We start from the raw sequence: 54,127 nt of genomic DNA on the forward strand, positions 1-54,127 counted from the left end.
AGTGCTCATCCGATCTCCGGGCGAGACGCCCGCGGCCGGTCCCGTCGCGGCACCGGACGCGCGCGGCGGCCCTGCCCGGGGCGGCAGGCTGCGCGCCCTGGACGGCCTGCGGCTGGTCGCGGCGCTGATGGTGGCGGTGTACCACTACGGCGGCAGGGAGGGCGACATCACCACGGCGTGGGGCACGTCCCCAGCCACCCAATTCCCCACCCTGCACGAGTGGTTCGCGTACGGCCCGCTGGGCGTGCAGATCTTCTTCGTCATCAGCGGGTTCGTCATCTGCATGAGCGGCTGGGGCCGCTCGCTCGCCGCCTTCTTCGCCTCGCGCGCGTCCCGCCTGATGCCGGCGTACTGGGTGGCGGTGCTGCTGATCACGGCGGTGTTCGCACTGCCGGGCGTCGTCTACCGCACGGCCTCGGCCGACGACACACTCCTCAACCTGACACTGCTCCAGATGCCGGCGGGTGGGCAGCGGGTGATCGGTGTGGACTGGACGCTGTGGGCGGAGATCCGGTTCTACGCGCTGTTCGCGCTGTGCGTGATCCTGCCGGGCGTCACGCGGCGCCGCGTCGTCCTGTTCGGTGCGTTGTGGACGCTGGGCGCGGTCATGGCCGACGCCGCGCACTCGGCCCTGCTCGCCCAGGTGCTCATGCCGCACTACGCGCCGTTCTTCGTCGGCGGGATGGGCCTGTACCTGGTGCACAGGAACCACCGCGACCCGCTCGGCTGGGGCCTCGCCGCCGTGGGCTTCCTGCTCGGCCAGCACTACGCGGTCGCCGACCTCTGGCACCCCGCGAGCCACTTCGGCTACCGCCACACCACGGTCATCATCGCGATACTCGCGCTCGGCTTCGCCGCGATCGCGGCCATGGCCCTGGGCCGCCCGCGCCGGGCCGACTGGCGCTGGCTGACGACGGCGGGCGCCCTGACGTACCCGTTCTACCTGGTCCACGAGCACCTCGGCTGGGTCGCCATAGGAGCCCTGCACCGCACCCTCGGCGTCCCCGCGGCGGCGACACTGCCCCTGACGGTGTCGGCGATGCTGCTCCTGGCGTGGCTCCTGCACCGCTACGTGGAACGCCCCATGACGCCCTGGCTGCGTGCCCGGCTCACGACCGCACCGGCAAAGACGTGACGGGCGGGGCGGACTACGGTGTGCGTCATGCCGGAAGAGACCGATCGCGCCACCCTGGCCACCGAGGTGTGCGCTGCCTTGCTGGGGTGCTGCCCGGGCTCCCGCACGGAGCTGCGCGGCTCGCTGGCCTCGGGCACGGCGGACGCCTTCAGCGACATCGACATCGCGTGGGTGTTGCCGGACGCGCGGTTCTCCGACTGCCTGACTCGCGCGACGGAGGCTCTGACAGCGCTCCGGCCGGTCGACAGCATCCGCAGTGACCCGGACTTCCACCGCTCCGACCGCCGCCGCTTGCTGTTCGTCCGCTTCGCCGGCGTGCCGCTGTTCTGGCGGCTTGACCTGGACGTCCGCGCCGTATCGGTCGCGAACGACGAGCACTACGACGCGGGGAACCCCGCGGCGCGCGCCCGCGACGACGAGTGGTCGCGCCCGGCCAGCGCCCTGGCCAACGCGGTCGGCGCGGTCAAAGCGGTGGCGCGCAAGAGGGAAGAGGAGGCCCGAGGCCTGCTGGACCGGGGCTTCGCCCGAATCGCCGAGGACGACCGGGCCACCGGCGACTGGGGGCACGACGTAACCCGACTCGCCCACGCCGCCGCACGGCGCGACGCCGCCCTGACGGGCCTCGCCGCGCAGGTCACCGCGCTCGCAGCGTGGCACCTGGGCGGCAGCGGCGCACAGCCCTGGGCCCAACGACCGCTTCGGTGCCCACTCGTTCAGCGTCGCGGCTGAGGCTGTTTCTCGGTGTCACTCACAGACAGCGACGCTCGGGTTTTCCGTCGGCGCCTCGGAACCCGCCGCCTCTCACCCCTGCCGACCGCCGCCGAGGCGGGTCGTGTGGCGGTCGAGCAGCTCCCGAAGGCGGTTGATGTCCGCTTGCTGCGGCAGGGCGCTCTTCGGAAGAGGCGTGCTGTTGATCTCGTGCATCTTCTTGTGTGCGAGCACGAAGAGGTTGTCTGTTTCCGCGTACCCGGCAACCTGCGACCAGGGGACTCGCGCAGTGTTGAGCTCGGATCTCACACGTACGCCCTGACCATCGACTGTGATCGTGTGCTCGCCCCTGCCGGCCTTGGCCTTGTACACCTGGCGCACCGCGAACCGCCGGAGAAGGAACCGAAGGAGCCAGACCCCCACCGCGATGGCCAGGAGAGGTACTGAGGTGCCGAGGACCGCGCCGTTCACCGCGCCCAGCACGATGACGATGGCGCACAGCAACACGGCGACGGGCCACAGGACGCGCTTTCTTCGCCCTCTCGGCGTCACCCTCTCCCAGGTTCGCATGGCCTCGGTCACCTGATCCTGAGTGGGGTGAAAGGCCAATTGAACGGTCTCGGCGCCGTCCGCCGTGCTCGATTGCTGTTCGACGGTCATATCGTCCCCCTGGGACAAAGGCGGCGTGCAACGCCGGGCTGTGGATGCGCCCGGGATCATACGCACGGCCTCGGGCCGACGCGCCACCGGGCCGGTGGCTCTCGCCACTGGGCCGCAACCGGAGGCGTTCAGGTGAGGGAATGGTCCACTTACGTTGGATGGGATGGGGGCTGACTCGTGACCGACCTCTTGAGGACCGTTGAACTCCCCGAGGGTTTCGCATACCCGGCCGAGTTCGTCCGCGTGGTCGGGCTCGGGTTGACGCACCTCGAGCCTTGGTGGATCTTCGACGGCAGCTTGCTACGGCGTCGGGCGACCGGCCTGAGCGAGCGGTATCCGGAACGTCGGCCGGTTCCCTTCGCCCGCCGCGAGGACAACGACGATGTGGCGTGCTGGGACCTTGAGGGAGGAGACGTCGCCGTGATCCACGACTTTGCATCCCCAGGCTGGGAGCAGCGCAGAACGTTCCCCGACTTCAACGCGTGGCTGCGGCAGGCTGTCGAGGATCTCATCGAGCACGGAGGTTGAACGATTCCAGCCGGGCCAGCTGCCTCGGCCGAGGGCCTCTCAATCTCCGAGTTGCTGCGAAGCTGTGCGTGCAGTCGGTTGGGGCCAGCGGAAGAGCTGCGTGCTGATGTGAGGTGTGTCCGGTGTGTCGCTCGCGTATGAGCGTGGGCGGCGAGTGCTCGGAGGTATTGGTGACGGGGTCGGCTGACAGTTGGGCTGCGCGGTCCGACCGGGAGGTGCTGATTGCCGCGATGGGAATGGCCCGAGGTGGAGCTGGCCTCCGTTCGGCGTCTGATCGGTGTCGATGCCGCCTATTGCGATGATCGCGAGGTGGCCGTTGCTGCCGCCGTGGCGTGGGGCCGCGGGGACGGGCGGGTGGTCGCGAGCCGGCGGCTGGCGGGGAAGCCGTCAGCGCCGTACAGGTTCGGGCACTTGGCGGCCCGCGAAGTCGGGATAGCGGAAGCGGTGGTCCGCGAGCTTGTGGCGGCCGGCGACGTCGTGATGTGTGACGGGCACGGGCTCATGCACCCCGACCGGGCGGGGCTCGGTGTTCATCTGGCGGCCCGCCTGGGCCGCTCGGTGGTCGCCGTCGCGAAGAATCCGCTGCACCGGGAGACGCCGCCGACCTCGCCGGAGCGCGGCGGCGTACGCAGGATCTCTGACGCCCAGGGCGTCGTCGGAGCCGAGGTCAGGACCGCGGAGTCTGTCCGCCCCGTCTACGTGTCCGTGGGCGGTGGCATCTCGCTTGATGCGGCGATTGAACTGGTGCTGGAATCCAGTCGATACAGGGTTCCTGAGCCGGCGAGGGCGGCCGATCGCGAAGCTCGGGATGGGCTTCGCGAAGTGCTGGGGGGCGCCCGCTGAGGTGACGGTGCTTACGGGGGCACTGGGACTTCCGCCCAGACCGTTTTCGTGTGCGCGTCGCGTGCCTCCCAGCCCCAGCGGTCGGCGTAGGCCGCGACGAGGAGGAGCCCACGCCCCGCCGTTGCCCCGTGGGGCGGCGGGGCGCCTGCGGGGTCGCGCGGGCGGCGCTCGGGGCGGGTGTCCGTTACCTCGATCCGCAGGGCGGATCGGTCGGGCAGACGCAGCAGCGTGAGCCGGAAGTCCCGGCCGGGGAGGCTGCCGTGCGTGGCGGCGTTCGCCGCCAGCTCGCCCGCGACGAGCGCGACCGCGCGGGCCGGCGCCGCGTCGTACGGCAGCCCGGACCACTCCGTGAACTGCTGCACGGCGAACCGGCGCGCGAGGCGTACACCGCGCCGGGTCGCGCTGAAGCGCAGTGACAACTGGCGGACTGCGGTGGCGGATTGTGGGGTGATTGGGTGGTGGGTCACGGAATCATCGTGGAGGTGGTGCCGCGCGGCCTACCAGGTATGACGCTCGTACGGAACCCGCCTCGTACGGGTCGGCCAAGGGTCGTTACGCCGACTTGTACGGGTTCTGTACGGGTCCGGTCCCGTGTCCGGTCGAGCGCGCGCTGCGTTGAATCATTCCCGGCGGTGGGCGGGGCGGACACTTTCACGGGAAGGGCGTGAGGGCGGGTGCGGGACAGTGCTCGGAACGGCCGGACGGCGAGCGGCAACGGAGAGTCCGAGCTGCCGGGGGTCTGGGCGGCCTACGGCAGGTTGCTGCAACATCTGCGTAAACAGGCTGGGTTGAGCCAACAGGCGCTCGGCGATGCGATCGGGTACTCGCTGGAGCAGGTCGCCTCGGTGGAGCAGGGCCGTCGGCCTGCGAAGGCCACGTTCACGCTGGCGGCGGACCGTGCGCTGGAGGCGCGGGGCGTTCTGGAGGTGCTCCAGGACGAGGTGGAGCGCGCGAAGCTGCCACGATTCTTTCGCGACTTCGCGCTGTTGGAGGCCGAGGCGCTGAGCAGGTTCTCGTACGATCCCCTCCTGGTCCCCGGGCTGTTGCAGACCCAGGCATACGCGCAGACGCTGCTTGAGGCCCATTTCCCGCCTCTGGACGAAGAGATCATCGAGCAGCGCGTGTCAGGTCGCTTGGCACGCCAGGCATTGCTCGCACGCCGGAGCCCGCCAATGGTGTTCGTGTTCATCGTGGAGGAAGGCGCGCTGCGACGAACAGTGGGCAGCGCGGCGGTGATGCGCGAGCAGCTGCGCCACCTGCTGACGTGTTCGCAGATGCGCAACGTCGAGGTGCAAGTGATGCCGACCACTCGGGGGGCGCACAGCGGGCTCAACGGGCCTATGGTGTTGGTGGAGTCGACGGATCGCAGACAGCACGTCTACGTGGAGGCGCAAGACGTCGTGAGTGTGAGGTCCGATCGCAATGAGGTCAGCGAGTTCTGGCTGCGGTACGGGATGCTTCGCTCGCAGGCCCTCAACAGCGAGGACTCCTCTCATCTCATCCAGCGGATGGCAGGGGAGCCATGAGCACCGACCACTACGCCACTCGGCCCGCCGCGTTGGCCTGGTTCAAGAGCAGCTACAGCGGAACGAGCGGGGGCGACTGCGTCGAGGTGGCCAGGGACCTCGACGCCGTGTACGTACGCGACTCGAAGTCCGCAGGCAACGGAGCCGTGCTGCGGCTCGGCAAGGACGGGTGGGCGACGTTCATAGCGCACGCGGCCGAGTAGAACTGGGGCGTCGGCGTGGCCTTGGCTCGGGTTCCGTGTACGACGTCGCGCGGCACCGCCGGGTCCCTCCCACCGCAGCTCACCGAGGAGCGGCGCTGTCCCGGCCGGGCTGCTGGCGCTGATCGGGGCGGTCAACGGGCCGGAGGGCCTGGCCGAGCGCCACGACGATGCGCGAGCGGTTCGGCGACCGCGCGGCGTCAGCCGAAGGCGTCCGCCAGTTCCACCGTGCACAGCGGGTCCGCCCGGAACGGCGCCAGCTGTGCCTCCGTCGCGCTCGCGTCCGTGATGAGCGTCCAGGGGCGGGTGAATGTGGTCCACCAGTGCGAGCTTTCGCGGCCCAGCTTCTCCGCGTGGACCAGCACGTAGGCGGCAGCCGAGCGTTCGACCATCAGCTGCTTCAGGGACGCCTGTTCCGGCTGGGCCTCGCAGATGCCTCGTCCCGCCACCACACCGTCCGCGCCCAGGAAGACCGCGTCCGCCGTCAGACGTGCCACGGCCGACTCGGCCAGCGGGCCGATCATGCCCAGGCTCGTCGGGCGTACTGCGCCGCCGAGGACGATCAGCTCGATCCCCGGCATCCCTGCCAGGATGCCGACCGACGTCAAACCCGGTGTCGCGACCGCCAGTTGGTGGTGCGTTGCCAGCCGTGACGCCAGGGCGCCCGCTGTCGTGCCGGCGTCCAGGAGGATCAGCCGGCAGTCCTTCACATGGGCCTCGGCCGCCCGGGCGATGGACGACTTCTCCGCGCGTGCGACCGACTCTCGTTCCAGCAGCGTCTGTTCCTCGCCGCCCGATGACAGCGCGCCGCCGTACGTGCGCACGATCTCGCCGGACTCCGACAGCCGGGTCAGGTCACGGCGGATGGTCGACTCGGACACGTCGTACCGTTCCGCAAGTTCCGTCACCGACAGGGGCCGCACCTGCAGCAGGTTGCGGATCTCCTGGCGCCGTCCTTCACCGCTCACGCAGCCTGCCCCGACCCTTCGCCGCCGCGTCGCGGCGCCAGGTCCACCGCCTGGCGCAGCGCCTCCACCATCGACGCCTCGTCGGCGCGGCCTGTGCCCGCGATGTCGAACGCGGTGCCGTGGTCCACGCTGGTGCGGATGACGGGCAGGCCCACGGTGATGTTGACGCCCGCGTCCAGGCCGAGCACCTTCACCGGGCCGTGGCCCTGATCGTGGTACATGGCGACGACCAGGTCGAAGTCGCCGCGTACCGCACGAAAGAACACCGTGTCGGCCGGGAGCGGGCCCTGGGCGTCGATGCCCTCGGCGCGTGCCTTCTCGATCGCCGGGACGATCTTGCTCTCCTCCTCGCCGTGCCCGAACAGGCCGTTCTCACCGGCGTGCGGGTTGATGCCGCACACCGCGATGCGCGGCTCGGGGATCCCGGCGGCGACCAGTGTGTCGTACCCACGGCGGACGGTCCGCTCCACCAGGCCGGGCTCGATCTTCGCGACCGCGTCGACAAGACCGATGTGCGTGGTGACGTGGATGACGCGCAGCTTCGGCGCCGACAGCAGCATCGACACCTCTTCCGTGCCGGTCAGTTCGGCGAGCAGCTCGGTGTGGCCCGGGAAGTTGTGCCCGGCGGCGTGCAGCGCCTCCTTGTTGAGCGGCGCCGTGCAGATCGCGTCGACCCGCCGCTCCGAGGCGAGCCGGGTGGCCGCCTCGATGTACTGGTACGCGCCCTCGCCCGCGACGGGCGACAGCCGCCCGAACGGCAGGTCCTCGGGGATGTTCGCCAGGTCGAGGCAGTCCACGGTGCCGGGCTGGTACGTGGCCTCCTCGGGGGAGGCGACCGCGTTGACGCGAAGTCCCGCGCCCGTCAGCTCGATCGCGCGGCCCAGCCGCTTCGCGTCCCCGACGACGAGCGGCAGCATGGGCAGCGAAGCGGCCGCGCCGGCCAGCGCCTTGACGACGACCTCGGGTCCGACGCCTGCGGCGTCCCCCATGGTGATCGCGATGATGGGCTTGGACATGGCGGACATGGTGTCATCCTTCGGAGTCTGGTCCTGCATGGGGAGTACGGGGCGGGCGGGGACGATCTGCGCGCGCGGGCCCTGTGCGGACGCGGCGGGGCCCTGTGCGGACGCGGCCGGGCCCCGTGCGGGCGCGGTCCGGCCCCGTCCAGGCGCGGCCGGGCCCTGGAGCGCCCGGGTGGCACGCAGCAGCGTCCCCGGGTCCCCGAACGCCCCCGCCTTGGTGACGACGGGCAGCCCGCCGGGCGTGCGCATGAGCACGACCCCGGGTTCGACCTCGCCCTCGACCGCGAGCGTGTTCACACCGGCCGCGAGGAGCACGGTGCGCGCGGTCTCGCCGCCTGTGGCGATCAGGACGCCCGCGCTGTCCAGGCCCGCGCGCGTGACCTCGGCCAGGGCCACGGCGAACTCGTGAGCGCGCTCGGGCTCCACCGGCCGGTGGGGGTCGAGAGAGACGACGGTGTTGTGCCCCGCCGCGAGCGCGGTGCGCAGTTCGCGCATCGCGCTCGCCGTGCCGCCCGCGGCGGTACCCACCTCGACCGGCAGGGCGGGCAGCTCCTCGATGAGCGTGCGGCCCTGCGCCAGCGCCTGCGTGCTGCGGCTGCCGACGCAGATCAGCGCGGGGCCGGTGAGCGGAGGGCCCTGTGCGTCTGCGGGCGCCGTGGCACCGGGGGCCGCTGCCGCGTCCGTGCGCAAGGAGCCGAGATGGTGGGCCATGCCGCCTGAGCCGACCAGCAGAACCGGTAGACCCGCGGTGGCGCGGACCGTGCGCGCGAGGTCGTCGTCCGTGAGCGCGTCGACGACCACCGCGTCGGCCGTACCGGCCGCGGCTGCCGCTGCCGCTGCCAGTGCGCGGGCCGGGTCGCCGTCCCGCAGTTCCGCCACACTCAGCAGCGCGACGGTCAGACCGGCGGCCTCCAGCTGCGCGACGAGGGGCTTGCGGGCGGGGTGCCGTGCCTCGACGGACTCACCGCCGACGCGGACCCGGCCGTCGACGACCGTGCGTCCCGTGGCGGGAAAGGCCGGGGAGACGACGGCGATGTGGCGCCTGCCCTCCCGCTCGCCGAGTGCCGCCAAGCAGCCGCGGACCTCGGGACCGATGTTGCCCCTGAGCGTGGAGTCGACCTTCTTGTAGATCCGGGTCCCCGCTGCCGACCGGCGGACGCAGGCCGCGGCGCGTTCGGCAGCGTCCTCGGTGGAGGCGTACCGGGAGTCGGTGTCGACGGCCACCACCGTCGCCCGCGGCCACTCCGCGTCCGCGTGCAGCGCCACGACCGTGTCGGCGCTCGTGGCGAGCGCCACCGCGCTGTCGGCGGCCCCGGACAGGTCGTCGGCGATCAGGAGCAGGGCGGGGGAGTCGGCCAGGGCAGGTGCGGGGGAGCCCGTGTCGTGGGGTGGTACGTGGCTCACCGGTGCGTCGTTCCGTCCGTTGTCGTCGCGTCGGCGGGCGCGGGCGTCGGCTCCGCCGTCCGCGCGGGCACGTCACCCGCGTGCACACCACCGTCGGGCACGTCACCGGCGACCGCCTCCGGGTCGGCCCGCTTCAACCGGCGGTGGTACATGGCGGTGATGACCGGGGTGAGCAGCGAGGTCACCACCACGGACGCGGCCACCAGCACCGTCGCCTTGTCCGCGGCCGCCTTGTACACGGGGTTCGCGGCGGCGACGATCGCCGGCACGGCGGCCGCGTTGCCCGCGGTGCTCGCGGCCGCGAGGCCGGGCAGGCCGTTACCGCCGAGCAGCTTGTCCGTGGCGAAGAGCGTGCTGCCGCTGATGATGAGGACGAACAGGCCGAGGCCCAGGCCGAGCAGGCCGGCCGTCCAGACGGTGCCGAGGTCGATGCCGGAGCCGAGCGCGAAGCCGAAGAAGGGGATGCAGACCGGCACGGCGGCGCCGAGGAAGCGGCGCATGTCGGGGTCCAGGTTGCCCAGGATCATGCCGACGACGAGCGGCAGGATCGCGCCGAGCAGGGTCTGCCACGGGAAGGCGGACAGGCCGGCGACGCCCAGCGTGACCATCGTGAGGAATGGCCCGGACTCCAGGCTCATCAGCGAGTAGGCGGCCGTGTCCTTGGGCTTGCCGAACTGGCCCATCAGCGCCATGTAGAGGCCGCCGTTGGTGTCGTTGAGCGCGGCCACGATCGCGAGGGTCGATATGCCGGCGAAGATGCCACCGTTGACCGGTGCCTCGCCCAGGAAGTGGCCCACAACGATGCCGATCACGACCGCGATGCCGGCCTTGACGATCAGCAGCGCCCCGCCCTTCTTCAGGATGTACGGGGTGGTGCGCAGCTCGATCGTGGCGCCCATGCAGACGTAGAACACCGCGAGGATCGTGAGCGCACCTGAGAACAGCGCGCCGGTGAACGAGCCGAAGAAGTCTCCGGTCCCGGAGTGGACGGTGTTGATCACGGCGCCCACCAGCAGCGGAACGAGCATCATCCCGCCTGGTACGCGTTCCAGGCTTGCCTTGATCGGTATGGACATTGCGGCCCTGCCTTCTATCGACCCCATGCGAGTGTCGGCGATACGGCCCGCGTCTCCCAAGCGAACGGGAACGACGCGTTCCGTTGACGAGAGTGGACAGTAGGCGTCGTGCGCACTTCGCGCAAGATGCGCGAAGTGCGCATCCACTGTGCGGTCGGCGCATGGGCGCGATCCCGTGTGGCCGCCACGTCGGGCGCGCCGGGTCCGCCCGGGCGCCGATACCGCCGCCCGGGCCGGCCGTCTCGCCCGGGCCGCCCGGGTCGTCCGCGCTTCGGGCGGTGGCGTGCCTTTCGGTGGCGGCTCGCGCAATGGGTCTGAGGCGCGCCTCGATACCCGTTTCGGCCCGTGCAATTGCAGCGGAGAATGGTGCGTTACGGATTGTCACGTTCACCGTCGTGAAAAAACGTTTTCGTCGGCTTCCAGTGCCGCGCCCGCCTGTGGGCCGGTTACCACGAAATGGTGAGTTACCGCAGCTGAGCCCCGCTCCGACCTGCGCTTTCGCCATGGTTGAATGTTGAATTCCCTAGGTAACTCCCTGTGCCCATGGACAGCGCGCCGGAGGTTCTGACACCTTTGTTGATGTCAGCGCGGAACACGTTTTGAAGGCATGGAGGGGCGATGTCGTACCGACTTCTACTGATGTGCGGAAGTATTCGCCGTGAGTCCTTGAACCGGCGTCTGCTTTCCCTCGCGGAAGGCGTTGCGGAAAATAGCACCGGGTATTTCCAGGTGAGCTTCCTCGACATTCGCCGCCTGCCTTTCTACGACGGTGACAAGGAGGTCGTGGACACCCCGGCCGAGGTGGTGCGGGCCAAGAAAGCGGTGAGCGAGTGCGACGGCCTGGCCATCGCGACGCCCGAGTACAACGGCGCGCCCTCCGGTGTCCTGCAGAACGCACTCGACTGGCTCTCCCGCCCCTGGGGTGACAGCCCGCTCACCGGAAAACCGGTGGTCACGCTCAGTGCCTCTCCCGGCCCTGAGGGAGGACGCACGGCCCAGGAACGGCTCCGGGGCATCCTGATGCGCTGCGGGGCCGAGCCGCTGGGCGATCCGCTGGCCGTGCCGTGCGCGGACTGGCTGTGGGATCCGCAGCCGACCCGCTTCGACTCCGTGCTGGCCGGCCGCGTCCGCACACTGCTCGACTCGCTGGCGTCGGCCTCCCGGCCGCTCGCCGGGTCCGCCTGAGCCGACCGCGCACCCCGGCAGCGCACACCGGCGCACCCCGCCGCACCCCGCCGCGCCTCGGCCCCGTCCCGTCCACATCGCCGCACTCGCGGCACAGCGTCCGTCTCCTGTGCCGCCACCATATCTGCTCCCCCCTGCCCTGCCGGGGGAGCGCCAGATGTGCCACCCGCCAGGTGGCACGCCCAGCGACCGCCCGATCACGACAGGAGGTGAACCCCCATGCGCAAGATCGTCCGTTGCACCCCGTGGCCCTGGATCAGCTGATCTGACGGAGGGCTCCGCGCCGGCCGGCCGGCCGGCGCGGGCCCGCCTCTGAGCGGCGGCCGCCGTCCCTGGGCGAGGTGCCTTCGAGGCCTTCTCCCTTGGTGCGGCGGCCGTCGCGCCTGTCTGCCCCCCTCACCCGGAAGGAGCACCGTTCCCCATGACCCTCACGGAGCGCATCACTCGTATCGTCAGCAGGCCGGACGGCGGCCTGTTCGCCGCCGACGTGCTCGGCAACGTACACCTGCTGGACACGGACCTTCGGGTGCTCGCCTCGTCCGGCGCCACGTCCCGCGCGCAGGACCCGGCCGGCGACCCCGTCTTCGCGATGACATTCGCCGGGCGGTGGCTCATCACCCGGGACAAACGCGGCACCGTCTCGCGCTGGGACGCCGCCACACTGCGGCTCGTCGACCGGCTGGACGCCGCCGCCCCCTGCGACAGGTCCCTGCTGATGGAGGGCGAGGAGCCGTCGCCCACCATGGTCCGCGGCATCGGTGTGTGGAACGGCAAGGTCTACCTCAGCAACGGCTACTTCCAGCTCGTCGTGCTCGACCTGGACACCTTCGCGGTGGAACGCGTCCAGCCGTGGTCGCAGAAGTTCGCCCGGCTCGAATGGTTCTGCACCGACGCGCCTGGCGTGCAGGCCGTCTCGGACCGCAGTGGCAGGGTGTACATCGGATCGCTCGACGACCTGGACTTCCCGGTCGTGAGCCAGGTCGACAGCTCCAACATCCACCGCCTGCTGTACGACGCGCGCCACGGCCGGCTGTGGGCCACACTCGACGGCGGCACCGGGGACGACCGCGCCATCCGCAACGGCGTGGCCACGGTCGGCCTCGACGGGCAGGTCATCGAGCGGTCGCTGTTCGCGCGCAACGACGTCGAGGCGATGGCGTTCTCGCCGGACTTCTCCAAGGCGTACGTCGGCGGGTTCGACGGCGAACTGCTCATCTACGACAACACCTCGCCCCAGTTGCGCATCGACAAGCGCGTCTCCGGCTTCAGCCACCAGATCTTCGACATCGCGGTCGACACCGCCGGCGGCGCCGTCCACGTACTCAGCCAGGACGGGGAGATCGCCACGGTCGACCCCGACGGTGTGTTCGTCGGCCGGCTCGGCTACGGGCGCCAGTGCGCGTGGGACATCCGCCCCGTGCCGGGCAGCGACGGACGGTTCGCCGTCGCGACGGACGACGGGGCGGCCCTCGTCGACGTGGTGGAACGCTGCCCCGGCCACCCCGCCCTGCACCTCGCCGCACACGACACGGGCGGCACGGGCTTCACCCGCCGCGTACTGCCCACCGAGGACGGCTGGTTCGGCATCGCCTGGCCCCGCGAGGTGCTGCGCGCCGAGGACGAGGACCGCCGCACATGGACCGTGCAACTGCCCAGCATTGTCCACACGCTGGCGCTCTCGCCCGACGGCACCCGGCTGCTCGCCGCGTGCAACACCGGCGGCATCGAGCTGGACGCACGCACCGGACGGGAGACGGGCCGGATCACCGGCCTGCCGGCCTCCGCATGGGTCAGCGGCTACCTCCCGGACGGGCGGCGCCTGCTCGGCACGCGCAACGGCCTGCTGCGCGCCTACGACACGGCGGGCGAGGTGACGTGGGAGATCGACCTCGGCGGGTACCCCAAGCGGCTCGACGTGTTCGGCGAGCGGATCCGGGTGACGGGCTCCGGCGGTGTGAAGGAGTACCTCGCCGACGCGGAGAAGATGGACCGGCAGTTCGTCGAGCTCTTCGACAACACCGTGGAGAACGCCACACTGATCGACGGCACACTGTGCGCCGTCTCCTACGGCATGCAGCTCGGCGCGTTCGACTACGAGACCGGTGAACTCATCGGATTCGTCGAAGACTTGCCCGACTTCACCAAGAGCATCGCCTCGTTCCACGACTCCACGGGCGCCCCGGTCATCGTCGTCGGCGGACGCGGCGGCTTCCTGCGCCTGTACCGGCTCGACCGCTCGTCGCCCCAGCAGGTCCTGCGGCCCCTGCGCGAGTTGTGGCTGCCCGCGACGCCCGCATCCGGGACGCTCGAGGTGAAGGCAGAGGCCGACAGCGCGGGCAGCCGATGAGCGGTGACGAGGAGAGCGCCCGCGCCCCGGGGGACACCCTTGCCCCCGCCGCCCAGCCGCAGGAACCCTCCCCCCTGCGCGACCCGCGGTTCCGCGTCTTCGCCGCGGGCAACGCGCTGAACAACGTGGGCGAGGCCGTCTACGCCACCGCGCTGCCCCTCATGGTCTACGACCTCACCGGGTCCCTGACGTCGATGTCACTGCTGGCCGCGGCCGTCCCGCTGAGCCTGGTCGCCGGTCCCTGGCTCGGCTCCGCCGCGGACCGCTGGGGGCCCAGGGTGCTGGTGGTGCCCGGGCTGCTGGTCCAGGCCACGGGCGCCGTCGCCATGAACATGAGTGTGACGGCAGGCCACGCCTCGACCTGGCTGCTGTTCGGGTGCGCCTTCCTGGTCGCCCTCGGCGGCTCCGCGTACCTCACCGGCTGGATCACCGGCGTCCCCTCGATGTTCCCCGACTGCAAGGTCCGCGCACGCGGGACGCTCAACAGCGTCTTCTTCACCACCACCGTGACGGGCCCGCTGCTGACGACGGCGACCCTGCCGTGGATCGGCTACACCGGCCTGCTGTGGCTGAACGCGACGACCTTCGCCGCGCCCATCGCCGTGTGGCTCATGGGGATCCACCCCCCGCGCCACCGGCACCTGCCCATGGAGCGGCGGCCCCGCACAGGGCAAGGGGTGCGCGAGGGGTGGCGCGCCGTCGCCTCGGACCCGCGCATGCTGACCATCACGGCCGTCCACGTCGTGCTGTCGCTGGTGTGCGGCGCGGGCCTTCAGGCGCTGGTCGTCTACGACCTGCGCCACCACTGGCACATGTCGAGCGCCACGTCATCGGCGGTGATCCTCGCGTCGAACGCCTGCATGCTGGTGGGCAACCTGCTGGTCGCCCAGCGGGCCATCTTCCGTCCGCACCTGTCGCTGACGCTCGGCACCGTTCTGCGCACCCTGACGCTGTTCCTGCTCGCCGCGCCGCTGCTGCCCGCCTTCCTCGGCGGGCTCGTGCTCGGCGCCCTCGGCCAGGGGGCCGTCCTGAGCACCATGGTGATGATGCGCGTCAAGTACATCCCGCAGGACGTGCTGGGACGCTCGTCCGGGCTGCTCTCGCTCCTCGCGGGCGGCGCGGCCCTGCTGTCACCCGTGGTGGCACCGGTGCTCAGCCACGCGCTCGGCGTCCGCGGCGCGTTCTGCGTCCTCGGGCTGCTGTCGCTGTCCACGCTCGGCTACCTGCGCCGTACCTGGCGCGCCTGGGAGGCCGCCGACCGCGTGCCGCCGGCCGGCGCCCGTCCCGCCGTCGCCGACGCCACCAGCGGGGGGACGACATGAGCCGAACCGCACGCACCGGCGACTCGCCCGCACGCACCGGCAACTCGCCCGCTGGCGACTCGCCCGCCGGCGACTCAGCCACCGGGGACTCGCCCGCCGGCGCCGACCCGCGCGTGGTGCGCCCGGCACCGCCGCCTGACGAGGGCAAACAGGGCCACGCCCCCAACCGCGCCGCCGCCCGCGTCCGCACGAGCGTCACCGTCCCGCTGCGGTGCGGGGAGCGTACCCACCGGGCCACCGTGGCCACCTTCCACGACCTCGTGGACGCCCGGGAGCACCTCGCCGTGCTGCTCGGCCCGCCCCACCCGGCCGTCCCCCTGGTGCGGCTGCACTCCGAGTGCCTCACCGGCGACGTGTTCGGCTCCGAGCGCTGCGACTGCGGGGCGCAGCTGGACGAGGCGCTCACCCGCATCGCCGCGGCCGGCGGTGTGCTGCTGTACCTGCGGCAGGAGGGCCGAGGCATCGGCCTCTACAACAAGCTCGACGCCTACCGCCTGCAGGACCACGGCCTCGACACGTACGCGGCCAACCGCGCGCTCGGCATGGACGACGACGCGCGGGACTACACCGCGGCCGTCCAGATGCTCCGCGCGCTCGGGCACGACGAGATCGACCTGCTCACCAACAACCCCGACAAGCGGCGCCAGCTCGAACGCGGCGGCATCCGCGTACGCCACGTGGTGGCGACCGCCGTCCACCTGACGGCACACAACTCCGCCTATCTGCAAGCCAAGGCGACCGTCACCGCGCACACACTCTCGATGGAAGGACTACGCCATTGATCCGCCACAAGGGACCGATCAGCGGCATCGCCACGCACGGCGGCCGGTACGTCGCCACCGCGGGCTACGACAACCAGGTGATCCTGTGGGACGCGGCGACACGGCGGCCCCTCGCGCGCGCCGTGCACGACCACCTCGCCAACCACGTCGCGTTCAGCCCGGACGGCCGGTACCTGCTCAGCTCGTCGAGCGACTACACGGCGCGGCTGTGGTCGGTGCCCGACCTGGTCCTGCGCGCCGCGTTCTCCGAGCACGGGGACGACGTGGAGATGGGTGTCTTCCACCCCGAGCGTGAACTCGTCGCCACCGCCTCGCGCGACCACCACGTCCGCGTCTACGACTACGGCGGCAGGCTGGTGGCGAGCTTCGCCGGGCACCGCGCCGACGTGATCTCGGTCGAGTGGCTCGCCGGCACCGACGAACTGGTCTCCTCCAGCGACGACGGCACCGTCAAACGCTGGTCGCTCACCACCGGCGCCCTCGTCTCCGACATCGACCTGGACGGGGTCGAGACGGACACCATCGCCATCACCGCCGCGGGCCTCGTGTACGCGGGCAACGACCGGGGCGAGGTCGTGCGCCTCACCGAGAGCGGGACGCGGAACTTCCCCGCGCACGAGGCGGGCATCAAGCGCCTGGTGTGGAACGAGGACGCCGGCACCCTCGTCAGCCTCAGCTACGACCGTACGGTGAAGATCTGGCGTATCGGTGCCGACGGCACGCCCGCCCTTGCGGCGTCCGCGTCGCTGCCCGCCGCGGTGTGGCCGAGGTCCTGCGCGTTCCTCGACAAGGACACACTGGTCTTCGGCACGTTCGGCTCGTGCTACGCGGTCTACGACACGGTCCGCGACGCGTGGGACCTTGGCGGCGTCGGGCAGACGCCGGCTCTCAACGCCGTCACCGTTTCCCAGGGGCGCGTCTACACGATCGGCGACTGCGGTGTCGTCCACGTCGACGGCAAGCCTGCGGCCGAGACGGGCAGCCTGTGCAACTTCCTGATCGCCGCGGGCGGCAGGGTGCTGACGGGCGGACAGCTCGGCCGGCTCTTCGACGCGGACACCGGCGCGGTGCTGCTGGAACACCGCTCGCCGCTGAACTGCGCGGCCGCCTTCGAACGCGGCGGCGTCCCGCACGTCGTGGTCGGGGCGTACACGGGTGAGGGCCTTGTCCTGCGCGTCGACGGCGGCCGGGTCGAGCACGTCGCGACGCTGCCGCTGCACGCCAACGCGGTCAAGGGGCTCGCGGTGGCGGACGGGACGCTGTTCGCGGTCTGCGCGGACACGTCGGCGGCCTGGTTCAGCACGGACACGCTCACCGAGACCGGCCGTCTCCAGGCGGCCCACGGCAAGATCGCCAACGGCTGCGCCGCCCTGCCCGGCGGGCGCTTCGCCAGCGTCAGCCGCGACCTGTCGCTGCGGCTGTGGCGGGGGACCTCGGCCACGGTCCTGCCCACCCCGCACGACCACTCCGTCAAGTGCGTGGCGGCCTCGGGCGACGGCCGGCGCATCGCCACGGGCTCCTACTTCGGCACCCTCGCCGTGCACGACACGGCGACCGGCGAGTGGAGCGTCACCCGGCCCGCCACCGCGGGCATCTCCAGCCTCCACTACGACGCGGCCGCCGACCGCTTCCTCGCCACCTCCTACGACGGCGCCGTCCACGAACTGGCGTAGAGGAGGCCACCGCCATGAAGGATGACGACTCCGAAGACGACTCCACGGGGCCCGGCCCCGACGTCAACCGCGAAGCCACCCCCGACACCAACCCCAACGCCCTGGAGGACCGCCAGGCCATGGGTCTCGGCAAGGCGTACAGCGACCGTGTCGACCCGCGGGACATGCAGCGGCTGTGCCTCGCCCTCACCCGCGTCGACACGGCCGCCCTGGCGGCGACCGCCGAGGACCCCGGCTCCGACGCCGCCACCCGCGTGGCGGCAGGCCACCTCCTGGCGCTGTACGGCGATCCCCGCATCGACGTCGACTCCCCGGCCATGCTCGACGTCCCCGCCGCACGCGTGCGGCTCGGCCTGCCCCAGGGGCGGGTGGACGAGGTGACCGCCGCCTGGCGGCACGTCGGGGTACGACGCGAGTGGATCGCCAAGGAGGCGCCCGAGTACACGGCCGACATCGCCGCCTTCCGCATCGCCCGCTACCCGGTCACCAACGGCGAGTACCGCACGTTCCTCACGGAGACGAACGCGTCCATGCTGCCCAGCTCCTGGCAGTTCGGCCTGCATCCGACGCACCTGGCCAACCACCCGGTGTGGACGGTCACTCCCCGGGCGGCCGACGCGTACGCGGCCTGGCTGTCGCGCCGCACGGGACGGCGCTTCCGGCTGCCCACCGAGGCCGAGTGGGAGTACGCGGCCGGGGGCGGCGACGGACGCGAGTTCCCGTGGGGCGACCACTTCGCCGCCGGCCGCGCCAACACCGCGGAGACCGGGCCCCTCACCACCACACCGGTGGGCACACACCCCGCCGGGCGCAGCCCGTTCGGCGCCGACGACATGGGCGGCAACGTCGAGGAGTACGTGGCCGACGACTACCGCCCCTACCCGGGCGGCGAGAGCGTCCCCGACGACCTGCTGGCCGGCGGCCGCCCGTACCGCGTCGCACGCGGCGGCAGCTTCACCCGCTACGGGGACCTGACCCGCTGCCGACGCCGCCACGGCTGGTTCCCGAAGGCCATCTACGCGATCGGCTTCCGGCTGGCCGAAACGCCGTCATGACGCCTGTGAACACCACGAGCAGCACGAGCACCACGATCCGCACAGAAACAGGAGGACGAGCCCGCATGGCCGAAGACCCCGGCAACGACGTCACCGTGGGCACGATCGGGACCAGCCGCGTCATCGCCGCCTCGGTCACGACCGGCCGTGAACGGCTCGGCACGGTGGACGACTTCGTCGCGAACCTCAGTGACTTCGACCGCCGCGCCCGCGTCTGCCTCGCCGACCCCGGAACGGACACCGGCACACCGCTCTACCTCGACTACATCACCGCGCAGGTGATGGCGTGGACGAAGGACGAGCTCGACCTGCTGTCCCGCGTGACCGGCGAGATCGACACCCTGCTCGCCGACCGCTGGCCCGGGCTCCTGCCGACCGAAGTCCACTTGGTGAAGACCACCGGCCAGGAGGAGAGCCGGGCCGCCTACACCCGTCACACCGCAACCGTCGTCCTGCCCGCGGGCAAGATCACCCCCGCGCTCGGGCCGTCCCCGGGCGGCGACCCGCTCTTCCCACGCTCCAACACGACAGGACTGCGCGACATCCTGCTGCACGAACTCTTTCACGTGATCAGCAAGAACAGCCCGGAACGCCGCAAGGCGCTCTACCGGCTCGTCGGCTACACCCAACTCGACGCCGTGGTCCCTCTCCCCGACGTGCCGTGGCCGGCCGCCGGCTGTGCCGCCAACCTCCCCGACCTGCGGATCACCAACCCGGACGCGCCCGGCCTCGACGTGTACATCACGCTCCCCGTCCCGCGGTCACCACAGGAGGCGGGCGGGGCACGCGAGTTGGTCGAACGCCCGCTGCTGCCGCTGCTCGCGGCCGACCGCCCTTACGGCGGCGGCAGCTTCTTCGACTACCTCACCTGGTCGTTCCTTGAGTTGAGACGAGACGGCACGGGCTGGGCGGTCGACACCACACCCGACGGCCGGCCCGTCGTCCACCCGATGGTGCCGGGATCCGCCCTGTGGCAGGCCTACCTGGACCGCGTCGGCCGCAATGTGCGGGGCGAGCTGTTCCATCCCGACGAGATCTGCGCCTCGAACTTCGTCCACGCGGCCCTCCTGCCCTCCGCCGCGCTGCTGACCAGCATGGACCACGTCCTCGCGGGTTCCAGGCGGTGACCATGAACGCGACCGGCGGCAGGGCGAGGCCGACGCGGCAGGAGGCGCGGCAGGAGGTGAGACAGGGGGCGCGGCAGGACGGATGCCGGACGCGCGACGTGCTCGGCAGCGTCGGCGACAAGTGGTCGCTGCTCGTCGTCTCCACGCTCACGTCGGGCCCGCTCCGCTTCACGGAGCTCAAGCGGTCCGTCGAGGGCGTCAGCCAGCGCATGCTCACCGTCACACTGCGCGACCTGGAGCGCGACGGGATCCTGGTCCGTACCGTCCGCAGCGTCATGCCGCCCCACGTCAGCTACGAGCTCACCCCGATGGGCAGGACCCTCCGCGACGCCATCGCCCCGCTGCTGGAATGGAGCAGGGCCCATCTGCGCCACATCGACGCCGCCCGCGCACGCTTCCACGGCCGCGCCGGGCGCATGGACGGTGACGGCTGAGGCACCGCCCGGGCCGGGTGCGCCCGAGAGGCGGCCGCGCTCGCGGGGTCAGGCCGTGTTCGGCCCGGAGTCGAGCAGCGTCGCCCCGATGCCCGCGACCACCGCGGTGAGGCCCGTGGCGAAGCCCTCGTCCTGGTGGGTGAAGATCTCGTGGCCCACGGCCGCCGCCGTCGGGAAGTCCGCGAGGCGGCGGGCGCGCGCGTCCAGGTCGAGGCCGGTCTCCTCGGTGCCGGGTCGCGTCGTCGACTGCTCCTCGATGACGAAGCCGATGGTGTAGCTGTACGCGGTCGCCCAGGCGCGCCCGGCCGCCCGCGGGGTGAAGCCCGCCGTGACGAGGGTGTTCAGGTACGCCTCCATGGGGCGGGCGTAGGTGGTGTCCGTGAAGAGTGTGCCGCTGTAGACCTTGGCGCCGTCGCGGTAGCGCAGCAGATGGTCGCGCAGGCCGTGCATCGCGGTGGTGAGGGCCTCGCGCCAGTCCTCGGGCGGGTGCTCGGGGAAGTCGGCCGCCATCCGCCGCATCATCTCGGTCGCCATCTCGTCGAGCAGCGCCTGCTTGTCCTTGAAGTGCCAGTACAGCGCGGGCGCCTTCACGCCCAGTTCGCCCGCGATGGCGCGGAGTGTGAGCCCGTTGAGCCCCACGTCGTTGAGGAGCCGCAGGGCGGTGCGGGCGACGAGGGGACGGTCGAGTCGGGAGGTGGCCACGGCGCCAATCTATCGCCGCGCGCCGGGCACGGCCTTGACAACTTAACGCCGTTAAGGGCACGCTCACGGACATGGAACTTAACAACGTTAAGGACGTGGACGTGGACGTGGACGTGCTCGTCGTAGGCGCGGGCCCCGCCGGGCTCGCCCTCGCCTGCGACCTGCGCCGGCGCGGGGTCGACGTGCTGGTGGCGGAGAAGGCGGACGCCCTGTTCCCCGGCTCGCGCGGCAAGGGCATGCAGCCGCGCACGCTGGAGGTGCTGGACGACCTGGGCGTCATACGCGACGTGCTGACCCACGGCGGCCCCATGCCGGTGCCGATGATGTGGCGGAACGGCGAGCGCCTGGGCGAGCGGCCCATGTTCGCGCCGGTGGAGCCCAGCGAGGCCGAGCCGTACAACCTCGCGTGGACGATCCCGCAGTGGCGTACGCAGGAGATCCTGCACGCACGCCTGGTACGCCTCGGTGGCCGTGTCGCGTTCGGCGAGGAGCTGACGGGCCTGACGCAGGACGGCACGTCGGTCGCGGCGGTGTTCGCCTCCGGCCGGCGCGTGAGCGCCCGGTACGCGGTCGCCGCGGACGGCGGGCGCAGCACGGTGCGCCGGCTGCTGGGCGTGGCGATGCGCGGCGAGGACGTCGCGCCCACGCCGATGGTGGTGGCCGACGTGCGCATCCCCGCTCTCGACCGTGACCACTGGCACACGTTCGCCGGGGAGGGCGAGGGCGCCGGGGCGGACGAGGGCGGGCACTTCCTCGCGCTGTGCCCGCTGCCGGGTACCGCGGACTTCCAGCTCGCCGCGAGCCTGCCGCCCGGTTCGGCGCCCGACCTCTCGCCCGACGGGGTACGCGGCCTCGTCGCGGCCCGTACGCACCTGGCGGCGTCCGATGTGGCGGAGGTCGCGTGGTCGTCCGACTTCCGGCCGCGTGCCGCGCTCGCCGACCGTTTCCGCGTGGGACGTGTCTTCCTCGCGGGCGATGCCGCGCATGTCCACTCGCCCGCAGGCGGCCAGGGCCTCAACACCAGCGTCCAGGACGCGTACAACCTCGGCTGGAAGCTCGGCCAGGTGCTGCGGGCGGGCGCCCCCGACGCGCTGCTCGACACGTACGAGGGCGAACGGCGCCCGGTGGCGGCCGGGATGCTCGGCCTGTCCACACGGATCCACCGCGGTCAGGAGCAGCGCGGCGAGAAGACCCGCCAGCTCGGCCTCACCTACCGGACGGGCCCCCTCGCGTCGGGCGCCGCCGGCGCTCTCGCGGCGGGCGACAGGGCGCCCGACGGCCCGCTGCCCGACGGGACGACGATCTTCGACGCCCTGCGCGGCCCGCACTTCACGCTCCTGCGGATGGCGACGGACGCCCCGCTGCCCGACGGCCTGCCGGCCGCCGTGCGCGTGCGGGAGCAGCCTGCCGCGTACGCCCCCTACGGCAAGGGCCTCTTCCTCGTGCGTCCTGACGGCCATATCGGCTGGGCCGGCGAGGACGCCGGCGGCCTGCGCCCCTGGCTGCGGTCCGTCGGCCTGGCCTGACAGCGACGGGGCACCGGCGGGGTACCCGCGAGGAAAAGAGTCAGGCATACCCACCGCCGCCACCGGTCATGCCACGCACCGGTGGCGGCGTTCGCTCTCCTGGCTGAAATTTTTCCCGTTCGTACGTGGTTGATCCTTTGGGGGACCTACCCTTCGACAGGTGAGCCAGACGATGTCCCAAGAGTCCGACGCCGAACTGCCCGGCGAAGTCGCACTTCCGGGCGTGCTGCCCGAGGAGCTGCGCGCCGAGCTCGTCGCGTTCCGGCGGGACATGCACATGCACCCCGAGCTCGGGCACCAGGAGGTCAGGGCCACCGCCGCGCTCAAGCAAAGGCTGGAAGAAGCCGGTCTCGCGCCCCGCGTGCTCTCCATGGGGACGGGCCTGATGTGCGACATCGGCACGCCCGACCCCGCGCGTCCCATGCTCGCCCTGCGCGCCGACATCGACGCGCTGCCCATCCCGGACACCAAGGACGGCGTCCCCTACCGCTCCACCGTGCCCGACCGTGCGCACGCGTGCGGTCACGACGTGCACACGACGGTCGTGCTCGGCGCCGGGCTCGTCCTCGCCGACCTGCACAGGCGCGGTCTGCTGCCGCACGCCGTGCGCCTCGTCTTCCAGCCCGCAGAGGAGGTGCTGCCCGGCGGCGCCCCCGAGGCCGTCGAGTCCGGGGTGCTGGACGGCGTGGGCCGCATCCTCGCCGTGCACTGCGACCCCAAGGTCGACGCGGGACGCATCGGGCTGCGCGTCGGCCCCATCACGTCCGCCTGCGACCGCGTCGAGATCGCGCTCGACGGCCCCGGCGGGCACACCGCGCGCCCGCACCTGACGACCGACCTCGTCACGGCCGCCGCCAAGGTCGCCACCGACGTGCCCGCGCTCCTCGCGCGCAGGGTCGACACGCGCTCCGGGCTCGTGCTCACGTGGGGCCGCATCGCGTCGGGACACGCGGCCAACGTCATCCCGCAGCACGCGGAGCTGTCCGGCACGGTGCGCTGCCTCGACCTCGCCGCCTGGCACGACGCGCCCGACCTCGTGCACGCGGCCGTGGACGAGGTGGCGGCGCTGCACCACGCCAAGACGGAGATCACGTACGTGCGCGGCGTGCCGCCCGTCGTCAACGACCCCGCCATGGCCGATCTGCTGCGCGCCGCGCACACCGTGCGGCGCGGCGCCGACGCCGTCGAGGACACCGAGCAGAGCCTCGGCGGCGAGGACTTCTCCTGGTACCTGGAGGACGTGCCGGGCGCCATGGCGCGCCTCGGCGTACGCCCGCCCGGCGAGGGCGCGCACTACGACCTCCACCGGGGCGACTTCGACGTCGACGAACAGGCGATCAAGGTGGGGGTCGAGCTGTTCACGGCCGCCGCGCTGCTCGACGGCAACCGGCTGTAACCGCAGGCGACACCTTCTGTTCGCGACGATCCGATAACGGCTTCCGTAGGGGCCTTTATCTGACATCTACGCGCGTTACGATCGCCGCGAAACCAGCGCCGGAAGAGGCGCTTCGGTCAGTTTGAAGGGACCACCCTCTTGCGCCGGGTAACCAGGATCGCCGCGTCGGGCATAGCCTCCGCCGCGCTCGCGCTGTCTGTCGCCGCCTGCGGCAGCACGTCGGAACAGAAGGCACAGGATGACGCTTCCTCGAGCGCTTCCGGTGCCAAGGGCGGCGTCAAGGTCGGCGTCGCCTACGACGTCGGTGGTCGTGGTGACCACTCCTTCAACGACTCGGCCGCGCGCGGCATCGACAAGGCCAAGAAGCAGTTCGGCGGCAGTGTCAAGGAGCTGACGGCGAAGACGACGGACACCGAGGCCGACCGCCTCGACCGCCTCTCGCAGCTCGCGCAGGCCGGCTACAACCCGGTCGTCGGCATCGGCTACGCGTACGCGAACTCGATGAAGCAGGCCGCCGCCAAGTTCCCGAACACGACCTTCGGCATCGTCGACTCCTCGGTCGACGCGAAGAACGTCGACAGTATCGTCTTCACCGAGGCCGAGAGCTCCTACCTCGGCGGTGTCGCCGCCGCGCTGAAGACGAAGAGCGACCAGGTGGGCTTCATCGGCGGTGTGGACGTGCCGCTGATCAAGAAGTTCCAGGCGGGTTACGTGCAGGGTGTGCACGACACCAACCCGAAGATCAAGGTGGACGTGCAGTACCTGTCGCACGGCTCGGACACCTCCGGCTTCGCCAGCCCCGACAAGGGCAAGGCGGCCGCGCAGGGCATGCTCGACAAGGGCGCGGACGTCATCTTCGCGGCGGCCGGCTCGTCCGGTTCCGGCTCGATCGAGGCCGTCCACGGCAAGAAGGGCGCCTGGGCGATCGGCGTCGACTCCGACCAGTACAACCAGCCGTCGCTGTCGCAGTACAAGTCGTCGATCCTGACGTCCGTCGTGAAGAACGTCGACGTCGGCGTGTACGACCTGGTCAAGTCGGTCCACGACAAGAAGCCGCTGACCGGCACCAACACGTACTCGCTCGCGAAGGACGGCGTCTCGCTGACCTACAGCGGCGGCTACATCGACGACATCAAGTCGAAGATCGACGCGGCCAAGCAGTCGATCATCGACGGCAAGGTCAAGGTCAAGACCACTCCGTGACCCGTGCCGGCCCGGTGAGGCGGTCTTCCGCACCGCTCACCGGGCCTGCGCCATGTCCGCGGGGTTCGCCCGCACACGGCTCGTCCACAGGCAATCGTTCGAGCCATAACGAAGTGTCAACTCTACGCGCGTAGTGGGGAGTTGGCGATAAATTACGCGTTGGGGGCACCCCCGGCCGAAGGCTGGGGGAGTCACCCAACGCCCCCCTCCCCACCCCTCCTTACCATCGAGGAGAGTGCGCCATCAACGCGTCAAGCCCTCCCACCGCCCACGGCCCGTCCGGCACCCCGGGCGCCGGGGCCGCGAGCGATGCCCCCGCGGTCGAACTCCGCGGCATCACCAAGCGGTTCCCCGGCGTCATCGCCAACAAGGACATCGACATCACGGTCCGCAGAGGCACCGTGCACGCCCTGTGCGGCGAGAACGGCGCGGGCAAGTCGACCCTGATGAAGATCCTCTACGGCATGCAGAAGCCGGACGAGGGCACCATCACCGTCGACGGTACCGAGGTCGCCTTCTCCAGCCCCGCCGACGCCATCGCCCGCGGCATCGGCATGGTCCACCAGCACTTCATGCTCGCGGACAACCTGACCGTCCTGGAGAACGTGGCGCTCGGCAGCGAGAAGCTCTACGGCATCGGCGGCAGGGCGCGCGCCAAGATCCGCGAGATATCCGACGCCTACGGGCTCGGCGTGCGCCCCGACGCGCTCGTCGAGGAGCTCGGCGTCGCCGACCGCCAGCGCGTGGAGATCCTCAAGGTCCTCTACCGCGGCGCCCGCACGCTCATCCTCGACGAGCCCACCGCGGTGCTCGTGCCGCAGGAGGTCGACGCGCTCTTCGACAACCTGCGCGAACTCAAGTCCGAGGGCCTCACCGTCCTGTTCATCTCGCACAAGCTGGGCGAGGTGCTGTCCGTCGCCGACGAGATCACCGTCATCAGGCGCGGCACGACCGTCGGCACCGCAGACCCGCGGTCCACCACCGCGCGGCAGCTCGCCGAGCTGATGGTCGGCAGCGAACTGCCGACCCCGGGCGCCCGCGAGTCCACCGTGACGGACGAGCCCGCGCTCGCCGTGAGCGGCCTCAGGCTGACCGCCACCGACTCCGACGGCGTCGTGCGCGAGGTGCTCGACGGCATCGACTTCACGATTCACGAGGGCGAGGTCCTCGGCATCGCCGGCGTGGAGGGCAACGGCCAGGCCGAACTCGTCGAGGCCGTCATGGGGATGCGTACACCCGACTCCGGCACCGTCGTGCTCGGCGGCCGGGACATCTCCCACGTGCCGACCCGCACCCGCCGCGAGAGCGGTATCGGCTACATCCCCGAGGACCGCCACCGGCACGGCCTGCTGCTGGAAGCGCCGCTGTGGGAGAACCGCATACTCGGCCACGTCACCGAGACCCCCAACTCCAGGCGCGGCCTGATCGACGCGCGCGCCGCACGCCTCGACACCGAGCGGATCGTCGAGGAGTACGACGTGCGCACGCCCGGCATCGAGGTCACCGCGGCCTCGCTGTCCGGCGGCAACCAGCAGAAGCTGATCGTCGGCCGCGAGATGAGCCACCACCCGAAGCTCCTGATCGCGGCGCACCCCACGCGCGGCGTGGACGTCGGCGCGCAGGCGCAGATCTGGGACCAGATCAGCGAGGCGCGCCGCGAGGGGCTCGCGGTGCTGCTGATCTCCGCCGACCTGGACGAGCTGATCGGCCTGTCCGACACACTCCGGGTGATGTACCGGGGCCGGCTGGTCGCCGACGCGGACCCGGCCACCATCACCCCCGAGGAGCTGGGCTCCGCCATGACGGGCGCCTCAAGCGGCCACCTGGACCACGAGGCCGTGGGCGCGAGCGCCCCGGAAGGCGGCGAAGAAGGATGAACAAGCTCACCGCACGCATCGACAAGGAGCGGCTGCTCCTCGCGCTCGCGGCCCCCGTACTCGCGGTCGTCGCGGCGCTCGTGGTGACCGCGCTGGTCATCCTCGCCACCGGCAAGAACCCGTTCGAGGCGTTCAACGACATGCTGTCGTACGGCTCGGCGAGCGACAGCCAGATCTACATCCTGAACAAGGCGACGACGTACTACCTCGCGGGCGTCGCCGTCGCCGTCGGCTTCCGGATGAACCTGTTCAACATCGGCGTCGACGGCCAGTACCGCATCGCCGCGTTCTTCGCCGCCGTCGTCGGCGGGGCGCTGCACCTGCCGGGGCCGCTGCAGATCATCGTGGTCATCCTCGTCGCGATGGTCGTGGGCGCCATGTGGTCAGGCATCGCGGGCATCCTCAAGACCTCGCGCGGGGTCAGCGAGGTCATCTCCACGATCATGCTGAACTCCATCGCGACGGCCGTCATCGCCTATCTGCTGCAACCCGACAAGCTCGGGCAGCTGGACGACGCGGGCACGCTGGTGTCCACCAAGAGCCTGCCGAAGTCCTCCTGGTTCTTCACGTTCAACGCGGGCCCGGCAGGCGAGCTGTGGGGCTTCATCGTGATCGCCGCGCTCGTCGGCGTCGCCTACTGGTTCGTGCTCGGCCGCACGCGCTTCGGCTTCGACCTGCGCGCGGTCGGCCGCTCCGAGAGCGCGGCCGAGGCCAGCGGCGTCGGCGTGAAGAAGATGGTCGTCACCAGCATGGTCATCTCCGGCGCCGTCGCGGGCCTGGTCGGCATGCCGACCCTGCTCAACGACAGCCACGCGTTCTCCAACGACTTCCCGCTGGGCGTCGGCTTCACCGGCATCGCCATCGCGCTGCTCGGCCGCAACAACCCGGTCGGCATCGCGATCGCCTCACTGCTGTGGGGCTACTTGGAACGCACCACGGGCCACCTGGAACTCATCGGCTACGACAAGGAGATCCTCGGCGTCATCCAGGGCGTGATCGTCCTGTGCGTCGTCATCGCCTACGAACTCGTACGCCGCTTCGGCCTGCGCCGCCAGCAGCAGCGCGTCGGAGCCGAACTCGCCGCCCAGGCGGCGGCCACCGCCACCGACGAGAAGCTGGAGGTGGCCCGATGACCGCCACGACCACCGTCACCCCGCCGCCCGCCGCGCCCAAGGCGCCCGGCGGCAAGCCGGCGGCCCGCGGCAGGCTCTCCGTAGCGAAGATCCTGCTGATCGTCGCCGCCGCGCTGGTCCTGATCTCCGCCGTGCGCGTGCTCACCGGCTCCCAGCAGCTCGACTCCGAGGGCCAGATCGCCGCCGCGCTCGGCCTCGCCGTGCCGATCGGCATGGCCGGCCTCGCGGGCCTGTGGTCGGAGCGCGCGGGCGTCGTCAACATCGGCCTCGAAGGCATGATGATCCTCGGCACGTTCGGCGCCGGCTGGATCGGCTGGCAGACCAGCCCGTGGCTCGGCCTGCTGGCGGGCGTCGCCTTCGGCGTGGTCGGCGGCCTGATCCACGCCGTCGTCACCGTCACCTTCGGCGTCGACCACATCGTCTCCGGTGTCGCGATCACCCTGCTCGCGCAGGGCGTCACGCAGTACCTCGCGAAGCTGTTCTTCAACCACGGCGACGCGCTCAACAAGGGCGGCAACCCCAAGCAGTCGCCGCCCGTCGACTCGCTGCCCCAGTTCACCGTGCCCGGCCTGTCCAGCGGGCTGAACTCGATCGCGAAGCACCACTGGTTCCTGGTCTCCGACCTGGCGGGCATCGTCGGCGGCATCTTCACGAAGCTGTCGGTCCTGACGATCCTCGCGGCCGTGCTGTTCGCCCTGACGTGGCTCGTGCTGTGGCGCACGTCGTTCGGCCTGCGGCTGCGCTCCGTCGGCGAGAACCCCGTCGCCGCCGAGTCGCTCGGCGTCAACGTCTACGCGTACAAGTACATCGGCGTCATGATCTCCGGCGGCCTCGCCGGGTTCGGCGGCGCGTTCCTCGCCATGGTCTCCTCGCACTTCTACCTGGAGGGCCAGACCGGCGGCCGCGGCTACATCGGCCTCGCGGCGATGATCTTCGGCAACTGGCGGCCCGGCGGGCTCGCCATGGGCGCGGGTCTGTTCGGCTTCTCCGACGCGCTCCAGTTGCGCAGCGGGGGTGAAACCGTGCACGCGCTGCTCCTGCTGCTCGTGGTGCTGCTGGTACTGCTGGGCGCATGGAAGGCGTACAAGAAGGCGATGGTTCAGGCGATCGTCAGCGGGGCGGTGGCCGCGCTGATCCTGGTGTGGTACCTGCTGACGGACTCGGTCCCGGACGACTTCGTCGGCGCGACCCCGTACGTGGTGACCCTGCTGGTGCTGTCCCTGTCGGCGCAGCGGCTGCGGATGCCGAAGGCGGACGGCCTGCGCTACCGGAAGGGCCAGGGGTCGTGACCGGCGCCGCCGCGCCCGACTGGGCGGCGCTGCGTGAGGCGGCGCGCGAGGCCATGTCGCGCGCGTACGCCCCGTACTCCCGCTACCCGGTCGGCGCGGCGGCGCTGGTCGACGACGGCCGCACGGTCGCCGGGTGCAACGTCGAGAACGCGTCGTACGGCATCGGCCTGTGCGCCGAGTGCGGCCTCGTCTCCGCGCTGCAGCTGTCGGGCGGCGGCCGGCTCACCCACTTCACCTGCGTCGACGGCACGGGCGCCGTGCTCGTGCCGTGCGGGCGCTGCCGCCAGCTGCTGTACGAGTTCGGCGGGCCCGCGCTCGTCCTTCAGACGCCGGACGGGCTGCGCACGCTGGACGAGATGCTGCCGCAGGCGTTCGGCCCGGACCACCTGGCGCAGGACACCACCGCGCCGGACGCCACCACGCAGGACACCACCGCGCAGGACGCCACCGCGCAGGACACCACCGCGCAGGACACCGCCACGTCCGAAGACCCCGCGAAGGACTGAACCACAAGAAATGAGAGACATGGACGTCATCTCGGTGATCCGCACCAAGCGCGACAAGGGCCGGCTGAGCCCGGAGCAGATCGACTGGGTGATCGACGCCTATACGCACGGCGCGGTCGCGGACGAGCAGATGTCGGCGCTCGCGATGGCGATCCTGCTCAACGGGATGGACCGGGCCGAGATCGCCCGCTGGACCGCCGCGATGATCGCCTCCGGCGAGCGCATGGACTTCTCCGGGCTGACGAGGCCCACCGCGGACAAGCACTCCACGGGCGGCGTCGGCGACAAGATCACGCTGCCGCTCGCGCCGCTCGTCGCGGCCTGCGGCGCCGCCGTGCCGCAGCTCAGCGGGCGCGGCCTCGGCCACACCGGCGGCACCCTCGACAAGCTGGAGTCGGTACCCGGCTGGCGCGCGTCCCTCACGAACGAGGAGATGCTGCACGTGCTCGGCACCACGGGCGCGGTGATCTGCGCGGCGGGCGACGGGCTCGCCCCCGCCGACAAGAAGCTGTACGCGCTGCGCGACGTCACGGGCACCGTCGAGGCGATCCCGCTGATCGCGTCCTCGATCATGTCGAAGAAGATCGCGGAGGGCACGGGCTCGCTCGTCCTTGACGTGAAGGTCGGCTCCGGCGCGTTCATGAAGACGATCGAGGACGCGCGCGAACTGGCGTCCACCATGGTCGGCCTCGGCACGGACCACGGCGTGCGTACGGTCGCCCTGCTCACGGACATGGCGACGCCGCTCGGCCGCACCGCGGGCAACGCGCTCGAAGTGCGCGAGTCGGTCGAGGTCCTCGCGGGCGGCGGTCCCGCCGACGTGGTCGAGCTGACGCTCTCCCTGGCCAGGGAGATGCTGGACGCCGCAGGCCTGACCGACGCCGACCCGGAGAAGGCCCTCGCGGGCGGCGCGGCCATGGACGTGTGGCGCCGCATGATCGCGGCCCAGGGCGGCGACCCGGACGCGCCCCTCCCCGTCGCCAGGGAGCAGCACGTGGTGACGGCACCGGCGACGGGCGTGCTCGGCCGCCTCGACGCGTACGACGTCGGCGTGGCCGCATGGCGGCTGGGCGCGGGACGCGCGCGCAAGGAGGACCCGGTGCAGGCCGGCGCGGGCGTCGAGCTGCACGCGAAGCCGGGCGAGACGGTCCGCACGGGCGAGCCGCTGCTGACGCTGCACACGGACACCCCGGAGAAGTTCGCGTACGCGCTCGAGGCCCTGGAGAACGCGTACGACATCGCCGCCCCCGGCACGCCGTTCACGCCGACCCCGGTGGTCCGCGAGCGCATCGCCTGAAGCGGCCCCGCACCGCCTGAAACGGCCCGGCGATCTCCGCGGGCGATCTCCGCGGCCGCGGCCACGATGAGTTCCCGTCGTGGCCGCGGTCTCGATACGTGTGGCAGACACCGAGCGCATCGTCCTCATCCTGGCCGGTCCGCTGACGGCGGGCTCCGCGCCGCGCGCCTGCGCCGAGCTGGCCGCGCGTGCCGTGAGGGGCGAGAGCGGCGGCGCGCCGCTGGTGGAGGTGCGCGTCGGCCTGGCGGTACGGGCCGACCTGGCGGCCGTCGAGGCGCTGGCGCGGCTGCGGCTCACCGCGCGGCGGCACGGCTGCGAGCTGGTCGTGCGCGGCGCGAGCGCCGAGCTCGTCGCGCTGCTGCACGCCCTCGGGCTCGGGCGCGTACTCCTGGCGGAAGGACCGTCAGCGGCGGGCTGATCTGCTCAGGGGGCCCGCGCAGGACCCGCGCAGGACCCGCGCAGGAGCCCGCGGGGCCTCAGCCGTCCGCGGGCAGCCGCATCGGCAGGTCGAAGAGCGGGAACCAGCGCGCCGTGTCCAGGAACGAGTTGATCCCGCGGATCCTGCCGCCCTCTATCTCCATGACCATCAGCGCCCAGGGCGTGTGCCCGTCGCCGTCCTCCGCCGCGTGGTAGTGCGCGAACGCCGGCATCCCGTTCGCCACCGTGGGCACGAGACGTGAGCCGCGGCAGACCGACCCCACGCCCTGGAGCCAGCCCACGATGTCGTCGTGGCCGCGCAGCCACAGGTCGTACGGGGGCATGGACAGCGTCGCGTCCTCATGCAGCAGCGCCGTCAGGGCCTTCATGTCGTAGCCCTCGAACGCCGCCACATAGCGGTCGAGCAGCTCCTTCTGGCGCGTGTCCAGCTCGTCCGCCGCGTCCGTCGCCGCCGGTGCGGCCTCCGCGAGCGTCGCCCGGGCGCGCTGGAGCGCGCTGTTGACCGACGCGACCGTCGTGTCCAGCAGCTCGGCCACCTCGCTCGCCCGCCAGGCCAGCACCTCGCGCAGGATCAGCACCGCGCGCTGCTTCGGCGGCAGGTGCTGCAACGCCGCCATGAACGCCAGCCGGATGGTCTCGCGCTCCACCGCCGTCTCCGCCGGGTCGGACACCTCGGGCAGCACCCGCACGTCGGGCGCGGGCTCCAGCCACGTCACCTCGGGGCGCGCCGTCAGCCGCGCCTGCGCGACCGGCGTCGGGTCCGTCAGATCCATCGGCCGCGCCCTGCGGTTGCCGGCCTTCAGCATGTCCAGGCAGACGTTCGTCGCGATCCGGTAGAGCCAGGAGCGCAGCGAGGACCGGCCCTCGAACCTGTCCATGGCGCGCCAGGCGCGGACCATCGTGTCCTGCACCGCGTCCTCCGCCTCGAACAGCGAGCCGAGCATCCGGTAGCAGTAGCCCGTCAGCTCCCTGCGGTGCTGCTCAAGGCGGGTGTCAAGATCCCGCCGCGTCGCCGTGTCAGCCATGCCGATCACCCCGGTAACCCCGTTGGCGCCCGAACGGGAGCCTGTCCTTCGGAAGCTACCGCAGCCCTCTGACAATCGCGGCCCGCCGCGAGGAACGCCAGGTCACAGCGGTGCGGGGGCCGCCGTCGCCGCGCGCCGTGCCGCGTACGTGCCGTACACCGTGAGGGCGGCGACGCCCACCATCGCGGCAAGGCCCATCACCACCGTCGCGGCCCACCCCGTCGAGTGGAACGCCGCTGCGCCGATCGCGCCGCCCGCGCTGCTGCCCAGGTAGTACGCCGCCTGGTAGAGCGCGGAGGCCTGCGCGCGCCCCGACTTCACCGTGTGGCTCACCGACGACGACGCCACCGAGTGCCCCGCGAAGAACCCCGCCGTGATCAGGACGAGCCCCGCGATCACGGCGACGATCGAGTCCACCAGCGTGACAAGCAGCCCGGCGCTGGTCGTCGCGAGCGCCGCGTACAGGGTCCCGCGCCGGCCGAGCCGCGCCACCATCCGCCCCGAGGACGCCGAGGTGAACGTGCCGACCAGATAGACGACGAAGACGGAGCCGACGACCCCCTGCGGCAGGCTGAACGGCGCTGCCACCAGCCGGTAGCCGATCACCGTGTACACGCCGCCGAACACCACCATGAACAGCGCGCCGATGGCGTAGAGCCGCAGCAGCAGCGGGTTCGAGAGGTGGCCGCCCAGGGTCCTGCCGAAGGCGCCGAGACGCAGCGGGCGCGGCGCGAAGTTGCGTGCCCGCGGCACCATGACCCGGAAGACCGCCGCGCACGCGAGCGCGGCGACACCCACCGCGAGCAGCGCGGCCCGCCACCCCCAGGCCTGCGACATCCAGCCCGTGAAGATCCGGCCGCTCATCCCGCCGATGCTGTTGCCCGCCACGAACAGGCCTATCGCGGAGACCAGCGCACGCGCCTCGACCTCCTCGGCGAGGAACGCCATCGCCGACGCGGGCAGCCCGGCGAGGGCCGCGCCCTGCACGGCGCGCAGCGCGATCAGCACCGCGAGGTTCGGCGCGAACGGCACCGCGAGCCCGACGGCCACGGCCACCACGAGCGACGCGGTCATCATCGAGCGCCTGCCGAAACGTTCCGACAGCGCGCTGAGCGGCACGACGGCCACGGCGAGCGCGCCGGTCGCCGCCGCGACCGTCCAGCTCGCCTCGCCGGGGGAGACGTGCAGCCCGTCCGAGACCGCCGGCAGCAGGGCCTGCGTCGAGTACAGCAGCGCGAAGGTCGCGATCCCCGCGACGAACAGGGCGAGGCTCAGGCGCCGGTAACCGGGCCGCCCGGGGGACAGGAGTGCGGGCGCCGGTGGCGCCTCGGTACTGACGGAGGCCATGTACAGGAACGTACGGAGCCATGGTTGATGCGTCCAATGCGCGCATCGGCGACAATCGTTCCCGTGGTGCATGAACAAAGGTCCGGGCCGCACGCGGCGGCCGCGAGTGACGAGAACCGCATCGGCCGGGACGTCGGCCGGGACGTCGGCCGAGGCGCCGGCGGGAGCGCCGACCTGGACGCCGACCTGGCGGCCGAGAGGCCGGACTGGCCGGCCGTGCTCGCGCCCCGGCTGGCCCACTTCGCCCGGGTCGCCCGCCACGAACACGTCACGCGGGCCGCGCTGGAGGCGGGGGTGCCGCAGTCGACGCTCTCGCGCGCCATCGTCCGCCTGGAACGCGACTTGGGCGTCGCGCTCTTCGCGCGCAGGGGCCGCACGGTCGCGCTCACCCCGGCGGGCCGGTCGTTCCTCGCCTCGGTGGAGGGCGCGCTCGCGGACATCGAGCGCGCCGCCGAGTCCGTACGCGCCGACGCCGACCCCGAGTCCGGCAGGGTCGCCTTCGGCTTCCTGCACACCATGGGCTCGGAGACCGTGCCAGGGCTGCTGCGCGAGTTCCGCGCCGGCCATCCGCGCGTCAGGTTCCAGCTGGTGCAGACGTACGGCGAGGCCATGCTGGAGCGGCTGCGCGCCGGCGAGCTCGACCTCTGCCTCACCTCGCCCATGCCCGACGAGCCCGGCCTCGTCGCCCGCGGCCTCGACGAGCAGCGGCTGCGCCTCGTCGTGCCCGAGGGCCACCGGCTGGCCCGGCGCAGGCGCGTGCGGCTGGCGGAGGCGGCGGACGAGGCGTTCGTGACCCTTGAGCCCGGGTTCGGCCTGCGCCGCATCACCGACGACCTGTGCGCGCAGGCGGGGTTCCGCCCGCGCATCGCCTTCGAGGGCGAGGAGGCGGAGACGCTGCGCGGCCTCGTCGCCGCCGGACTCGGGGTGGCGCTGCTGCCGCCCCCGGCGTTCGCGCGCCCCGGCGTCGCCGAACTGGTGGTGACCGCGCCGCGCGCGGCCCGCGACATCGGCGTCGCCTGGCTGGAGGGCCACCACGACACGCCGCCTGTGGCGGCCTTCAAGCGCTTCCTGCTGTCCCGAAGGGGCCGGCTCCTGGCCACCTGACCGGCGAACGGGAGACTCAGCCCGCCTCGGACTCCTGGAAGCCCACGACGGCCGCGCCGTGCTCGTGAGCCCACTCGGTCAGCACGCCGATCGGCCGCACAAGCGTCCGGCCCAGGTCCGTCAGCGTGTACTCGACCCTCCCGGCCTCGGCGCGGCGGTCGACCAGGCCGTACCCCTGCAACCGCCGCAGCGTCTGGGTCAGCACCTTCCGCGAGATCCCGCCGATCAGGCCGACCAGCTCGCTGTGCCTGCACGGCCCCCGGCTCAACGCGAACAGCACGACCACCGCCCACTTGTCGGCGATGATCTCGATCGCCAGCCGGGCCGGGCAGTCCGCGAGGAAGACGCTGCCGGGGTACTCACGCATGCCCCGACGGTAGCCCGCCGCCAGGAACCGGCAGGTACCTGCCGCCTCCCTAGCGTCGACGACGGAAGCCGCGAAGCCGCGAGCGCAGCGCAGCGGAAGCCACCGAGCAGGGGAGACCGAATGGGGGCAGGGGCCTGGCCGGGCGGACGGAAGGTCGTCGCGCTGGTCACCGTCGCGTTGGAGCTGTGGTCACCGGGGCACTGGCCCCCCTACGCGCCGATGGCAGCGGCATGGCCGCTGCCCGGCGGCGTCGACGACACGCAGAGCACGTCCTGGGCGCAGTACGGAGTCACCACCGGCATCCGGCGGCTGCTCGACGTCCTCGGCGACCTGCCCGCCACCGTCGGCGTCAGCGGCCTCGTGGCCGAGCGGCACCCCGAGACCGTCCTGGCCGTGCACGAGGCGGGCCACGAGATCGCCGCGCACTCCTGGGCGCAGGACGTCGTGCCCGCGCTGCTCGACGCCGGCGCGGAGCGGGCCGTCATCCGCCGCTGCACCGGCATACTCCGCGGGGTCACCGGCGTGCGCCCGACGGGATGGATGAGCCCGCGCGCCACCGCCTCGCACCGCACCGCCGACCTGCTCGCCGAGGCCGGCTACCGCTGGACCGGCGACCACAGCGACCATGACCTCCCGCAGGTCCTGCCCACCGCGCACGGCCGGCTGGTCTCCCTCATGCACAGCGACCATTCCGACGTCCGCGACGCGGCGGCCGGGCCGTACGCCTACCGCGACCTGCACCTCGCACTGCTGGACCAGCTGCTCGCCGCCCCGGGCCCCGGCGTCTTCCACCTGACGGTCCACGCGCACGTCGGAGGCCGGCCGCTCCTCGCGGGCATGGTCGGCCAGATCCTCGACCGCGTCCGCGAGTCGGACGACGTCTGGGTCGCCACCCACGCCCAGGTAGCCGAACACGTCCTGACACACCACGGGAGCAGTACGCCATGACCCACGTCCTCGTCGTCGGCGGCACCGGAGCCATGGGCCGCCACGTGGTCAGCCGCCTGCTGGCCACCACCGACGCCACCGTCACCGTCCCCACGCGCCACCCGGAGTCCGCCCACGCCGCCGCACTCGCCGCCACCGCGCCCGGCCGCGTGCGACTGGTCCGTTCCGACCCCTCGGACCTCGACGCCCTGCTCGCGCAGGCCGACCGCGTGTTCGCCAACACCGACTTCTTCGCGACGGGCAGCGCCGTGGGCGAGTACCGGGAAGGCCTGCGCCTGCTGGCCGCCGCCGAGCGGGCCGGCGTGCGGCGCTTCATCTGGTCGTCGCTGGACAGCGCGGTGTCCCTGACCGGCCACCCCGTACCGCACTTCGACAGCAAGGCCGCCGTCGCCGCCCACATCGGCCTGATGCGGTCCGAGGAGATGCTCCGCAAGGAGACCGACGGCTGGTACACGCACCACGTCTCGGTGCTCACGACGGCGCCGTACTTCGAGAACCTGCGCGACCGGCTCACCCCACGGCCGGACGGCCGGGGCGGCGTGACCTTCAGGCTCCCGCTCGGCGCCGCCCGCTACCCGCTCGTCGCCCTCGACGACATCGCCCATTTCGCCTGCCACATGTTCGGCGACTGGCAGTCCTGGGGCGCCCGCGACCTCGCGGTGATCGGCGACAGCCTCACCGGCGACGAGATCGCCGCCGTGTTCGCACGCGTCACCGGCACACCCAGCACCTACGTCCCCATGCCGCACGACGAACTGCGCGCCGCCGTCCCCGATTTCGGCCACGACTACGCGGCCATGTTCCGGTTCTTCGCCGACCGCGACGTCTGCGCCCGCGACCGGGACATCGGCCTCCTGCGCCGCCTGCACCCCGGCCTGATGACGTTCGAGGCCTGGCTGCGCCACGGGAAATGGACGGCGTGACCCCGCACGCGCGTCGCACAAACCACGCACGCGCGTCCGCACAAACGGCAGGGCCGGACGGAACCCCCCGGTCCGTCCGGCCCTCCCGCTTCTACAGTTCCCCCGTTCCCCCCCACCCTCGGGCCCGCCGGTCAGGCGACCAGCTCGCCGAAGGAGTCCTCCCGGTCCTCGCCGAAGCTGAGGACCTCGTCGCCGCGCAGCCGCCGCAGCGAGCGCCAGATGCTCGACTTCACCGTGCCGACGCTGATGCCGAGGATGTCCGCGATCTCCGGGTCGGTGCGGCCCTCGTAGTACCTGAGCACCAGCATCGTGCGCTGCAGTTCCGGCAGGCGCGAGAGCGCCTGCCACAGGACCGCGCGCAGCTCCGTGCCGCTCATCGCGTCCGGGCCCGCCGCAGGCTCGGGCAGCTCCTCGGTCGGGTACTCGTTCAGCTTGCGCCTGCGCCAGGCGCTGATGTGCAGGTTCGTCATCGTCCTGCGCAGGTAGCCGCCGACCGCGGCCTTGTCGCTGATCCTGTCCCACGCCCGGTACGTGGAGAACAGCGCGCTCTGCAGCAGGTCCTCCGCCTCGTACCGGTCACCGGTCAGGTGGTAGGCGGCCGCGTAGAGGGAAGCGCGCCGCTCCTGGACGTAGGCGGTGAACTCCGCCGTGTTGTCCGTCTGCTCCGAGCGCCCCGCGCCCTCGACGTGGAGCCCCCCGGCCTCCACGCCGCCGCGCGCCGCCGGCTCGACGACCGCCATGTACGGCGGCTTGTGCCGGCTTCCGGCCCCCGTCCCGGCCGCGGTGCCCCGCACGCACGCCCGTCCGCTCACGACGGCGGACCGCTCCGCGGCCCCCATGTCGTGCAGACGCGTGACGACCGCCCCGGCAACCGTCTCGTGCAGTGCGTTCATCCCGCGCCCCCCTCGGTCGGAGCCTCGTGTTCCCTTACGCCGAAGAGCTTGCCGAACCCACTTCATCGCGCTGTCCCCCGACTGTCACGAAGGTGTCACAGGGGGTCGGCCGCACCCCGCGTACCGGGGTGGACAGAAGGGGGATACGTGCCGAACCGGCGGGGGCACGCCCGGTGGGCGCGTGCGAAGGGGTGGGACGGTCGAACTCCGGTGGCCGCATGGTTCAGAATGACCCTCGTGCCTTTCCTGTTGCTGATCGAGGACGACGACGCCATCCGCACGGCCCTCGAACTCTCCCTGTCACGCCAGGGCCACCGAGTGGCCACCGCGGCGACGGGAGAGGACGGCCTGAAACTGCTGAAGGAACAACGGCCCGACCTGATCGTGCTCGACGTCATGCTGCCGGGCATCGACGGTTTCGAGGTGTGCCGGCGCATCCGCCGCACCGACCAGTTGCCGATCATCCTGCTCACCGCGCGCAGCGACGACATCGACATCGTCGTCGGCCTGGAGTCGGGCGCGGACGACTACGTCGTCAAACCCGTGCAGGGCCGTGTGCTGGACGCGCGCATCCGCGCCGTGCTGCGCCGCGGCGAACGCGAGTCGACCGACTCCGCCACGTTCGGGAGCCTGGTCATCGACCGCTCCGCGATGACCGTCACCAAGAACGGCGACGACCTCCAGCTCACCCCGACCGAACTGCGGCTGCTGCTCGAACTCAGCAGACGGCCCGGGCAGGCCCTGTCCAGGCAGCAGTTGCTCCGCCTCGTGTGGGAACACGACTACCTCGGCGACTCGCGTCTCGTCGACGCCTGCGTGCAGCGGCTGCGCGCCAAGGTCGAGGACGTACCGTCGTCGCCGACGCTGATCCGCACCGTGCGCGGTGTGGGATACCGGCTGGACGCCCCTGCGTGAGCGAAGGACGGCGTGAGCCACGCACGGTGAAGGACGACGAGGACGGCGCGCAGGACCAGGGCGGCGGCCGGGCCGCCGGACAGGCCGGGCAGGCCGACCACGGCAAGTGGGCGCGCATAGGCCTGCGCTGGGGCAGCCTGCGGCTGCGCCTCGCGCTCGTGTTCGGCGCGGTCGCGCTGACCGCTGCGGTCTCCGCGTCCGGCATCGCGTACTGGATCAACCGCGAGGCGGTGCTGACCCGCACGCAGGACGCGACGCTCAACGACTTCCGCCGGCAGATGCAGAGCCGCGCGGCCGACCTGCCCGTGCGGCCGAGCGCGAGCGATCTTGGCACCACCGCCAAGCAGATGGCGGCCGACGGCAACGCCTACGACGTGCTGCTCATCGGCAAGGCGTCGGACGGCAGGACGATCAGCGGCGCGTCGTCCCCTGGCGCGTTCACCCTGTCCGACGTGCCGGACACACTGCGCGACGCGGTGCGCCACCGGCAGAAGGTCTCACCCGCCAACGAGTTCGCGTACCACCTGTTCTGGCAGCGGGTCGACCACGACGGCACGCCCTACCTGGTGGGCGGCGCGCACATCGACGGCGGCAACCTGACCGGCTACATGTTCAAGTCGCTCGCCCAGGAGCGCGCCGACCTCGAATCGCTCGCCTGGTCGCTCGGCATCGCCGCCGCGCTCGCGCTCGTCGGGGCCGCGCTCATCGCGCAGGCCGCCGCCCGTACGGTCCTCAAGCCCGTGCAGCGTCTCGGCGAGGCGGCGCGCCAGCTCGGCGAGGGCGAGTTCGACACCCGCCTCAGGGTCACCGGAACCGACGAACTCGCCGACCTGTCCCGCACGTTCAACAACGCGGCCGCCTCGTTGCAGAAGAAGGTCGAGGACATGAGCGCGCGGGAGGAGTCGAGCCGCCGCTTCGTCGCCGACATGTCGCACGAGCTGCGCACCCCGCTGACCGCGCTCACGGCCGTCACGGAGGTGCTGGAGGAGGAGGCCGACAACCTCGACCCGATGATCGCGCCGGCCGTGACCCTCGTCGTCAGCGAGACGCGCAGGCTGGGCGACCTGGTGGAGAACCTGATGGAGGTCACGCGGTTCGACGCGGGCACCGCCAGGCTCGTGCTCGACGAGGTCGACGTCGCCGACCAGGTCACCGCCTGCCTCGATGCGCGCGCCTGGCTCGACGCGGTGCACCTGGACGCGGAACGCGGCACGATGGCCCGCCTCGACCCGCGCAGGCTCGACGTGATCCTCGCGAACCTCATCGGCAACGCGCTCAAGCACGGCGGCTCAGGCGTGCGCGTCTCGGTGCGCACGGAGGCGTCGGGCACGTCCGACGGGGACGAACTGGTCATCTCCGTGCGCGACCACGGCCCCGGCATCCCCGAGGCCGTCCTGCCGCACGTCTTCGACCGGTTCTACAAGGCGTCCGCTTCGCGTCCGCGCTCCGAGGGCAGCGGCCTCGGCCTGTCCATCGCCATGGAGAACGCGCACATCCACGGCGGCACCATCACCGCCTCGAACGTGCCGGACGGCGGCGCCATGTTCGTCCTGCGGCTGCCGCGCGGCGCGCCGCGCGACGAAGGCCCCGGGGACGAGCGCGGAGAGGACCGTGAGCGGTGACGCGAGCGGTGAACGGCACGACGCGCGCGGGACGCGCCCGCCGCAGGCGCGCGGCGATGGCGCTCGTGGCGACGCTCGCGGCCGCGGTCTCCTCGGCCTGCGGCGTGCGCACCACGGCGGTGCCCGTCGACGCGGGCGCGGCGCCGTCCAGGATGCCCTGCGCCGTCAGCGCGAAGGACCCGGACGCCGACGCCGGTCCCGGCACCGTGCCGGTCAGGGTCTACCTGGTGTGCGCGTCCGAACTCGCGCCCGTCGAGCGTGCCGTCCACATGCCGCGGCGCGACACCCCCGACGCGCGCGTGCGCATAGCCCAGGCGCTGCTCGACTCCCTCCAGGCCCGTCCTTCGGCCGCCGAGCACCAGGCGGGGTTCACCACGTACGTCCAGCCGCCGCTGCTCGCGACGGCGGGACGCTCGGGCGATCCGGCCGCCACGCTGCGGCTGAGCGCCCAGCCGGAGGACCTGCCGGGCACCGCGCTCGCGCAGATCGTCTGCACGTTCGCCGAGGGCGGCGCGGCCAGGGGTGAGAAGGGGCGGGTGGTGCTCGGCGGGCCGGGACCGTACGCCCCGCGCGCGTACACGTGCGACGCGTCCGTCAAGAACGACCCCGACGCGGCCGTCCCCGCCACCGCCGCCACCGTGGCCTGAGAACCTCCGCCCGGGCAGCCCGGGACTCCCTGCCCCGCGCGCGGGTGTGCGTCCGCGCGAGTGACGCTGCTCTCACGGGGAACCGCGCGGCGCGTCCCGGGCGTCCAGGGACATGTGCGTCTAGGTTCGGGCGGCAGTGCCGCCATCCGCCTGAGGGCGGTGGGTGCCCTCCTGCTCTTCGTGCACCTGCTCGCGGTGGCGTGGCTGACGCTGCGGCCGGTCGACGCACCCTGGGTGACGGCGGCCAACCTGCGCCCCTTCGCCGGCATCAGGGCCGATTTCGCGCTCGGCGCCGTCCACGGGATCCGCAGCCTCGTCGAGGGGCTCGCGCTCCTCGCGCCCGCCGGGGTGCTGCTGCCGGTGGTGAGTGGCAGGCTCTGGGTCTCCCCGTGGGCGTCGCTGGCCCGCACGGCCGGGGCCGGCCTGCTCATCTCGCTGACGATCGAACTGCTGCAGACGGGCGTGCCGGGGCGCGTGCTCGACGTGGACTCGCTCATCCTCAACACGCTCGGCGTGGCGCTCGCCCACGCCCTGATCGTGCCCGCCGGGCGGGCGGGGATCCGGCGCCGCCTGCGGGCGTCCGCGTCCGCGCGGGTCGCCGCGGCCGACGGCCGTGTGGCTCCACGGGGTGACGTGTACGACCCCGACGCGGTCCCTGAGGGGGAGACCCCCGAGGGGCACACCCCGACGATTCCCAGGGTCGGCATCGCACCGTAGAGCGACGCCTGCGAGTGGGTACCCGAGCACCATGGAGTCATCGGAACCGCACACAGGACGGCGGTTCCCACGACGCTCTCGCGAAGGAGCCCCTCATGTCCGGTGCACTGGTCCGCCCCCGCGACGGACGCATGATCGGCGGAGTGTGCGCAGCGCTGGCACGGCGCTTCGGCACCTCCGCGACGACGATGCGCGTGATCTTCCTGGTGTCGTGCCTGCTGCCGGGACCGCAGTTCCTGCTCTACCTGGCGCTGTGGATCCTGCTGCCGGGCGAGAAGACGGCGAGGGCCGCCTGGTAGCGGACGCGGCGGGGCGCACGACGACGCGTGGGGCGCACCCCGTGGGTACTCCGAGATTCCTCGGGGTACTCCGGGATGCGCCCCACGGGCACGGGCGCTGTCCGAACGGTCAGCCGCCGAGGCCGTCGACCGGCAGGCCCTTGTTCAGCCCGTTCACCGGGAGGCCGCCGAGGAGCGAGCCCAGCGGGTTGGCGGCCCTGGCGGCCTGGAGCACCTGGGGGGCGGTCGTGTTGACGGTGCTCGCGGCGGAACGGGTCGCCGTCAGCGTGTCGGTGCCCGCGTTCGGCAGCTCCTTGGCGACCTGGTCCACCGGGAGCTTGTTGACGGTGTCGAGCGCCTTGCCGGTGTCCGGGAGGGGGCCGATGGCGGCCGAGGCCGTGCCGGCGGCGGTGGCGGCGAAGGCGGCGCCGAGCACGGCGGCACCGAGGGTCTTGGCAGCGGACCTGTTCATCTGGATTTCTCGTCCTTGGGGGTGGGGGAAAACGAGCGGCTCTGAAAGCTAGTCAGCGCCGCTCGTGCCCCGCAAACATCCCCCGACAATCCCCTGCCGTGTCCCCGGCGCCAGGCATCCGTCCGCCGAAAACCGAATCGGCCGGCGAATCAGCTGGTCACAGCGGTCTGACTGAACAGCCATTCGGACTTGAGCTCGGCATAACCGGGCTTGATCACGTCATTGATCATGGCCAGTCGTTCATCGAAAGGGATGAACGCGGATTTCATCGCATTGACGGTGAACCACTGCATGTCGTCGAGCCCGTACCCGAACGTCTCCACCAGCGCGCCGAACTCACGGCTCATGCTCGTGCCCGACATCAGGCGGTTGTCGGTGTTGACGGTGGCGCGGAAGTGCAGCCTGCGCAGCAGCCCGATCGGGTGCTCCGCGTACGAGGGGGCGGCGCCCGTCTGGAGGTTGGAGCTCGGGCAGAGCTCCAGCGGGATCCGCTTGTCCCGCACGTACGCCGCGAGCCTGCCGAGCGTCACGGAGCCGTCCTCCGCCACGTCGATGTCGTCGATGATGCGGACGCCGTGCCCGAGCCGGTCGGCGCCGCACCACTGGAGCGCCTGCCAGATGGACGGCAGGCCGAAGGCCTCGCCCGCGTGGATCGTGAAGTGGTTGTTCTCCCGCTTCAGGTACTCGAACGCGTCGAGGTGGCGGGTGGGCGGGTAGCCGGCCTCCGCGCCCGCGATGTCGAAGCCGACGACGCCCGAGTCCCGGTGGGCGTTGGCCAGCTCCGCGATCTCCAGGGCGCGCGCGGCGTGCCGCATGGCGGTGAGCAGCGCGCCGACGCGGATGCGCCGGCCCTTCTCGCGCGCGAGCCGCTCGCCCTCGCGGAAGCCCGCGTTGACGGCACGGACGACCTCTTCGAGGCTCAGCCCGCCGTCCAGGTGCTGCTCGGGCGCGTAGCGGACCTCGGCGTAGACGACGCCGTCCTCGGCCAAGTCCTGCGCGCACTCGGAGGCGACCCGGCGCAGCGCGTCACTCGTCTGCATGACGGCGCAGGTGTGCGCGAACGTCTCCAGGTACCGCTCCAGCGACCCGGAGTCGGCGGCCTCGCGGAACCACGTGCCGAGCTTGTCGCCGTCGTACTCCGGCAGCCCCTCGTACCCGCACGCGCGGGCGAGGTCGACGACCGTGCCGGGCCGCAGCCCGCCGTCGAGATGGTCGTGCAGCAGCACCTTGGGGGCGCGGCGGATCTGGTCCGCGTCGGGGAGTGGGGCGGTGGGTCCCGGCTGGCTCGTCATCCGTCCAATCTAGCGCCTACGCGCGTAGAGCGGGTGGTTGCCGGTGCTTCCCGATACGCGATGGTGACCGAGATACGTAACAGTGACCGCGCGGAAGGAGCGAGTCCGCGCGCCGGTCTGACAGTGTTCGGCCATGGGACATCAGGCAGGCCAGGGCGCAACGGCGCGCCCGCAAGGACCGAAACGCGAGGGGGCGGCGCCACCACTGCCACGGCTCGGCCGGCCGGCCGCCGCGCTCGCCGGGACCACGCCGGCGTGCGGCGTCGTCCTGGTGCTGCCCACGGGCGCCGAGGCGTCCGCCAGGCGCCCCTCGCCGCTCGTGCGTGCGGCCGTCGCGCCCTTCGCCAGGTCCCTGGGGAAGGCGTGCGCGCCGAAGGGCGTGCTCGTGCACGTGGTGCACTACCGGCTGGGCGGCTGGAACGGCGACGACGCGGAGCTGAGCGCCGACGCGCGGTGGGCGGCGGACGAGGCCGTCCGCCGCTACGGGGACGTGCCGGTGTGCCTCGCCGGCTACGGCATGGGCGGCAGGGCCGCGCTCCACGCCGCCGGCCACCAGGCCGTCAACTCCGTCGTCGCGCTGGCCCCCTGGCTGCCCGACGACGGCCTCGCCGCCCCGGCGGAGCCCGTGCGGCAGCTGCTCGGGCGCCACGTCCTGATCGTCCACGGGTCCAACGACCGGCGTGTCGACCCCGAGTTGTCGTACCGGCTCGCGGAGCGCGCGAAGAAGACTAACCGCGACACGTGCCGCTTCGAGGTGCGCGGCGACGGCCACGCGCTGCGCGGCCACCACCGCGAAGTGGCGGCCCTCACCAAGGACTTCGCCCTCGGCGCGCTGCTGCCGAGGGCGTTCTCACGCCCGGTGGAGGACGCCCTGGCCGCACCGCCGCCGCTGGGGCTGCGCATGCCCCTGGCGACGGGCTTCGGCCGCACGCTCACCGACTGACGCCGGGGCGCCGGATCCGCGCGCGCCGCCCGCGGCGCCACCGGCTGTGTGCGCCCGAGGGCCACCACGCGGCACGCGCCCGGCCAGTACGGGCGGACCGGGACCCGGCTGCGCGCGGAGCGGACCCGGCACGGCACGCGGACAGCGCGAGGCCGGGGCCGCCGCTTCTCATGTGCGCCGCCCCGGCGCCGCATGCACGCCGCGTGAGGCGATCTTGACGCTCCGCGCCGCGCCTGCCTAGCGTGGTGAACGGCTGCCCGGGAGGCGCCTCCCGCGGCCGGCCGGCCCGTTCGTCTCCGCCGCGGCGCCCAACTCCCCACGGGCGCGCTCGAATCCTCCTCAACCGTCGTGTACGTCGTGTACGAGAGGGAGACTCCCTTGACGAGCACCACGCCCCCCACGCCCCCCACCACACCCCCCGATCCCGTTCCCTACCCCTTCAACAAGGGCCCGGGGCTCGCCATGCACGAGGCGTACGCCCGCGCACGCGAGTCCGACGGGATGATCCGCGTCCAGATGCCCTACGGTGAGCCCGCCTGGCTGGCCACGCGCTACGCCGACGTGCGCGCTGTCCTCAGCGACCACCGCTTCTCCCGCGCCGCCGCGCAGGAGCACGACGAGCCACGGCACACGCCGGGCGCCGGCGTCGAATCGGACAGCATCCTCTCGATGGACCCGCCCGACCACACCCGGCTGCGCACCCTCGTCTCGCGCGCCTTCACCAAGCAGCGCGTCGAGCAACTGCGCCCCTGGGTGCGGCGGTTGACCGGTGACCTGCTGGCAGGGCTGAGAGCCAGGGGCGACACAGCGGACCTCGTCGAGGACTTCGCGCTGCCGCTGCCGATCGCCGTCATCTGCGAACTGCTCGGGGTACCGGCCGCCGACCGGCCCAGGTTCCGCGAGTGGAGCGACGGCGTGCTGTCCACGAGCCGCCTCACGCAGGAGGAGCAGTACGCCAACATGCTCGCGCTGCGCGACTACATCACCGGCCACGTGGCAGCGCGGCGGCTCGTCCCGAAGGACGACCTCATCTCGGCCCTCATCGCCGCCCGCGACGCCGACGACAGGCTCGGCGAGCAGGAGCTGGTCAACCTCTGCGTCGGCATCCTTATCGCGGGCCACGAGACGACCGCGTCGCAGATCCCCAACTTCGTCCACGTGCTGCTGCACCACCCGGAGGAATGGCGGAGCCTGCGCGACGATCCCGGGCTGATCCCCGCCGCGGTGGAGGAGCTGACGCGGTTCGTGCCGCTCATCGTAGGCGGCGCCTTCGCCCGTTACGCCACGGAGGACGTCGAGGTCGGCGGGGTGCTCGTACGGGAGGGCGAGCCCGTGATCGTGGCGACCAACGCGGCCAACCGCGACCCCGCGCGCTTCGAGGACCCCGAGGAGCTGCGCCTCGACCGCACGGCCAACCAGCACGTGACGTTCGGCCACGGCGTCCATCACTGCCTGGGCGCGCCGCTGGCGAGGCTGGAGCTCCAGGAGGCGCTGCGCGCCCTCACCGCGACGATGCCAGGGCTGCGTGTGGCGGGCGAGGTCGTGTGGAAGGAGGGGATGCTCGTCCGCGCCCCGAGCCGGATGACGGTGGGCTGGTGACGGCCCGGGTCCCGGCGCGCGGTCCTGAAGGCTGTACGGACCCCGCGTGGCACGTCGAGGTCGACCAGGACCAGTGCATCGGCTCAGGCATGTGCGTCGCGCTCCTGCCGAAACGTTTCGTCCTGCCGGGAGACGCTGCCCGCGTCCTGCCGGGCGCGGCGGACGGCGTCCCCGACGAGGCGCTGCTCGACGCGGCCGACTCCTGCCCGGCCCTCGCGATCACCGTCACGGACCGCGCCACGGGGCGGATCGTCGGGCCACGCCCGTAGCCGGAGCCCGGCCGCCGGTGCGGCCGCCGGGGCGCGCCCGCGTCACCTCCCGGCGAGTCGCCCCGTCAGGCGGGACAGCAGGCCGACGCAGTCGGCCAGTCGCCGCCGCTCCTCGGCGCTGAACTCGTCGCGGATGGCGGCGTCGAGCACGCGGGCCCGCTGGGCGCGCTCGCCTTTGAGGCGGGCGCGCCCGTCGTCGGTGATGTGCAGCAGGAGCTTGCGGCCGTCGCTGGGGTGCGGCTCCGCGCGCACCAGGCCGCCGGCGGCGAGTTCCTTGACGGACTTGGCGGCCGACTGGTGCGTGACGCCGCGCCGCTGGGCGAGGTCGGCCGTGGTCAGCGGGCCGCCGCGGTCGAGGTAGCCGAGGGCGGCCGCCTCGCCCGGAGGCATGGTGTCCACGGCCCGTACGGTCCTGACCAGCGCCCCGATCGACTGCCGCAACTCATCGGCCAGCCCGTCGTCGGCCACGTCCTCGATCGGCCCGTCCTCGTCCATGCGGGCATCCTACCCAGACATCCTCGCCGCAGTTGTACAATGCAGTTCTACAACCTAGTTGTACAGTTTCGAGCGAGAGGACCCCCGACCATGCAGCTCACCAAGTTCGGCCACGCCTGCGTCCGTGTCGAGAAGGACGGCCGCCGCCTGGTGGTGGACCCCGGCGGCCTGACCGAGCCGCAGGCGCTGGAGGGCGCCGACGCGGTGCTGGTCACCCACGAGCACTTCGACCACTTCTCGGAGGACGCCCTGCGCCGCGCGGCCCGCGACAACCCGGGCCTGCGCGTGTGGACCAACCACGCGGTCGCGGGGCAACTGGACGGCCTCGGCGCCCGGGTCACGGCCGTCGGGGAGGGCGACGCGTTCACCGCGGCCGGCTTCGACGTGAAGGTCCACGGCGCGTGGCACGCGGTCATCCACCCCGACATCCCGCGCATCGCCAACATCGGCTTCCTCGTCGACGACGCGCTCTTCCACCCCGGCGACGCGCTGACCGTCCCCGCCGCCCCCGTCTCCACACTGCTGCTGCCGGTGCACGCCCCCTGGTCCACGGTCGGCCACCTGATCGACTACGTCCGCGAGGTCGCCCCACGCGACGCCTACGCCATCCACGACGGCGCGCTGAACGACATCGGCACGGCGATGGTCGGCGGCTTCCTCGGCGACAAGGGCCCCGGCACCCCGTCGCGCTACCACCGCCTGACGCCGGGCGCCACGGTCCCGATCGGTGGTGCCCGGATCACACCGTGACGACCAGCTTCGTCGCGGAGACGCCGTCCCGGAGCCGGCGCAGCGCTTCGGGGATGTGGGCGAGGCCGTCGCCCACGACCGTCGCGTCCGGCGCGGCGCGGTACGCGCCGGAGGCGAGCGCGGCCGGGAGGAAGTCGGCGTAGATCGCGGGGCCGACCTCGTTGTCCTTCAGGGTGCCGCCCCAGATCCCGTTCACCCGCACCCCCTGGCGCGGTGCACGCCAGGACTGGACGCGTGCGACGAGCGGGGTCTGCGCGGACGCGACGCGCTTGCTGCCCTCGGTCCTGGCCGCGATCGCGATGGCCTTCGGGAGCGACCCGGACCCGATCGCGAGCGTCCCGGCGAGTGGGCTTTCGCCGATCATGTCCACGACCTCGTCGACGGCGGTGGGGCTGCGGTAGCTCACCGCCCCGGCCGCGCCGAGCGAGCGCACGTAGCCGAAGTTGTGCGGTGACGCGGTCGCCACGACGCGGTAGCCGGCGTTTCGCGCGAGCTGGATCGCGTTGCTCCCGACGCTCGTCGAACCGCCCCACACGAGAACCGTCTCCGACCGGTCGACGGGGTCGACGGGGTCTGCGCACGGCATCGCGAGGCCGAGGTGGTCCTGCTGGAACATGCCGGTGGCCGCGGTCGAGAGCGTCAGCGGTACCACCGCCGCCTGCGCGAACGGCAGCGAGTCGGGGATGGGCGAGACCATGTGCTGCATGAGCACGACGTAGTGCTGGAACGCGCCCTCGGCCGCACGGTTCTGCGACTTCTCGACGCCGAACGCGTGCCCTAGCACCCGATCGCCCGGCCGCAGCCGCGTCACGCCGGGACCGACCTCGACAACCTCGCCGGCGACGTCCGAGCCCACGACCGCGGGGAAGGTGAGCCACGGCAGCACCACGCGGTACAGGAAGCCGGGCAGGCCGTCGACGGGGTTCACGGCGATCGCCCGCACCCGCACGACGATCTCGTTCGCCGCCGGTGGCGTTCGAGGGGCGGGCCCCACTGCAAAGTGGGCGCCGCGCTTCGGCAGCCACAGCGCGACGTTCTGTTCGGTCATCTGCGTCCCAACTCTCTTTGCATGGCCGCTGGATCGCGCCGCCGGATCGCCCGCGCCGCACGGTCAGAGTAGACAGTGCCTAGTTCCTAGTCAACGCCTAGATCCCGATACCATGGGTCCCATGCCCGACGACCGGCCCTTCCATCACGGCAACCTCCGTGCCGTGCTGCTCGACCAGGCGGAGACGGTGCTCCGTGAGCGGGGGATCGACGCGCTGTCCCTCCGTGAACTGGCCCGCGCGGCGGGCGTCAGCCACGGAGCCCCGCGCAGTCACTTCATCGACCGCGCCGCGCTCCTCGACGCGCTGGCGGAGCGGGGCTTCGTCCGCCTCGCCGACGAGATCCGCGGGGCGGCCGCGCGCACCTCCGGCGCCGGGGCGTCCGGCGACGGCGCGCCCGGCGACGGGACGTCCGGCGACGGGACGTCCGGCCGTGGCGCGTCCGCCCTCCGCGCGGCCGCCTCGGCGTACGTGCGGTTCGCGGTGCGCGAGCCCGCGCTGCTCGACCTCATGTTCTCGGCGAAGGTGGTCGGCCCCTCGGAGGCGGTCGCGGGCGCTGCGGAACGCCTGTTCGCGACGATGACCGACATCATGAGCACGGCCGCCGAAGCGGGCGCGTACGACGCGCGCGACGTCGGCCGGCTGACGCTGCTGCTGTCCGCGACCGTCCAGGGCATCTCGGCGCTCGTCACGTCAGGGCGCATCACGACGGACCAGAGCGATGCGCTCGTCGACGACGCGATCACCGTCTTCCTGGCGGGCGCGTCGGCCGGACGCTAGGCATGTGACGAGCGGGCCGATCGGCCCCTCACCCGTCCCGCCGGCCGGGATCCTCCTCTGCGTGGATTCCATGCCGGTGCGCGTACACGATGGCCTGCGGGCGGTCGCGGCTGCCGGTCTTGGCGAAGATCTGATGGACGTGGCTCTTCACCGTGGCGCGGCTCAGGTACAGCCTGGCGGCGATCTCCGCGTTGGACATGCCCTGCGCGATCAGGCCGAGCACCTGGGCCTCGCGCTCGGTGAGGCCGTCGGGGAGCGCCGCGTCCCGCTCGGCATGCCCGGGGTCGTCGCGGCGGCTCGCGTTGATCAGGACGGTGGCGGCGACCGGATCGAGCATGGCGTGACCGGACACGGCGGCCTCGATGGCACGGTGGATGTCCGTGGCGGAGGCGTTCTTGGTCAGGTAGCCGATCGCGCCGGCTTCGAGGGCGGCGAGGACGGAGTCGTCGTCGGTGTAGGTGGTGAGCACCACGACGGCCGTGTCCGGACGCTCGCTCCTCAGCCGACGGGTGGCCTCGACGCCGTCGGTGCCGGGCATGTGCAGGTCCATCAGGACGACGCCGGCCTCGTGCAGGACGGCGAGGTCAACGGCCTGCGCGCCGTCCGCTGCGAGCCCGGCGACGTGCACCCCGTCGACGGCGTCGAGGATGGTGGCCAGGCCCTCGCGAACGACCCGATGGTCGTCGGCGACGACGACGGAGATCGGTGTGGGACTCATCCGCTGCTCCCGTCTTCGCGGTTGGCCGAGCCACCCCGCCGATAGGGGACGCGTGCGGCGACGCGCCAGCCGCCGTCGGGCGTGGGGCCGACCCGGAGATCGCCGCCGGCCTGCTCGATGCGTTCCCGCATGCCACGCAGCCCGAACCCACCGCCGCCTGTGCGCGGTGTCGCGCGCGTCTCGGGTTTCGGGGCGGCGGGCCTGGCATTGCCCACCTGCACGGTCACGTCCCGCTGACCGAAGCCGACTCGTACGTGCACGTGGGCGCCGGGGGCGTGTTTGGCGGCGTTGGTCAGTGCTTCCTGAACGAGCCGGTAGAGCGTGAGCGTGGTGCCCGCGTCGAGATCCCGGCGCACACCCTCCACCTCGAACTCCGCTTGGTGCAGTTCACACAGCCTTTCGATCTGCGCGGCCGGCGGTGTGGCCTCGCCCCGCAGCGCGCGAACGGCTTGGCGCGCCTCGTCCAGACCTGTGCTGACCAGCTCGTGGCCGAGCTCGATCTGCGTGAGCAGCTTCTCGCGCGGCGCGCTCGTGCGGGCGAGCGTGTCGACCGCGGTGAGCTGGATCGACAGCGCGCCGAGGGTGTGGGCGAGCACGTCGTGCAGCTCGCGGCCGAGACGGTTGCGCTCACCGGCCAGCTCCGCCTCGGCCCTGGCGAGCGCGGCGCGGCGGCGTTCGGTGGCGACCAGTGTGCTGTGCCGGGCGCGCTGGTCGATCTCGCGTCGGCTCGCACCGGCCACCAGCCCGGCGAGGGCCGCGGCGGCGGTGGCCAGCAGGCGACCGGGGAACGGCCCGTGGGCGATCGCCGCCAGGCAGTAGGCGACGGGACCGGCGGCGGACAGCACGAGGGCGACAACCGGATCGAACGTTGCGGCGGCCATGCTCACCGCGAGGCCGGTGAAGATCAGCCCGTTGGCGTCCGTGACCGCGAGCACCGCACCGGCCGCACACATCACCGTGGTTGCCACGGCCACGTGCGCGCCCCGGGCGCGGGCGGTCAGGAGCGGCCCGGCGGCCATGAGCGGCCCGGCGATCAGGAGCGGCCCGGCGATCAGGACGAGCCAGGCCACCGCCGCGACGGCCAAGGCAACGGGCGCGACGACCCCAGGACCGGCCGGGAGGGTGGCGACATTGGCCCAGACCGACACGCCCAGCCCCACCAGCATGACCGCGGCCTGCGCACGCGGATCGGGGATCATGCCGCTCAGCCCGATGCCGGGAGGATCCGCGGCCGACCTGAATCTGCTGGTGATACTCATCGCTCCGCATTGTCCCAGGACGGCACGGCAGAGGACCGCGCCCGCAGTGCGCCCGGCCGGGTCTGGGCAGCCAGGCATGCCCTGCCTCGCAGCCACAGCCCCAGACTGCGGAACAGGCTCATGCCCACGGACAGGAAGATGAAGCCGTTGGTCAGGCCGGTGCCGCTCAGATGGTGACCGGCGAGAAAGGTTCCGAGCCCCACGGGAAACACATGCTGGGCGCCGTAGGCGAAGCCGAGCCGGGCGACGGTCACAGCGATCCAGATGGCCGCGTAACCGACCCCTGAGCGGCTGAACGCGGCAGGCTTGCCCGCGCTGGCCGAGGCGCGCGGCCAACGCCGTCGCCAATCGGGGCAGTAGCCGACGGACACCAGAAGCGGACAGGCCGAGAACAGCCCGAGCACGGCCCCGGCCAGTGCTCCCGCGCCCTGCAGCAGCAGGTCGTCGCCGCCCGTGGGCAGCGAGGTGAAGAAGAACGGCACGATGACGATCACACCGACGACCGGCCGCCCCACCCGGAACCAGCCGATCCTGCGACGACCGAGGTCGGATTCGAGCACCACGGCCAGAATGGCCAGCTGCATGATCACGATGTTCGCTGTCATGCGTCCACCGTCGCCGCGACGCGTGACCGTGCCATCGGCCCACGGGCCGGTCACCGGGTGGAGATACGAGGCCGGGGGGTGGAGACCCGGATCCACCCCCAGGGTGGGCGGGCGCGGCGCGTCCCGCCCTCAGGGTGTCCTGGACACGCGACCGACGCCGCACTACGGTCTCGTGGTGCCCTTCTCCGGCCCGATGCTGCCACCCGGCTACCGGTCACAACCTGCCGGCACTGACGACGTCGACGTGATCCACGCGTTGGTCGCGGATTGCGAGCGGGCGGCGAACGGCCGGGTGCGCACCGATGCCGGGTCTGTAGCCGCCGTCTTCGCCCGCCCCGGTCTGACGCCGAGCTCGGACACCGTTCTTGTTCGTGACCCGTCCGGTCGACTGGCGGCGTGGGCCTGGGCGGATCGGCGCTCCGAGATCGACGTGCATCCCCACCACCGTGGGCGCAGCCTGGGCGCTGCGCTGCTTGACTGGGTCGAGGCACGGGCCGTCCAGGCGGGCAGCGAGGGAATCGTGCAGACGGTCCCCGACAGCGACGCCGGAGCCGTCGCGCTGGTGCGCTCGCGAGGCTACGCACCACTGGTTACGGCCTGGCTGATGGAATACACCATGCCGGACGAGCCACTTGTGCCTGAGGCGCCGCCGGGAATCATGGTCCGGCCGCTACGTGCCGGGGATGAGCCAGCCACACACCTGCTGGTGCAGGACGCGTTCGACGAGTGGCAAGAGCGACGTCAGCCCTATGCGGAGTGGGCAAAACACACCGTCGACCGACCCACCTTCGCCCCCGCCCTGTCGCCGCTCGCCTTCCACAACGCTCAACTGGTCGGCGCCGCGCTGTCCCTGGACCTGCCCGAGTCGGACGAGGGATACGTCGAGCAGGTCGCGGTGCGCCGCGATCAGCGAGGCCAGGGCATCGCACGCCACCTGCTGCGCTACGCCTTCCACGCTTTCCACCAGGCGGGACGACGCACGTGCACACTATGGACCCACTCGGACACCGGCGCGCTCGACCTGTATCTGCGGGTGGGCATGACGGTCAGGCACAGCTCTACGGTCTTCCGCAAGGAACTGCGGGCGTAGCTTCTGTTCGGACGGGCTGTCCCTGACAAGCGCCTGACTGCCCGCGTGAGCAGCGTGAACGCTGCCTAACCCGTACGCGCGGATCGTCATCACCACAGATGCAGGAAGCTCCGGACGTCGTCATAGCCGTCGAGAGCCCGACCGTCCACGTCCGACGGATCGGCCGTGGCACGAGCCGCCAGCGACTCCACCACCGCGAGAGCCTCATCGCTGAGACACCCGCAGCGTCGATGTGTATCGAACGTGAGGTTCCCCGAAGGCTGCCGGCTCATTCATGGGCCGTGCAGTTCCGTCTCCCAAGCCTGGAAGGGCGGCTCGACCTCGTAAGTTGGGTCGCAATGGCGGCGAATCCACTGTGCGGCTCGGTACTGCGCGTCCCCGTCGTTCAGCACCTCGCCATTTCCGTCGACTTCCAGCACGTTGCCATAGATCGCGAAGACCTGCTCAAGCGACGAACCGAACTGGAAGAGTGAATCGCCCCGGGTTTGATGGAGACATCGAAGACCCGGAAGGATGCCGCTCATGGCTGCTCCCCGTAAGTACCCCGATGAACTGCGTGAACGCGCGACGCGTCTCGCGGTCGAGGCCCGCAAGGACCCGGCCGTCCGGGCTGGGGCGATCAAGCGCATCGCCGACCAGCTGGACGTGCACCCCGAGGCCC

The 54,127-nt window shown here is 72.2% G+C and carries 54 protein-coding genes and 1 pseudogene; 37 read left to right on the forward strand and 18 right to left on the reverse strand.

Going from position 1 to position 54,127, the window contains the following annotated elements:
- Nucleotide 1 precedes the first annotated feature (1 nt).
- Together JFN87_RS10450 and JFN87_RS10455 are read left to right on the forward strand one after the other, a co-directional pair.
- The gene (locus JFN87_RS10450; RefSeq protein WP_372449214.1) at nucleotides 2–1,135 is read left to right on the forward strand and encodes an acyltransferase family protein; all 1,134 of its coding nucleotides are present in this window, start codon (nucleotides 2–4) and stop codon (nucleotides 1,133–1,135) included.
- 27 nt (nucleotides 1,136–1,162) lie between these two features.
- Nucleotides 1,163–1,864 (forward strand): nucleotidyltransferase domain-containing protein, encoded by a 702-nt coding sequence (locus tag JFN87_RS10455; RefSeq protein WP_209339677.1) that lies wholly within the window; start codon nucleotides 1,163–1,165, stop codon nucleotides 1,862–1,864.
- Nucleotides 1,865–1,936: 72 nt separating this feature from the next.
- Here the strand turns inward: JFN87_RS10455 and JFN87_RS10460 are convergent, their stop codons facing one another.
- Nucleotides 1,937–2,503: a YcxB family protein gene (locus tag JFN87_RS10460; protein WP_209339678.1), complete on the reverse strand. Its 567-nt coding sequence runs from the start codon at nucleotides 2,501–2,503 to the stop codon at nucleotides 1,937–1,939.
- A gap of 177 nt (nucleotides 2,504–2,680) precedes the next feature.
- Here JFN87_RS10460 and JFN87_RS10465 point away from each other — a divergent pair, with 177 nt between their 5' ends.
- The gene (locus JFN87_RS10465; protein ID WP_209339679.1) at nucleotides 2,681–3,031 is read left to right on the forward strand and encodes a hypothetical protein; all 351 of its coding nucleotides are present in this window, start codon (nucleotides 2,681–2,683) and stop codon (nucleotides 3,029–3,031) included.
- A gap of 246 nt (nucleotides 3,032–3,277) precedes the next feature.
- Nucleotides 3,278–3,874 carry an endonuclease V gene (locus JFN87_RS10470; RefSeq protein ID WP_209339680.1) on the forward strand — a complete coding sequence of 199 codons (597 nt, stop codon included), beginning with the start codon at nucleotides 3,278–3,280 and terminating at the stop codon, nucleotides 3,872–3,874.
- An 11-nt stretch (nucleotides 3,875–3,885) separates the two neighbouring features.
- On the opposite strand, the gene JFN87_RS10475 is transcribed toward JFN87_RS10470, so the two are convergent.
- Nucleotides 3,886–4,341 (reverse strand): ATP-binding protein, encoded by a 456-nt coding sequence (locus JFN87_RS10475; protein ID WP_307865388.1) that lies wholly within the window; start codon nucleotides 4,339–4,341, stop codon nucleotides 3,886–3,888.
- Nucleotides 4,342–4,548: 207 nt separating this feature from the next.
- Here JFN87_RS10475 and JFN87_RS10480 point away from each other — a divergent pair, with 207 nt between their 5' ends.
- Both JFN87_RS10480 and JFN87_RS10485 read left to right on the forward strand, forming a co-directional pair.
- Nucleotides 4,549–5,400: a helix-turn-helix domain-containing protein gene (locus JFN87_RS10480; protein WP_209339681.1), complete on the forward strand. Its 852-nt coding sequence runs from the start codon at nucleotides 4,549–4,551 to the stop codon at nucleotides 5,398–5,400.
- Complete coding sequence (locus JFN87_RS10485) at nucleotides 5,397–5,603, forward strand: DUF397 domain-containing protein (RefSeq protein ID WP_209339682.1); 207 nt, start codon at nucleotides 5,397–5,399, stop codon at nucleotides 5,601–5,603. Before JFN87_RS10480 ends, JFN87_RS10485 begins: the two co-directional genes overlap by 4 nt.
- Nucleotides 5,604–5,800: 197 nt before the next feature.
- On the opposite strand, the gene JFN87_RS10490 is transcribed toward JFN87_RS10485, so the two are convergent.
- Genes JFN87_RS10490 through JFN87_RS10500 form a run of 3 tightly spaced genes read right to left on the reverse strand, consistent with a single transcriptional unit; the run spans nucleotide 5,801 to nucleotide 10,070 of the window.
- Nucleotides 5,801–6,568 carry a DeoR/GlpR family DNA-binding transcription regulator gene (locus JFN87_RS10490; RefSeq protein ID WP_209339683.1) on the reverse strand — a complete coding sequence of 256 codons (768 nt, stop codon included), beginning with the start codon at nucleotides 6,566–6,568 and terminating at the stop codon, nucleotides 5,801–5,803.
- A complete protein-coding gene (gene pdxA / locus JFN87_RS10495; protein ID WP_209339684.1) occupies nucleotides 6,565–8,994 on the reverse strand; it encodes a 4-hydroxythreonine-4-phosphate dehydrogenase PdxA in 2,430 nt (809 codons plus the stop codon). Before pdxA ends, JFN87_RS10490 begins: the two co-directional genes overlap by 4 nt.
- Nucleotides 8,991–10,070: a 2-keto-3-deoxygluconate permease gene (locus tag JFN87_RS10500; protein ID WP_209339685.1), complete on the reverse strand. Its 1,080-nt coding sequence runs from the start codon at nucleotides 10,068–10,070 to the stop codon at nucleotides 8,991–8,993. Before JFN87_RS10500 ends, pdxA begins: the two co-directional genes overlap by 4 nt.
- 639 nt (nucleotides 10,071–10,709) lie before the next feature.
- Here JFN87_RS10500 and JFN87_RS10505 point away from each other — a divergent pair.
- The 8 genes from JFN87_RS10505 to JFN87_RS10540 all read left to right on the forward strand — a co-directional run bounded on the left by JFN87_RS10505 (nucleotide 10,710) and on the right by JFN87_RS10540 (nucleotide 19,995).
- Complete coding sequence (locus tag JFN87_RS10505; protein ID WP_282961581.1) at nucleotides 10,710–11,255, forward strand: NADPH-dependent FMN reductase; 546 nt, start codon at nucleotides 10,710–10,712, stop codon at nucleotides 11,253–11,255.
- A gap of 421 nt (nucleotides 11,256–11,676) precedes the next feature.
- Nucleotides 11,677–13,602, forward strand: coding sequence for a WD40 repeat domain-containing protein (locus tag JFN87_RS10510; RefSeq protein ID WP_209339687.1), 1,926 nt, complete (start codon nucleotides 11,677–11,679; stop codon nucleotides 13,600–13,602).
- Nucleotides 13,599–14,924 carry an MFS transporter gene (locus JFN87_RS10515; protein ID WP_209339688.1) on the forward strand — a complete coding sequence of 442 codons (1,326 nt, stop codon included), beginning with the start codon at nucleotides 13,599–13,601 and terminating at the stop codon, nucleotides 14,922–14,924. The genes JFN87_RS10510 and JFN87_RS10515 overlap by 4 nt, the downstream gene beginning before the upstream one ends.
- Nucleotides 14,921–15,706: a GTP cyclohydrolase II gene (locus tag JFN87_RS10520; RefSeq protein ID WP_209339689.1), complete on the forward strand. Its 786-nt coding sequence runs from the start codon at nucleotides 14,921–14,923 to the stop codon at nucleotides 15,704–15,706. Before JFN87_RS10515 ends, JFN87_RS10520 begins: the two co-directional genes overlap by 4 nt.
- Nucleotides 15,703–17,379: a WD40 repeat domain-containing protein gene (locus JFN87_RS10525; protein ID WP_209339690.1), complete on the forward strand. Its 1,677-nt coding sequence runs from the start codon at nucleotides 15,703–15,705 to the stop codon at nucleotides 17,377–17,379. The genes JFN87_RS10520 and JFN87_RS10525 overlap by 4 nt, the downstream gene beginning before the upstream one ends.
- 14 nt (nucleotides 17,380–17,393) lie before the next feature.
- On the forward strand, nucleotides 17,394–18,434 hold the full coding sequence (locus JFN87_RS10530; RefSeq protein ID WP_245179155.1) for a formylglycine-generating enzyme family protein: 1,041 nt from the start codon (nucleotides 17,394–17,396) through the stop codon (nucleotides 18,432–18,434).
- Nucleotides 18,435–18,499: 65 nt separating this feature from the next.
- Nucleotides 18,500–19,561, forward strand: a complete 1,062-nt coding sequence (locus JFN87_RS10535) for a hypothetical protein (protein ID WP_209339691.1) — start codon at nucleotides 18,500–18,502, stop codon at nucleotides 19,559–19,561.
- A 2-nt stretch (nucleotides 19,562–19,563) separates the two neighbouring features.
- Nucleotides 19,564–19,995 (forward strand): winged helix-turn-helix transcriptional regulator, encoded by a 432-nt coding sequence (locus JFN87_RS10540; RefSeq protein WP_209339692.1) that lies wholly within the window; start codon nucleotides 19,564–19,566, stop codon nucleotides 19,993–19,995.
- A 48-nt stretch (nucleotides 19,996–20,043) separates the two neighbouring features.
- Here JFN87_RS10540 and JFN87_RS10545 read toward each other — a convergent pair whose 3' ends face one another.
- Complete coding sequence (locus JFN87_RS10545) at nucleotides 20,044–20,697, reverse strand: TetR/AcrR family transcriptional regulator C-terminal domain-containing protein (RefSeq protein ID WP_209339693.1); 654 nt, start codon at nucleotides 20,695–20,697, stop codon at nucleotides 20,044–20,046.
- 71 nt (nucleotides 20,698–20,768) lie between these two features.
- Between JFN87_RS10545 and JFN87_RS10550 the strand changes: the two genes are divergently transcribed.
- The 9 genes and pseudogenes from JFN87_RS10550 to JFN87_RS10590 all read left to right on the forward strand — a co-directional run bounded on the left by JFN87_RS10550 (nucleotide 20,769) and on the right by JFN87_RS10590 (nucleotide 31,342).
- On the forward strand, nucleotides 20,769–22,223 hold the full coding sequence (locus JFN87_RS10550; protein WP_209339694.1) for an FAD-dependent monooxygenase: 1,455 nt from the start codon (nucleotides 20,769–20,771) through the stop codon (nucleotides 22,221–22,223).
- Nucleotides 22,224–22,395: 172 nt separating this feature from the next.
- Nucleotides 22,396–23,619, forward strand: a complete 1,224-nt coding sequence (locus tag JFN87_RS10555; RefSeq protein WP_209339740.1) for an amidohydrolase — start codon at nucleotides 22,396–22,398, stop codon at nucleotides 23,617–23,619.
- Nucleotides 23,620–23,757: 138 nt separating this feature from the next.
- Nucleotides 23,758–24,822 (forward strand): BMP family lipoprotein, encoded by a 1,065-nt coding sequence (locus tag JFN87_RS10560; RefSeq protein ID WP_209339695.1) that lies wholly within the window; start codon nucleotides 23,758–23,760, stop codon nucleotides 24,820–24,822.
- A 182-nt stretch (nucleotides 24,823–25,004) separates the two neighbouring features.
- Nucleotides 25,005–26,699 (forward strand): ABC transporter ATP-binding protein, encoded by a 1,695-nt coding sequence (locus JFN87_RS10565; RefSeq protein ID WP_245179169.1) that lies wholly within the window; start codon nucleotides 25,005–25,007, stop codon nucleotides 26,697–26,699.
- Nucleotides 26,696–27,832, forward strand: coding sequence for an ABC transporter permease (locus JFN87_RS10570; protein WP_209339696.1), 1,137 nt, complete (start codon nucleotides 26,696–26,698; stop codon nucleotides 27,830–27,832). Before JFN87_RS10565 ends, JFN87_RS10570 begins: the two co-directional genes overlap by 4 nt.
- Nucleotides 27,829–29,121, forward strand: coding sequence for an ABC transporter permease (locus tag JFN87_RS10575; RefSeq protein ID WP_209339697.1), 1,293 nt, complete (start codon nucleotides 27,829–27,831; stop codon nucleotides 29,119–29,121). The genes JFN87_RS10570 and JFN87_RS10575 overlap by 4 nt, the downstream gene beginning before the upstream one ends.
- Nucleotides 29,118–29,510: pseudogene (locus JFN87_RS10580) on the forward strand (cytidine deaminase); the annotation flags it as partial. The gene JFN87_RS10575 and the pseudogene JFN87_RS10580, both read left to right, overlap by 4 nt.
- Nucleotides 29,511–29,646: 136 nt before the next feature.
- Nucleotides 29,647–30,924, forward strand: a complete 1,278-nt coding sequence (locus tag JFN87_RS10585; RefSeq protein WP_209339743.1) for a thymidine phosphorylase — start codon at nucleotides 29,647–29,649, stop codon at nucleotides 30,922–30,924.
- Nucleotides 30,925–31,024: 100 nt separating this feature from the next.
- Nucleotides 31,025–31,342, forward strand: coding sequence for an STAS domain-containing protein (locus JFN87_RS10590; protein WP_209339700.1), 318 nt, complete (start codon nucleotides 31,025–31,027; stop codon nucleotides 31,340–31,342).
- A 58-nt stretch (nucleotides 31,343–31,400) separates the two neighbouring features.
- On the opposite strand, the gene JFN87_RS10595 is transcribed toward JFN87_RS10590, so the two are convergent.
- Nucleotides 31,401–32,387: a sigma-70 family RNA polymerase sigma factor gene (locus tag JFN87_RS10595; protein WP_209339701.1), complete on the reverse strand. Its 987-nt coding sequence runs from the start codon at nucleotides 32,385–32,387 to the stop codon at nucleotides 31,401–31,403.
- 102 nt (nucleotides 32,388–32,489) lie between these two features.
- On the reverse strand, nucleotides 32,490–33,734 hold the full coding sequence (locus JFN87_RS10600; protein ID WP_209339702.1) for an MFS transporter: 1,245 nt from the start codon (nucleotides 33,732–33,734) through the stop codon (nucleotides 32,490–32,492).
- A gap of 216 nt (nucleotides 33,735–33,950) precedes the next feature.
- On the opposite strand from JFN87_RS10600, the gene JFN87_RS10605 reads away from it, so the two are divergent.
- Nucleotides 33,951–34,838 carry a LysR family transcriptional regulator gene (locus tag JFN87_RS10605; RefSeq protein WP_372449215.1) on the forward strand — a complete coding sequence of 296 codons (888 nt, stop codon included), beginning with the start codon at nucleotides 33,951–33,953 and terminating at the stop codon, nucleotides 34,836–34,838.
- 16 nt (nucleotides 34,839–34,854) lie between these two features.
- Here JFN87_RS10605 and JFN87_RS10610 read toward each other — a convergent pair whose 3' ends face one another.
- Nucleotides 34,855–35,205, reverse strand: a complete 351-nt coding sequence (locus JFN87_RS10610; protein WP_209339704.1) for a winged helix-turn-helix transcriptional regulator — start codon at nucleotides 35,203–35,205, stop codon at nucleotides 34,855–34,857.
- A gap of 120 nt (nucleotides 35,206–35,325) precedes the next feature.
- Between JFN87_RS10610 and JFN87_RS10615 the strand changes: the two genes are divergently transcribed.
- The gene (locus JFN87_RS10615; protein WP_209339706.1) at nucleotides 35,326–36,153 is read left to right on the forward strand and encodes a polysaccharide deacetylase family protein; all 828 of its coding nucleotides are present in this window, start codon (nucleotides 35,326–35,328) and stop codon (nucleotides 36,151–36,153) included.
- The gene (locus JFN87_RS10620) at nucleotides 36,150–37,076 is read left to right on the forward strand and encodes an NmrA family NAD(P)-binding protein (protein ID WP_209339708.1); all 927 of its coding nucleotides are present in this window, start codon (nucleotides 36,150–36,152) and stop codon (nucleotides 37,074–37,076) included. The genes JFN87_RS10615 and JFN87_RS10620 overlap by 4 nt, the downstream gene beginning before the upstream one ends.
- Nucleotides 37,077–37,207: 131 nt before the next feature.
- Here the strand turns inward: JFN87_RS10620 and JFN87_RS10625 are convergent, their stop codons facing one another.
- Nucleotides 37,208–37,969 (reverse strand): SigE family RNA polymerase sigma factor, encoded by a 762-nt coding sequence (locus JFN87_RS10625; protein ID WP_209339709.1) that lies wholly within the window; start codon nucleotides 37,967–37,969, stop codon nucleotides 37,208–37,210.
- Nucleotides 37,970–38,206: 237 nt separating this feature from the next.
- Between JFN87_RS10625 and afsQ1 the strand changes: the two genes are divergently transcribed.
- The 5 genes from afsQ1 (at nucleotide 38,207) to JFN87_RS10650 (ending at nucleotide 42,169) form a co-directional block, all read left to right on the forward strand.
- Nucleotides 38,207–38,884: a two-component system response regulator AfsQ1 gene (gene afsQ1, locus JFN87_RS10630; protein ID WP_078849770.1), complete on the forward strand. Its 678-nt coding sequence runs from the start codon at nucleotides 38,207–38,209 to the stop codon at nucleotides 38,882–38,884.
- The gene (locus JFN87_RS10635; RefSeq protein ID WP_209339747.1) at nucleotides 38,782–40,506 is read left to right on the forward strand and encodes an ATP-binding protein; all 1,725 of its coding nucleotides are present in this window, start codon (nucleotides 38,782–38,784) and stop codon (nucleotides 40,504–40,506) included. Before afsQ1 ends, JFN87_RS10635 begins: the two co-directional genes overlap by 103 nt.
- Complete coding sequence (locus JFN87_RS10640) at nucleotides 40,503–41,153, forward strand: hypothetical protein (protein WP_307865390.1); 651 nt, start codon at nucleotides 40,503–40,505, stop codon at nucleotides 41,151–41,153. The genes JFN87_RS10635 and JFN87_RS10640 overlap by 4 nt, the downstream gene beginning before the upstream one ends.
- 114 nt (nucleotides 41,154–41,267) lie before the next feature.
- Entirely contained in the window at nucleotides 41,268–41,870 is a 603-nt protein-coding gene (locus tag JFN87_RS10645; protein ID WP_209339711.1) for a VanZ family protein, read from the forward strand.
- Between the two features lie 95 nt (nucleotides 41,871–41,965).
- On the forward strand, nucleotides 41,966–42,169 hold the full coding sequence (locus JFN87_RS10650) for a PspC domain-containing protein (RefSeq protein ID WP_209339713.1): 204 nt from the start codon (nucleotides 41,966–41,968) through the stop codon (nucleotides 42,167–42,169).
- A 109-nt stretch (nucleotides 42,170–42,278) separates the two neighbouring features.
- Here JFN87_RS10650 and JFN87_RS10655 read toward each other — a convergent pair whose 3' ends face one another.
- Both JFN87_RS10655 and JFN87_RS10660 read right to left on the reverse strand, forming a co-directional pair.
- Entirely contained in the window at nucleotides 42,279–42,620 is a 342-nt protein-coding gene (locus JFN87_RS10655; protein WP_209339715.1) for an ATP-binding protein, read from the reverse strand.
- A 149-nt stretch (nucleotides 42,621–42,769) separates the two neighbouring features.
- Nucleotides 42,770–43,912, reverse strand: a complete 1,143-nt coding sequence (locus JFN87_RS10660; protein WP_209339717.1) for an adenosine deaminase — start codon at nucleotides 43,910–43,912, stop codon at nucleotides 42,770–42,772.
- Between the two features lie 133 nt (nucleotides 43,913–44,045).
- Between JFN87_RS10660 and JFN87_RS10665 the strand changes: the two genes are divergently transcribed.
- The 3 genes from JFN87_RS10665 (at nucleotide 44,046) to JFN87_RS10675 (ending at nucleotide 46,723) form a co-directional block, all read left to right on the forward strand.
- Nucleotides 44,046–44,855: a dienelactone hydrolase family protein gene (locus JFN87_RS10665; RefSeq protein ID WP_245179160.1), complete on the forward strand. Its 810-nt coding sequence runs from the start codon at nucleotides 44,046–44,048 to the stop codon at nucleotides 44,853–44,855.
- A gap of 462 nt (nucleotides 44,856–45,317) precedes the next feature.
- Entirely contained in the window at nucleotides 45,318–46,454 is a 1,137-nt protein-coding gene (locus JFN87_RS10670; RefSeq protein ID WP_209339752.1) for a cytochrome P450, read from the forward strand.
- Complete coding sequence (locus tag JFN87_RS10675) at nucleotides 46,451–46,723, forward strand: ferredoxin (protein WP_307865391.1); 273 nt, start codon at nucleotides 46,451–46,453, stop codon at nucleotides 46,721–46,723. The genes JFN87_RS10670 and JFN87_RS10675 overlap by 4 nt, the downstream gene beginning before the upstream one ends.
- Nucleotides 46,724–46,765: 42 nt before the next feature.
- On the opposite strand, the gene JFN87_RS10680 is transcribed toward JFN87_RS10675, so the two are convergent.
- A complete protein-coding gene (locus tag JFN87_RS10680) occupies nucleotides 46,766–47,191 on the reverse strand; it encodes a MarR family winged helix-turn-helix transcriptional regulator (protein WP_209339754.1) in 426 nt (141 codons plus the stop codon).
- Between the two features lie 117 nt (nucleotides 47,192–47,308).
- Between JFN87_RS10680 and JFN87_RS10685 the strand changes: the two genes are divergently transcribed.
- The gene (locus JFN87_RS10685) at nucleotides 47,309–47,968 is read left to right on the forward strand and encodes an MBL fold metallo-hydrolase (RefSeq protein WP_209339719.1); all 660 of its coding nucleotides are present in this window, start codon (nucleotides 47,309–47,311) and stop codon (nucleotides 47,966–47,968) included.
- On the opposite strand, the gene JFN87_RS10690 is transcribed toward JFN87_RS10685, so the two are convergent.
- A complete protein-coding gene (locus JFN87_RS10690) occupies nucleotides 47,958–49,016 on the reverse strand; it encodes a zinc-binding alcohol dehydrogenase family protein (protein WP_209339721.1) in 1,059 nt (352 codons plus the stop codon). The two genes, JFN87_RS10685 and JFN87_RS10690, sit on opposite strands and share 11 nt — an antisense overlap.
- A 121-nt stretch (nucleotides 49,017–49,137) precedes the next feature.
- On the opposite strand from JFN87_RS10690, the gene JFN87_RS10695 reads away from it, so the two are divergent.
- On the forward strand, nucleotides 49,138–49,794 hold the full coding sequence (locus JFN87_RS10695; protein WP_209339723.1) for a TetR/AcrR family transcriptional regulator: 657 nt from the start codon (nucleotides 49,138–49,140) through the stop codon (nucleotides 49,792–49,794).
- A gap of 28 nt (nucleotides 49,795–49,822) precedes the next feature.
- Here JFN87_RS10695 and JFN87_RS10700 read toward each other — a convergent pair whose 3' ends face one another.
- Genes JFN87_RS10700 through JFN87_RS10710 form a run of 3 tightly spaced genes read right to left on the reverse strand, consistent with a single transcriptional unit; the run spans nucleotide 49,823 to nucleotide 52,376 of the window.
- Entirely contained in the window at nucleotides 49,823–50,512 is a 690-nt protein-coding gene (locus JFN87_RS10700; protein ID WP_209339726.1) for a response regulator, read from the reverse strand.
- On the reverse strand, nucleotides 50,509–51,771 hold the full coding sequence (locus tag JFN87_RS10705; RefSeq protein WP_209339728.1) for a sensor histidine kinase: 1,263 nt from the start codon (nucleotides 51,769–51,771) through the stop codon (nucleotides 50,509–50,511). Before JFN87_RS10705 ends, JFN87_RS10700 begins: the two co-directional genes overlap by 4 nt.
- The gene (locus JFN87_RS10710) at nucleotides 51,768–52,376 is read right to left on the reverse strand and encodes a hypothetical protein (protein ID WP_209339730.1); all 609 of its coding nucleotides are present in this window, start codon (nucleotides 52,374–52,376) and stop codon (nucleotides 51,768–51,770) included. Before JFN87_RS10710 ends, JFN87_RS10705 begins: the two co-directional genes overlap by 4 nt.
- A gap of 175 nt (nucleotides 52,377–52,551) precedes the next feature.
- Between JFN87_RS10710 and JFN87_RS10715 the strand changes: the two genes are divergently transcribed.
- Nucleotides 52,552–53,466, forward strand: coding sequence for a GNAT family N-acetyltransferase (locus tag JFN87_RS10715; protein WP_307865392.1), 915 nt, complete (start codon nucleotides 52,552–52,554; stop codon nucleotides 53,464–53,466).
- A gap of 272 nt (nucleotides 53,467–53,738) precedes the next feature.
- On the opposite strand, the gene JFN87_RS10720 is transcribed toward JFN87_RS10715, so the two are convergent.
- Nucleotides 53,739–53,990, reverse strand: coding sequence for a DUF7677 family protein (locus JFN87_RS10720; RefSeq protein ID WP_209339732.1), 252 nt, complete (start codon nucleotides 53,988–53,990; stop codon nucleotides 53,739–53,741).
- Between the last annotated feature and the right edge of the window lie 137 nt (nucleotides 53,991–54,127).

The organism is Streptomyces montanisoli (assembly GCF_017813245.1).
GTDB classification, from domain to species: Bacteria; Actinomycetota; Actinomycetes; order Streptomycetales; family Streptomycetaceae; genus Streptomyces; species Streptomyces montanisoli.

Coding starts and splice junctions, on each gene's coding strand:
- JFN87_RS10455 (WP_209339677.1), top strand. CDS start 1,163: ATGCCGGAAGAGACCGATCGCGCCACCCTGGCCACCGAGGTGTGCGCT.
- JFN87_RS10460 (WP_209339678.1), bottom strand. CDS start 2,503: ATGACCGTCGAACAGCAATCGAGCACGGCGGACGGCGCCGAGACCGTT.
- JFN87_RS10485 (WP_209339682.1), top strand. CDS start 5,397: ATGAGCACCGACCACTACGCCACTCGGCCCGCCGCGTTGGCCTGGTTC.
- JFN87_RS10500 (WP_209339685.1), bottom strand. CDS start 10,070: ATGTCCATACCGATCAAGGCAAGCCTGGAACGCGTACCAGGCGGGATG.
- JFN87_RS10505 (WP_282961581.1), top strand. CDS start 10,710: ATGTGCGGAAGTATTCGCCGTGAGTCCTTGAACCGGCGTCTGCTTTCC.
- JFN87_RS10510 (WP_209339687.1), top strand. CDS start 11,677: ATGACCCTCACGGAGCGCATCACTCGTATCGTCAGCAGGCCGGACGGC.
- JFN87_RS10515 (WP_209339688.1), top strand. CDS start 13,599: ATGAGCGGTGACGAGGAGAGCGCCCGCGCCCCGGGGGACACCCTTGCC.
- JFN87_RS10520 (WP_209339689.1), top strand. CDS start 14,921: ATGAGCCGAACCGCACGCACCGGCGACTCGCCCGCACGCACCGGCAAC.
- JFN87_RS10530 (WP_245179155.1), top strand. CDS start 17,394: ATGAAGGATGACGACTCCGAAGACGACTCCACGGGGCCCGGCCCCGAC.
- JFN87_RS10535 (WP_209339691.1), top strand. CDS start 18,500: ATGGCCGAAGACCCCGGCAACGACGTCACCGTGGGCACGATCGGGACC.
- JFN87_RS10540 (WP_209339692.1), top strand. CDS start 19,564: ATGAACGCGACCGGCGGCAGGGCGAGGCCGACGCGGCAGGAGGCGCGG.
- JFN87_RS10550 (WP_209339694.1), top strand. CDS start 20,769: ATGGAACTTAACAACGTTAAGGACGTGGACGTGGACGTGGACGTGCTC.
- JFN87_RS10555 (WP_209339740.1), top strand. CDS start 22,396: ATGTCCCAAGAGTCCGACGCCGAACTGCCCGGCGAAGTCGCACTTCCG.
- JFN87_RS10570 (WP_209339696.1), top strand. CDS start 26,696: ATGAACAAGCTCACCGCACGCATCGACAAGGAGCGGCTGCTCCTCGCG.
- JFN87_RS10575 (WP_209339697.1), top strand. CDS start 27,829: ATGACCGCCACGACCACCGTCACCCCGCCGCCCGCCGCGCCCAAGGCG.
- JFN87_RS10585 (WP_209339743.1), top strand. CDS start 29,647: ATGGACGTCATCTCGGTGATCCGCACCAAGCGCGACAAGGGCCGGCTG.
- JFN87_RS10595 (WP_209339701.1), bottom strand. CDS start 32,387: ATGGCTGACACGGCGACGCGGCGGGATCTTGACACCCGCCTTGAGCAG.
- JFN87_RS10600 (WP_209339702.1), bottom strand. CDS start 33,734: ATGGCCTCCGTCAGTACCGAGGCGCCACCGGCGCCCGCACTCCTGTCC.
- JFN87_RS10610 (WP_209339704.1), bottom strand. CDS start 35,205: ATGCGTGAGTACCCCGGCAGCGTCTTCCTCGCGGACTGCCCGGCCCGG.
- JFN87_RS10615 (WP_209339706.1), top strand. CDS start 35,326: ATGGGGGCAGGGGCCTGGCCGGGCGGACGGAAGGTCGTCGCGCTGGTC.
- JFN87_RS10620 (WP_209339708.1), top strand. CDS start 36,150: ATGACCCACGTCCTCGTCGTCGGCGGCACCGGAGCCATGGGCCGCCAC.
- JFN87_RS10625 (WP_209339709.1), bottom strand. CDS start 37,969: ATGAACGCACTGCACGAGACGGTTGCCGGGGCGGTCGTCACGCGTCTG.
- JFN87_RS10650 (WP_209339713.1), top strand. CDS start 41,966: ATGTCCGGTGCACTGGTCCGCCCCCGCGACGGACGCATGATCGGCGGA.
- JFN87_RS10655 (WP_209339715.1), bottom strand. CDS start 42,620: ATGAACAGGTCCGCTGCCAAGACCCTCGGTGCCGCCGTGCTCGGCGCC.
- JFN87_RS10660 (WP_209339717.1), bottom strand. CDS start 43,912: ATGACGAGCCAGCCGGGACCCACCGCCCCACTCCCCGACGCGGACCAG.
- JFN87_RS10665 (WP_245179160.1), top strand. CDS start 44,046: ATGGGACATCAGGCAGGCCAGGGCGCAACGGCGCGCCCGCAAGGACCG.
- JFN87_RS10670 (WP_209339752.1), top strand. CDS start 45,318: ATGCACGAGGCGTACGCCCGCGCACGCGAGTCCGACGGGATGATCCGC.
- JFN87_RS10685 (WP_209339719.1), top strand. CDS start 47,309: ATGCAGCTCACCAAGTTCGGCCACGCCTGCGTCCGTGTCGAGAAGGAC.
- JFN87_RS10690 (WP_209339721.1), bottom strand. CDS start 49,016: ATGACCGAACAGAACGTCGCGCTGTGGCTGCCGAAGCGCGGCGCCCAC.
- JFN87_RS10695 (WP_209339723.1), top strand. CDS start 49,138: ATGCCCGACGACCGGCCCTTCCATCACGGCAACCTCCGTGCCGTGCTG.
- JFN87_RS10700 (WP_209339726.1), bottom strand. CDS start 50,512: ATGAGTCCCACACCGATCTCCGTCGTCGTCGCCGACGACCATCGGGTC.
- JFN87_RS10705 (WP_209339728.1), bottom strand. CDS start 51,771: ATGAGTATCACCAGCAGATTCAGGTCGGCCGCGGATCCTCCCGGCATC.
- JFN87_RS10710 (WP_209339730.1), bottom strand. CDS start 52,376: ATGACAGCGAACATCGTGATCATGCAGCTGGCCATTCTGGCCGTGGTG.
- JFN87_RS10720 (WP_209339732.1), bottom strand. CDS start 53,990: ATGAGCGGCATCCTTCCGGGTCTTCGATGTCTCCATCAAACCCGGGGC.